The following is a 45,379-nucleotide window of genomic DNA, read 5'->3' as shown; positions in this document are numbered from 1 at the left end:
GGGTCTGTGCGAGGATGGAAGAGCCTGTGAAGAAGAGCAGGCGGCTTCCAGCTCCGAAGCTCTGTACCCGGGCAGCATGGAAATCTGTGCCTTTTGAGGGCAGAAGGCGTTGGCGGAAAGGAGCGAAAAGGAATAGCTGGGGCGAGGCAGAGGCTATCCCGAGGCAGCCTTGCCAACTGGTGCAGACTTTCCGCTATGTGAGCCGTGAGCGCTGGGCGCCTGTGCTGAGGATTCCCTGCCCTTTTTTAGGGGCTGTACGCCTCGCAGATCTGTCATGTGTTTTGGGGAGTGCAGCTGGGAGATCGGCGTACCGTTGTCGTTTCAGATGGTTCTGCTCATGGGGGAGTGCAGGGGCATGCGGTTCGCGGAGCCTTCATTCAAGACGCTACCAGAGAGCATGCATCACAGTGTGTTGCCATCGTCGCACAGGATGACGGACAGGCACAGCCCTGCTGGCACAGCGCTGCCGGGGTCAGCTGTTTTTTCTGCGCGTGCCCCACAGATAAAGCAGCGTAAGGCTGCCGCAGCCAAGCAGGATGCAGGCCAGCAGCAGGACAGGCCAGAGGCCGGTCGCCATAAGATAGCCTTCCAGGCCTGTATGCAAGGAGCCATCCCAGTCCACGAGACGGACAGGATGCAAGCGGGAGAGTACCCACAGGGCCGCCAACCCGCCCAGGCCGCAGCAGAACGGCAGCGTGCCCAGGATCAGGGGAAGGAGCCGGAGGTTGCGCACGGGCCCGGCTGGTTCCGGGCGTACGCTGTCTTCCGCAGGAGGGACAGGTTCCGGAATGAGCTCCCGGCCTGCGGGAGCGATGAGTTCATCAAGACTCGTCTGCAGCACGTCCCGCAGCAGGGCAAGCCGGTCGATGTCCGGGGACGACAGGCCTGTTTCCCATTTGGCAACGGACTGGCGCGAAACACCCATGCGGGAGGCCAGTTCTTCCTGCGTCATGCCCATGGCTTTGCGTCGGCGCAGGATCTCCTGCCCAAGTCGGATCCGTGCGTTTTTCATAGGAAAGATTGCGGAGAGGAGAAAAAAAGAGGTGGCGCAAGGCCACCTCTTCGGCAGGCAAGATTTACTTCAGCTTTTCCAGCGCATCATCATAGAACTTGCACATATTTTCCAGATTCTGTTCTTGCTGGAGTTTCAGCAGTTGGGGCTGCAGTTCCTGCATGATCTTGGCGTAGCCCTGGGGGTCAGCCTGGGATTTTTTCTGGACGGCGGCAGCGAATTCGTTGGCTTTCTTCTGAGCTTCCTCAGGAGAGCAGGCAGCCGACGCGAGGGAGGTGGTGGACAGAAGCAGGGCGCAGGCCAGCAGGATCCAAAGTTTTTTTATACATACCTCGATGCGTTGGACAGCGGTGCTGTCGGTTGATTCCCAAATGGGAATTTTTACCTAATCATACTTGCTCGCAGCAGGCAACCCATTATCGGTTGCAATCGGGCAACTTTGGGTTGCTTTTCGAAAAATCAAGGGTTGCGGGAGGTTGAAATAGATATTGCGCGATGTGCGAGGTGAGTTTTCCGCCTTTGCGGAAAGAGGGGGATCGGCAAAAGAAGCGCCTGGGGTTCGCGGCATTCGGGAGCCGGATGTTTTCTTTTTGCCTGTAGAGCGGGGAGACAGCATGCCCTTGACGACGGGCGGCACTTACATCTAAAAAAATGGCCTACTGACCAAGTCAGGAATGTCTTGCGAGTGGCCAGGAGGCCGCTCCCGGTTTTTTGCCAAAGGAATGCATATGAAAAAGTTTACTCTCGCCGTCCACAGTCTCGGCAATATCGGTACCCGTGTGGTGGAAGCGGCCCTTGCCGCCCCTGATTGCCAGTGCCTCGGCGTGATCCGCCGTGCCGAATCTCTGGGCACGCAGAGCCATGCCCTGCGTGGCCTGCCCGAATTTGCCGATCTGGCCAGCCTGGAAGCTGCCCAGGGCCGCCCCGACGTCATCGCCCTGTGCGGGCCTTCGCGCAGCATCCCGGAAACGGCGGAAGCTTTTCTGAAGCAGGGTTACAATTGTGTGGACAGCTTCGACATCCACACCGAGATCCCCGCCACCGTGGCCCGTCTGGATGCCGCCGCCAAGGCCGGTAACAGCGTCAGCATCACGGCCGCCGGCTGGGACCCCGGCACGGACTCCGTGCTGCGCGCCCTGTTCGAAGCCATGGTGCCCCGCGGCACCACCTTCACCAACTTCGGCCGTGGCCGTTCCATGGGGCATTCCGTGGCTGCCCGCGCCATCAAGGGCGTGGCCGATGCCGTGTCCATCACCATCCCCGTGGGTGGCGGTCGCCATTCGCGCCTGGTCTATGTGGTGCTGGAAGAAGGTGAAAATCTGGCTGACGTGACGGCCCGCATCAAGGCCGACGATTACTTCGCCCACGATCCGCTGGACGTGCGCCAGTGCCGTGACCGCGAAGAACTGGTTTTCGTGGCCGACCAGTCCCACGGCGTGCTCATGGAGCGCACCGGTGCCTCCGGCATGACCGACAACCAGATCCTCAAGTTCGACATGCGCATCAACAACCCGGCCCTGACCGCTCAGGTGCTGGTCTCCTGCGCTCGCGCCACGACCCGCCTGCAGGCCGGCTGCCATACGCTCATCGAAGTGCCGCCCATCGCCATGCTGCGCGGTGAACGCATGGACATCATCTCTCGCATGGTCTAACGGGCCATAAGCGGTTCGACTCTTTGTCCCCTGTCGCTTTTGAGCGGCAGGGGATTTTTTTGTTTCAGGCAAGGCGATGCCGCATGGCACCGGAGGCAGCAGAAGCTCTTCGGATTGCCGACGATCCTTGCTGCGGGGAGGGAAGAAAACAGAGCGGGGGCACAGCAGAGTCAGGAGGAAAGAGTCCCTAAGCTGGAGATATGAAAAAGACCTCCGCGCAGGCAGAGGCCCTGGGAAAAGGCACAGGAGAGGACGGTAGGGTTGCGGAAGGGTCCGGCGAGGCCGGGAGCGGATCGCATCCCCAAGGGGTTCGCTGACAGCCCGGATCGGGCCGGGAGCGGACTTCCAAGGGCATGATTATGACGCAGGCGGTGCCGGTCTTGGGCAGGACAGACACGCATTTTTCCAGACCTCACGGCCCGGAAGCTGCCTATTCTCCGGCGATCTGTCCCAGCAGCAGGGCTTGTTTGCGGGTCTCTCCGGTCAAAAAGCTCATGGAATTCAGACGGGCCATACTGCCGCCTTCGTTGGGCAGCTGCACCAGATCGGTGAAAACTTCCTTGTACTGGACCCAGGCCCGCTGGCCTTTGAGCAGCTTGTCCGAGCAGGCCTTGGGATCACTGGAGCTTTTGCAGGCCTGCCGGGCCTTTTTGTAATTGGTATTGAGCCGGGCGTCCCAGTACTCGTAGGCCTGCTGCAGACAATTCAGCATCTCTGTGGTGACGCCGCCGCTCTGTTCCATGCAGCGATCGAAGCCCGGGGCCAGCTCATCTTCTTCGGCCATGGCCGGGGCCGCCAGAAAGAGCAGGGCCAGACAGCAAAGCAGAAGACGCAGTTTCGGCATGGATGACCTCCCATGATGTTTGCCGCCAGCATAGACGGCTTTTCCGGCCGGAGCAACGCTCCTGCGGCATTGGCTGTCCCTGCCCGGGAGAATGGAAGCGAGGGGGCTATGGTCACGGAGGAAAGGGAGGTATGGCCGGGGCGGGCCAGGGGACGTGCGCGCTCCACAAGGCGGGGAGCGGGAAAGAAAGTCCTCTTTTTGTGACTGCCGGCCCCAGACGTGAGGACGGAGATCTGTCCGGGGGGCGGAGAGAGAGGCAGGCCGGGCATGGGCTCAGGTTGAAGGCAGGAAGGGCGTCCGCCACACGGCTCGGTATCTTGGCATGGTTGCAGCACAGGTCGCGCAGACCAGACATCGCCAGTACTGCGCGACCGTCATTTCCCGTGGTATGGCGTGACCGCCGAAAGGCTAGGCGCCGAGCCAGCCCCGAACTTCTTCCGCACTGGGGACGCGCCCCGTGCACATGATGCCGCCATCGATGACCACCGCAGGGGTGGCCAGCACGCCCAGGGCCATGATCTCCCGCAGGTCGGTGATTTTTTCCACCGTGGCGTCGCTGCCGGAAGCGGCCACCGCCTTGCTGACGATCTCGTACGCTTCGGCACATTTGGAGCAACCGGGACCAAGGACTTTGATGATCATGATGCTGCCTCCTTTGGCAGGATATTGAGAGGAAGCGGCAGGGCGGGATGGGGGGGCCGCCCTCCGCCACGATGCGGGGAGGACGTGTACGCCCCCTGCTTTGCCCCTGCCGTGACCGTTGTGAGACCGGAGCAAAGGCCCGTGCGGCATGAGGCACGGGCCCGCTTTATGCTAGAACAGCGTGAGCTGCAGGCTGTTGAACAGCCAGCCCACCAGGGTGAAGATGACCAGCAACAGGCCCAGGAAAAGGGCCAGCAGCTGCCAGCGCATGACCTGCTTGAGCATGAGCATCTCGGGCAGGCTGGCGGCCACCGTGCTCATGCAGAAGGCCAGGGTGGTGCCCACGGGCAGGCCCTTGAGCAGCAGGCTCTCCATGATGGGCACCACGCCCGTGACATTGCTGTACAGGGGGATGCCCACCAGGACGGCCACCGGGACGGACCACCACTGCCCCTGGCCCAGATGGGCGGCGAACCAGTCCTGCGGCACGAAGCCGTTCAGGAGCGCCCCCAGACCCACACCGATGATGACCCAGCGCCAGACGCGGCGGAAGATGCCGGTCATCTCGTCCCAGGCGAAACGGTGCCGCTCTTCCAGCCCCAGACGGGTGTTGCGTTCATCCCGCGCCGCCTGGCCGGAGACCCCCAGCATGCCGCGCAGGAAGGGCTGCAACCAGCGTTCGGCGCGGAGCAGATCCAGCAGCCAGCCGCCCAGCATACCGGCCGCCATGCCGACGACCACATAGACCACGGTGAACTTCCAGCCCAGCAGGCCCCAGAGCAGGACCACGGCGATCTCGTTGATGAGCGGCGAGGTGATGAGGAAGGCCATGGTGATGCCCAGCGGGATGCGGGCCATGGTGAAGCCCAGGAAGAGCGGGATGCTGGAGCAGGAACAGAAGGGCGTGATGGCGCCGAACGTGGCCCCCAGCAGATAGCCGATGCCCCGGCCCTTGCCGGAAAGATAGTCGCGTACCCGCTCCACATGCAGCCCGGCCCGCAGCCAGCCGATGCAATAGACCATCAGCACCAGCAGGAGCAGGATCTTGGCGCTGTCATAGAGGAAGAATTCCAGAGCCAGGCCCGGGGCCCCGCCGGGCGTCAGGGAGAGCAGGTCGAAGGTCAGCCAGGTGGCCAGCGGCTGGATGGATACGTACAGGCCCGTCCAGGCCAGCAGCACGGCCAGCAGGGTCAGGGCGTAACGCGGGGCGGAAAAAGGACGCGGTGAGGAAGGGCTCTTGTCCATAAATACTCCTTATTGGCAAAATTGCCAAATTTGAGGGTAAAAAAATCCCGCCGCAGCGGGCCTGCCTATTTGTTCCGCAGCATGTCCATCTGGCTCAGGATGCGCTTTTCCAGCAGCTGGCCGGTACAGGCCAGGAACTGGTCCAGGCAGCAGAGGGCAAGGCTGTAATAGATGTTCACGCCCTGCTTGCGCCGGGTGACCACACCGGCATCACGCAGGACAGCCAGATGCTTGGAGATGGTGGACATGTCGTCCCCCACCAGGGCCTGCAGGTCACAGACGCATTTTTCACCGTCGCGCAGGGCATCGACCATCAGCAGACGGCTGGGATGGCCCAGGGCTTTGAAGATCCGGGCCTGTGCCTCGATGAATTCCTTGTTGTGCTGCATGTTGTCCCTTTATTTGATCATTTGGCAAAATATTCCTGAAAGGCCTTCCTGTCAAGATGGTGCAGGAAAGCCGTGCCCAGGTCAACGCCGCCGGGGGGCCCGGCGCCGACAGACCGGCGGCAAGGCGGCAAAAAAAGGCGGCCATGCGGGAAGGCCCGCATGCCGCCGTCCGTCATCACCGGGCGGAGAGGCATCCCCCTCCGCCCCGGCGGGATGAAAAAAGCGTTACTTCCACTGGATGCGGTGCACCGTGGCCGGACCGTATTCCACCGTACGCGCATAGCGGATGGCAGGCTCGCCCAGCAGCATGGCGTACTGGAAGCTGTGGGTCTCGGGCAGGCCCAGTTCGGGCAGGAGTTCGGGCAGCATGAGCTGCAGACACCAGTAGAGCAGGCCGCACCAGGTGGTGCCCAGCCCCAGGCTCTGGGCGTAGAGCTCCATGTACGAAAGATAGATGAGCGGATCCTGCTCCTGGCAGGGAGCGTCCTTGGCATTGCCCGCCAGCACGAAGTGGGGCGCGCCGCGGAAGATGCCGTCGATGCCCTGTTCCTTCCACAGGCGCGGTGCCGCGGCGAAGAAAGCCGTGCGGCGGCACTGGGGCAGGGCATTGTGAAGGGCCTTGTCCGCCAGGCGGGCATAGACGTCCTCACGGAAGGCCTGCATACGGTCCATGTCGTCCATGACGCCCACCCAGAGCTTGCGGGCATTGACGCCGGTGGGGGCGTGGGCGCTCACGTCCAGCACCTGCTGCAGCAGGGCCGGGTCCACGTTTTCCGGCCGGTACTGGCGCACGGAGCGGCGGCCCTTGATGAGGTTCTCCAGCTGTTCGGGCTGGGGCCAGGCATTGAGGATGCGACGGGAGGCGTCAGGATTGTGCCCGTCCACGCTGATGGCGCCCGTGGGGCAGAGGGCCAGGCAGTGGTGGCAGTGCATGCACAGGCGTTCGTCCTTGATGTAGGGGTGGCCTTCCTCGTCCATGCCCAGCGCGCGGGGCAGACAGTCGGAAAGGCACAGGCCGCAGGAGACACAGCGGTCGGTATCCACGGAAAACTGCATGATGATGTCCTTTGAAAAAAAAGAACCTGCCGCAGGGGCAGGCAGGGGAGGCCGCCGGTGCCGGGGCCCGCCGGGGCAAAAGAAAGAAGGGAGGGGCTGCCGCCCCTCCCCGCAGGTTCGCCGGAAAAACTAGCCGCGATAGATGATGTGCTCGCGCACGTCGGCCAGGGAAGCGCAGCCGGTGAGCAGCATGGCCTGCACCAGCTGGCCCTGCATCTGCTGCCAGTACTTGGTCACGCCTTCCACACCGCCGCCGATGGCCGCGATGCAGAGCGGGCGGCCCACCAGCACGGCGTCGGCGCCCAGGGCCAGCATCTTGAGCACGTCCACGCCGTCACGCACGGCGCCGTCGGCCAGGATGGTGATCTTGCCGCGCACGGCATCGGCGATGGCGGGCAGCACGGTGGCGGTGCCGGGGCAGTGGTCCAGCACGCGGCCGCCGTGGTTGGAGACCACGATGGCGTCGCAGCCGGCGTCGATGGCGCGATGGGCGTCGTCGGGGGTCATGATGCCCTTGACGATGAACTTGCGGCCCATGTCATGCACATAGCGCACCACGGTCTCCAGTTCCGTCACGGACATGGGCATGACCGGGCGGCCCATCTTGCGCAGGGTGATGAGACCGGCGGCGTCCACGTCCACGCCCAGGATGGGGCTGCCGTCGGCCAGCACGCGGTCGATCTTTTCGAACAGTTCCTTGCCTTCCCAGGGCTTGATGAAGGGGATGCCGTGGCCGTTGCAGGCCTTCAGGGCCTTGACGGCGGCGTCGATGATGAAGGGCGGCACGCCGTCACCGGTACAGCCGATGACACCGGCGGCGCGGCTGCCTTCCAGGATGGCGAAGATGTAGTCGTCTTCGCTCATGGCATCGCTCATGTTGAAAGAGACGCCGCCGATGGGGGCCGCCATGACGGGGAAGCTCAGGTCGATGCCCAGGATGGTGCAGTTGGTGCGGGGCTCGCGGGCGTCGTGCAGGGCCGTCATGTTGAGTTTGCAGGCATTGAGGGCTTCGCGGTTGTTGCGGAAGCTGGCACCGGTGCCCAGGCCGCCCATGCCGGGCACTTCACCGGAGCAGGCCTTGCCATCGCAAACGGGGCAGACGCGGCAGTGACCCTTCATGCGCTCGCGCGCGGCAGCTCTGATCTCTTTCATGGGATGACTCCTTTATGACAGGAATGGTTGTGTTCGGAGCAGGCGCTCCCGGATACGGAGCGCAGCATGGGCAGTATAGGTCAGGGCAGGGGACTTGTCATCCGTTGGAGGATGACATATGTTGTGAAAAAAATAACATGATGGCGGGGCCTGTCATATTTTCCTGTACAGCGGCCATTTTCCGTGCTAGTTGCGACAGCAACAAAAGTTTGGCGAAAAAATAAATTCGGGGCCCCTGCAGGAAATTCGGGGAATTTTGGCAAAAAAATATGCAAATCCAGCGTATTGCATTGCCATTTTTGAATTTGTTTTTTCCTCAAAAAAAAGATGGATTTTTCATAAAAAATTTCATAAAAAATAACCAGCCCAACGGATGGCCCCATTCCAAGATCCATGGAGAAAAATCTTCGTGAATTTTGGAGCAAACACTTGACGGCAGAGCAGGCTCTGCGTAATCTCGTTTCGTGCGTGGCTGTTTGTTTGGTCAAACAGTATTTTCTCCAGTGCGGCACGGCCCGCCAGACTCCGTGCCGCATTTTTCACCTCTGGCGACGCATACTTCTAGAGCGCACCACGCAGCCGTGGCCCTTCCTCCTCATGGCCCGGCGCTCCCCCGCCCGGTTCCGGGCGGGTTTTTTTATGCCATCCGTCTGCCGTTCCCTTCTTCGGGGCCTGCTTGCGCCCCGTGCTGCCTCGCGCTATGCTGACCGGGCCTTTCGGCATAACCCAAGCCCGGCGGCGGCAAGCCGTTTCCTATGGATATTCATGATATTCGCGCCAAACTGGCAAAGGATGAACCCACCATCGGCACCTGGCTGCAGCTGCCTTCCGCCGATGTGGCGGAGCTGATGGCCCGTGCCGGCTATGACTGGGTGGCGGTGGACATGGAGCACGGTTCCTTCGGCCGCACCGGCCTGCCCGACATCTTCCGTGCCATCCAGTGCGGCGGGGCTGCGCCCTTTGCCCGTTTGCCCATCGCTTCCAAGACCGCCATCAAGGCCGCGCTGGAGGCGGGCGCACAGGGCCTGATCTTTCCCATGATAGAGAGCCGGGAACAGCTGGACCAGGCCATCAGCTGGGCCACGTATCCCGGCCACGACGACGGCCGCCGGGACGGAGAGCCCCTGCGCGAGAACCGCGGCGTGGGCTTTTGCCGGGCCAATGCCTTCGGCAGGGATTTCGATGCCTACATGCGGGACACGGCGCCCCGGATCTTCCTGGTGGCCCAGATCGAGCACATCCGCGCCGTGGAGGAGCTGGACGCCATCCTTTCCCAGCCGCGTCTGGATGCCATCATGGTGGGCCCCTATGACCTTTCCGGCTCCATGGGCCTGACGGGGCAGTTCGACCATCCTGATTTCAAGGCCGTCATGGCCCGCATCCATGAGGCCTGCCGGCGGCATCATGCCCGCATGGGCCTGCATGTGGTGCAGCCCGACCCCGATGAGTTGCGCCGTCAGGTGGCGGCGGGCTGCCGCTTCATCGCCTACGGCATCGATTCGGTCTTCCTCTGGCAGGCGGCCGCACGGCCCGCCGGAGCGTAGGGCAGGGCATCGGGAGGAAGGCCGTGAAGGTGACTGTTTTCGGCGGTTCCGGTTTTTTGGGATCGCATATCTGTGACAAGCTCTCCGATGCCGGGCACGACGTGACCATCGTGGACGTGCGTCCTTCTCCCTGGCTGCGTGACGACCAGAAGATGGTGGTGGGCAGCATCCTGGACGAGGACTGCGTGCAGGCCGCCGTGGAAGGGGCCGAGGTGGTCTTCAACTACGCGGGCATCGCCGACATCGGCGAAGCCAACGAGCGCCCCGTGGATACGGCCCGCCTCAACGTGGTGGGCAACGTCATGGTCCTGGAGGCCTGCCGCCGGGCCGGTACCGGGCGCTACATCTTTGCCAGCTCGCTCTATGTCTACGGCAAGTCCGGCGGCTTCTACCGGTGCAGCAAGCAGGCCTGCGAGATCTACATCGAGAATTACCAGGCCATGTACGGCCTGCCGTATACCATCCTGCGCTACGGTTCCCTGTACGGCCCCCGTGCCGACATGCGCAATGCCATCCACCGCTTCGTGCACGAGGCCCTGACCACGGGCAGCATCACCTATTACGGGACGCCCACGGCCCTGCGCGAGTACGTGCACGTGGATGATGCCTCCTCCGCCACCCTCCATGTCCTGGGGCCGGAGTTCGCCAACCAGAACATCATCATCTCCGGCAACCAGCCCATGCGCGTGGCCGATCTGTTCAGGATGATCGGCGAGATGCTGGGCAAGGAGCTGGAGATCAGATACCAGAACGACCCCAACAGCGGGCATTATCAGGTGACGCCCTATGCCTTCATGCCCCGGATGGGCCGCAAGCTGGTGCCGCCGCTGACCGTCGACCTGGGGCAGGGCATCCTGCGCGTCATGGAAGAGGAACACCGCCAGATCCACCCGGAATTGCAGAGCCAGGGCGGCTATCTGGTATCCACCGACGACTGAGGCCGCACGTTTTCCGGCGGCCTGCCTGCCGGTGCCACCGGCGTGTGCCCGGCTCCGGGCTTTTCCCATGCGGCGCCAGGCCCGTCCCGGTCATGAAACGTCCGCCGGGGGCCGCGCCCGTCTTCCCGTCATCCCCTTGCCGGGCAGTCCCTGCCCAGGGAGAAGTTATGAACATCATCGCCATCATCCCCGCCCGCATGGGCTCCAGCCGCTTTCCCGGCAAACCTCTGGCCCTGATCCACGGTGTGCCCATGGTGGGCCATGTGGCCTTCCGCACGGCCATGAGCCGCTGCCTTTCCGCCACCTATGTGGCCACCTGTGACACGGTCATCGAAGATTACTGCAAGGAGGCTGGCCTTGCGTGCGTCATGACCGGCGACCATCATGTACGCTGTTCCACCCGCACGGCCGAGGCCCTGCTCAAGATCGAGGCGGCCACGGGCCGGAAGGCGGACATCGTGGTCATGGTGCAGGGGGACGAGCCCATGGTGCTGCCCGGCATGATCGACGCCGCTGTGGAACCCATGCTCAAGGATCCTACCATCAATGTGGTCAACCTCATGGCCGACATGGACACCCTGGAAGAGTTCGAGGACCCCAACGAGGTGAAGGTCGTGGTGGACCGCAACAACGATGCCCTCTACTTCTCGCGCGAGCCCATCCCCTCCCGCAAAAAGGGGGCCGACAAGGTGCCCATGCGCAAGCAGGTCTGCATCATCCCCTTCCGCCGTGACTACCTGATCCGCTTCAACGAGATGGAGGAAAGCCCGCTGGAGATCTGCGAGTCCGTGGACATGATGCGCATCCTCGAACATGGGGAAAAAGTCCGCATGGTGCCCACCGATGCCCGCACCTGGAGCGTGGATACCCCTGAAGACCTGGCCCGCGTGACGCGGCTCATGGAAGGGGATGCCCTCATGCGGGAGTACGCGAAGTAGATGGATCTGCCGTCCCGCCTCCGGGCTGCCTGGGAAGAGCTCTGGATAGCCTGTTTCGCCTGGATACCCACGCCGCTGGGCCTGGCCCTGCGCTGGCTGGCCTGGCGCTGGCTCTTTGCCGGCTGCGGTTCGGTACGCTTCGGCACGGGCCTGAGCTTCGTGGGCTGTCGCCACATGCGGCTGGGCGATGCCGTCCGGCTGGGGCGGGGCTGCATCATCACGGCCGGGGACGGCGAGCTTGTCCTGGGCGACCGCGTGTCCATCTCGCCCTATGCCCATGTGGCGGCCGACGGCGGGCGTATCGTCATGGGCAGGCATGTGGCCGTGGGCCCCGGCACGGTGCTGCGGGCCGCCAACCACTGTTTTTCCCGGCATGATGTGCCCATCCTGCAACAGGGGCACCATCCGGGCGAGATCGTCATCGGGGACGATGTCTGGATCGGGGCCAACTGCGTCATCACGCCCGACGTGCATATCGGCCGGGGGGCTGTGGTGGGCGCGGGCGCCGTGGTCACCCGTGATGTGGCTCCCTTCACCATCGTGGGCGGTGTCCCGGCACGTCCCATCGGTCACCGCGACCGCAGCGGATGCCCGGAGCGATCGTAGCCCCGGGCGGGAATGCCCGGCGTCCCCGCATCCCCGGTATTTTTCCTGACCGGCAGGCGGTGTGTGCCGTCTTCCGGCTCCGGCCCGCAAGGCTCGCCCGCTTTGGCGGCGGGGCGTGGGCCTGTCCCCGTATCCTTCCTGTACGGCGTCGTCCCCGGCGGCGCGAACAAGGAGTCTGCATGGCCCTGAAATGTCTTGTTTTCGACTGTGACGGCGTGATCCTCGACAGCGTGCCGGTCAAGACGCGCGCCTTTGCCCGTCTGGCCGAGCCCTACGGCGAGGAGGCCCGCGACCGCTTCGTCATGTACCATACCGTGCACGGCGGCGTGAGCCGTTACAAAAAATTCGAATGGTTCTTCCGCGAGATCCTGGACAGGGAGATCACGCCCGCCGAGTCCGAGGAGTGGGGCAGGCGCTTTGCCGAATACGCCCTGGACGAAGTGCGCCGCTGCGAGCTCATCCCCGGCATCGCCCGGGTGCTGGAACACTGGCAGGGCAAACTGCCGCTCTATGTCTGCTCCGGCGCACCGCACGAAGAACTGAACTTCATCCTCAAGGAACGCGGCCTGGACAGCTGCTTTACGGGCATCTACGGCTCGCCGCCGTCCAAGGCCAAGCTGCTGGCCATGATCGTGGACAAGGCCTGCGTCCTGCCTGACGAGGTGCTCATGGTGGGCGACGCCTCCACGGACCGCAATGCCGCCGAAGAGGTGGGCACCCTGTTCTACGGCACCGGGCCTGATCTCAGGGGCGGGGATTTCCCCTGGGGGCCTGATCTGACCGGGCTCGATGCCTGGATCGCGGAGCATGTGGAATGATGCGGCGTCCCGTTCGTTTTCTGTGGCTGGTGTGCCTCATGGCACTGGCTTTCGGCCTGTGTGCCTGTCAGGAAGAGAGCGCCCCCAAAGCGGCGCTGGACAAGGAGACCGCGTCCGCCGTGGTGGCGAAGGCCGCCGCCGGTCCGCAGGCGCCGGAGGTTCCGGCCCCGGCAGAGGAAGCGGCCGCGGCCGCCAGGGTGCTGGATGCCGGTAATGCCGTCTGGCGCTGGGCCGATGTGGCGGGCATCCATGCCGGTCATCTGCTGCGGCAGGCCGAGGACTATATGCGTACCTGGCTGCTGGGCAAGGAGCCGCAGCGCCCTGCGGAGCTGGACGACAGGCCCGCTGTGGAAAAATCCGTGTGGGGCGAGGCCGATGCCGCCCGTTTGCGGGATCTGATGGCCACCATGCGGCGGACGCTGGCCAGCATGGAAAAGCTGGGCACGGCGTTCCGCAAGTACGCCCTGGACGACAGCATCGTGGACGACGGCGCGCAGGGCAAGAAGCTGCTGCGTCGCCTGCAGGACGCGCATGCCGAGTTTTCCAGGGCCCGTGATGCCCTGCTGGTGCTGGTGCGTGATCGCAGCCGCCAGGCCGAGGACGTGCTGCTTCAGGGCAATCCGCTGAAAGAAGCCATCAGCTCGGCCCGCTTCCTGTTCAGCCGCTTCCTGCTGGGCGGCATCCTGCTGCGCGAGGGCAATCCCGACACCGTGGCCGTGGCGGGCTGGCGCAAGGAGATGGAAGATGCCCTGGCCGTGGCCCGTAGCCACACCCGGGGCATGACGGAAGAAGAGCGGCGTCTCTGGCAGGCTTTTCTGGACAAGGCCGATCTCTTCCCCCGCACCGTGGCCCAGGGGCAGGAGGATGCGTTCAGCAATGCGACGCGCCGCCAGCTCAATCTGGTGCTGCAGGAAGCCCAGGAAGCCTATAATGCGTTCGTGGAAGCCCATAACAGGCGGGATGCCGTATCCCGGTAGATACTGACGACGACCCCAAGGACATCCCCCTGCCGGGAGGATGGCTACAGAAGAAGGACGCTCTGCTACTGCGGGGCGTCCTTTTTTGCTGGTGCGGAGGCTCCGGCCCTTACCGGCGTAGAGCGATGGAGACAGGCTGCGGGAAACGCGGCAGGCAAAGGGGCGGCCGGTCTCCGGGGAACGGCCGCTGCCCGCTATCGGGACCGTCGAGCATGAAGAACGGCATGATGCCGTTTTCAGGATACCAGCATATCATTCCAGATAGTGGAAAATAAGGAAGCTCTTTTCCGGAAAGGAAAAGGGCAGGGCGTTCGCCTGCCTGCCGGGAATCAGCGGGACAAAACAAAAGACCACCCGCCGGCGGGTGGTCTTTCTATGTTCAGGGAGGCAGACAGGACTTAGTCCGGGTACTCCACATGGGCCAGGGCCAGGCCCTGCGGCGGGGCCGTGGGGCTGGGCAGGGCGCGGCGGTCGGCGGCCTCAAGGATGGCGGGGATCTGGTCGGGGCGCAGCTTGTGGCGGCCGCAGGCGGCCAGCAGTCCGGCCATGTTGCGGACCATCTGCTTCAAAAAACCGTTGGCCGTGACGGTCAGGCGCAGGCAGGGCAGGTAGGGCGGCATGAACTCCACGGGCGGCAGTTCCGTCAGTGTGGCGGCCTGGAGCTCGCGCACCGTGCTTTCCATCTCGGTGCCCGCGTTCTGGAAGCTGGCGAAGTCATGCCTGCCCAGCAAAAAGGGCAGGGCCGCGCGCATGGCCCCGGCGTCCAGGGGGCCGCTGCGCCAGACGAAGGGCGCCAGCCGGGGCGGCACGAAGCCTTTCTCCTGCCAGAAGTCATACACATAGGTCTTGCGCAGGGCGCTGATGCGGGCATGGAAGTCGTGGGCGGCCTCCTGCCAGTGCAGGACGCGCACGTCCGCAGGCAGCAGGGCATTGAGGGCGTGACGCCAGTCCAGACCGGGGCGGCGGGGCACATCGCAATGGGCCACCTGACCGTGGGCATGGACGCCCGCATCGGTGCGACCGGAGCCGAACACGCGCACGGGTCGCCCGGCGATGCGGCCCACGGCGGCTTCCACGGCGGCCTGCACGGTGGGCGGCGGGGTGGGGATGTCCTGGATCTGCCAGCCGCAGTAACGGCTGCCGTCATAGGCCAGCAACAGCCTGAGACGCATGGTGGAAGAAATGTCCGGCATGGAGGCTTTGGGGTTGATGTGGAAGGAAAGAAGGGCGGCGGGGCCGCAGTCCGGCCTGGTGACGGTCAGGTGCCTGCCCGGAAGTCTTTTTCCGCAGGGAAGGGACCGGCATCCGCAACTCTTGGGCTTGATGCCGGGGAAGGGCGTTTTCCCATCCCCTGCCGAGGTGGAAGGCCATGGCCTGCCGGGCTCTCACCGGGGCGCGTTTTTGAGGGGCAGGGCGCATCCGGAGAGGGACAGGGGCCGGGGAGAGGGCCCTTCTTGCGTCATGCACAGGAGGTCCCTTTCCCGCAGCCCTTTCCCCCGGTCAGTTTTGCAATGATGCCTGGCGGCGGGCGGCGTGGTTGACGGGCCCGCAGCCCTTGCCGGGCGCGTAGCTCTTGCGCAGGGCAAGGTTGAGGAATTCCTGGGCGCGGGTCACGGCCACCTGCAGGGGCAGGCCGTGGCCAAGGCCGGTGGCGATGGCGGCCGACAGGGTGCAGCCGGTGCCGTGGTTGTTGTTGGTCTCCACCTTGGGCTGGGGCAGGAACTTGGGCGCCTGTCCGGCCTGGCAGAGGCAGTCCGTGACCACGATGGAGCTTTCCATATGACCGCCCTTGATGAGAACGGCCTTGGCGCCCATCCTGATGAGCGCCTCACCGGCGGCAGCGGCGTCATCGCTGCAGCTGATGGTCATGCCGGTGAGCATCTCGGCTTCGGGGCGGTTGGGGGTCAGCAGGTCGCAGCCGGGGATCATGCGTTCCTTGAGGGCCTCCACGGCATCCTCACGCAGCAGGCGGCTGCCGCTCTGGCTCACGGAAACAGGGTCCACCACCAGCGGGAAGCTGCGGTCGCGCAGGGCGTCGGCCAGGGCGTTGATGATGCCGGCCGAGAACAGCATGCCGGTCTTGGCGGCGTGCACGGGAAAACCGTCCAGCACGGCGCGCAGCTGCAGCACGACGAATTCGGGCTCGGGCGCGTGGATGCCGGTGACGCCCAGGCCGTTCTGGGCGGTCAGGGCCGTGATGACGCTCATGCCGTAGCCGTCCAGGGCCATGATGGTCTTGAGGTCGGCCTGGATGCCGGCACCGCCGCCGGAATCGGAACCGGCAATGGTCAGGATGTTGGGGGTGCGCATGGATATCTCCTGTTCTGTGATGGCGGTCTGACGGCCGTAGGACACAAGCGGCCGGACAGCAGGGTTATACGCTGCCTCAGGGCACGGCGCAATGCCGGGCGGTCAGGCCGGGCGCGCCGTACCATCGGCACGAAAAAAGGGCAGGGAAGATCCCTGCCCTTGTGCGTGGCTGTGGAGCGGTGAGCGCTACACTTCGTCGATGCTGGGAGCACCGGCGATGGGCTTGCGGCCCAGAGCCAGGAAGGCGACCAGGCTGACGACGGCCACGATCACGCCGATGATGTCGGCGATCTCGATGCCCATGCCAAAGCCCATCTTGGGCTCATAGCAGATGTAGGAGATACACACGGCCGTCATGAAGGTGGCGGGCACGGTGCAGATCCAGTGCAGACGATGCTTGCGGTACAGGTAGGCGCCGGAGGCCCAGAGCATGATGGCGGCCAGGGCCTGGTTGGCGAAGCCGAAGTAACGCCAGATCACGTTGAAGTCCACGAAGTTCAGCACCACGCCGATGGCGAAGATCGGGATGGCGATGGCCAGACGGGCCGGGATGGCGGACTGCTTGAAGTTGAACATTTCGGCGATGGTCAGGCGGGCGGCACGGAAGGCCGTGTCACCGGAGGTGACGGGCAGGGCCACCACGCCCAGGATGGCCAGCACGCCGCCGACGGGGCCCATGAGGGCGCGGGCGGTCTCGTTGACCACGTTGGCGGGACCGCCGGCAGCGGCCAGGGCTTCGGGGCTGGTGTAGAAGGTCATGCCCACGGTGGCCCACACGAGGCCGATGAAGCCTTCGGCCACCATGCCGCCGTAGAACACGGCCTTGCCCTGCTTTTCATTGGACAGGCAGCGGGACATCAGGGGCGACTGGGTGGCGTGGAAGCCGGACAGGGCGCCGCAGGCGATGGTGATGAACACCAGCGGGAAGATGGGCAGCTGCTGGGGATGGTTATTGGGGAAGGAGGCCCAGTTGTAGAACTCGCAACCGTTGGTGAACATGGTCACGGTCATGCCCACGGCCATGATGATCAGCACGGCGCCGAACAGGGGGTAGAGGCGGCCGATGATCTTGTCGATGGGCAGGATGGTGGCCAGGAAGTAGTAGGCGAAGATGACGGCGACCCAGAACATCTGGTCCATGTAGTCGGGAGTCAGCTTGGCCAGCAGGCCGGCGGGAGCGGCCACGAAGACCACGCCCACGAGCAGCAGGAGGATGACGGCGAACACGCGCATCACCTGCTTGGCCACGTTGCCCAGGTTGTAACCCACGATGGTGGGCACGTTGGCGCCCTTGTAACGCACGGAGAGCATGCCGGAGAAGTAGTCATGCACGGCACCGGCGAAGATGGTGCCGATAACGATCCACAGCAGGGCGCTGGGGCCGTACAGGGCGCCCAGGATGGGGCCGAAGACGGGGCCCACACCGGCGATGTTCAGCAGCTGGATGAGCCAGACCTTCCACACGGGCATTTCGACGTAGTCGACGCCGTCGGCCATGGTCTTGGCGGGGGTGGGGCGGTTTTCGTCCGCACCGAAGATTTTGGCGACGATGGAACCGTAGATGATGTAGCCCACGATGAGGCCGGCTACGGCAAGAAGAAAGTAAACGTAATTCGGCATAGTATCCGCTCCCTCTGCGGCTATTCCGGTTAAAAGGTGAAAGCGGCAGCCGTGCCTTTGGCGTCCGGCTGCCCATTGTTAGTAGGGGTTCGTGATTAGCATGGCGAAAGGGGGGCGTCAACAGAGGGAAATGCTTTTTTCCCGCTGCCGGTGCGGCTGCCGGGGCGTCCATGCCCGCCGGGGAAGAGAGGGTTTTTTCGGAAAAACAGGCAGTTGGCACGATTTTTGTTTCAGGCTGTCCCCCGGGGCGGCTGGAGCGCATTCTCCAGGAACAAAAACTTCGGGCCATGCAGGGGCCCAAGGCGCATCGGGCCCGCCGGGCAGCGGCGGGGAGGGCAGCGCAAAATGCCTTCACAGCCGTGTGCCGGGATGCTAGCATGCCCACAGCCTGCCGTACCGTCGGCAGCGAGTTTTTATGGGCGTGCCTTCCCGCCGCCCGGAGGTCCTGCATGAAACTGGAAACCAAGGCACCGGTGCAAAGCCGGTTCGCTACCCCCGCCTCCGCGTCCCCGTCCGGCGGACGGCTGGATGACCTGCCCGCCCCCAGGACGTCACGCGGCGGACACAAGCTGGGCTGTCTGGCCCTGCTGGCCCTTTTGCTGGTGGCCGGGGCCGCCGTGTGGCTGACCCGTGACGATGCCACCCGCGATGCCTGGCGCAAGGACGCCGTGACCTGGCTGGATGCGAAGCTGGAAGGCACGGCCCTGGCGCCCCTCATGAACCTGCTGCGCGAGACGCCTCCCCCGCCCCCGCCGTCGGTGGCCACGCCCGCCACGGAGCCGGGCACGCTGGCCGGTCCCACGGTGCAGGGGACGGTCAGTGCCCTGGTCAGGACGGACTTCGTGTCGCCCGGGGCCGTCGCGCCCGTCCCCGCAGGGCAGGAAGCCCAAAAGCGCCAGTATCCTGCGGACAGCCGTGTGCAGCCCGCTTTCGTGGATGACCTTGCCGGACATGTGCTGGAGCGCTTCCAGGGCAGCGGTCTCGATCTGAGCCTGCCGTCCCTCAACCAGCGCTATGGCGTCAAGCTGACGGGCCTGGCCGGCGGCAGCCGCGCCGCGGTGCTGCGCTATGCCTTCCATCCCGACATGCTGCGCAGCCTGTACACCATCTATGCCGACCGCTTCCTGGACAGCCTTGACCGCCAGTGCACGGAACGCAACTGGAGCGACCTGCAAAAGCGGCAGCTGCACATGGCCCTTGCCGGGCGTCTGAACGCCTGGGCCGCTGCCCTGGACGGCGTGGCCGCCGTACCGGGCCTGAGCGCACGGCTGGCCGAGAGCGAGCGCCTGTTGCAGGAATCGTTGGACATCTACGGCCGCATGGCCGGCACGGTGTTCGAGCTGGACGAGGCCCGGCAGCGCAACGATGCCGCCGCCATCGCCACGGCGCAGCTGCGGGTGGACGACATTACGGGCCGCTACCGTCAGGCCATGGATGCCCGCACGGCGGCCCAGCATGCTCTGGTGGGCGACATCCGCCGTCATGCCGGTACCGCCCTGGATGACGACAGCCTGCTGTTCGTGGCCCAGTGGGTGGGCCGCCGCCTGCAGCAGGACAGCAAGGCCCTGGCCACCGTCCGCGCCGGTTCCGCCGCGTTGCGTGACATGGCGGGCCGTTGCACCCGGATCGCCAGCGGCAAGGCGGCGGCGGAACAGCCTGCGGCCCCTGCCGTCAATGATGTTCCCCTGCGGCCCGGCCCCAAGCAGGCCCGGCCCCGTCCGGCGGCAGCTCCGGCACTTCCGGCTGCGGCCGGCGGGAGCGCGCCTGTTGCCCCGGCTGTTTCGGTAGCGGCACCGGCGGTCGCTCCGCAAGGGACTGCTCCGGCGGCCCTGCCCGCGCAGGGGCCTGCCGTCGGCGGGACGGTCACGCCTCCGGCCCTCGCGGCCCCGCAAACACCTGCGGCGCCCGCGTCCGTGCCCATGCCTGCGGCCCAGCCCCCGGCAACGGGAGGTGCTTCGGCCGGCGGTCCCGTACTGCCCGCACCGGCCCCGTCCCGTTAGGGAGACGACGTCCGGCCCGTTCCCGCAAGCAGGGGAACGGGAAGGGCGGAGGCAGGGCGGTATGGCAGCCGTCCCCGGTCATGCGGCCATGCGGGAAGGATGTCCTTTCGCGGCAGGCCGGATCCGGCCGGAGTTCCGGCAGTTTCACGATTCTCACATTTCAAGGCAAAGAGGGGGAGTGCCTTCGGGCGGCTCCCCTTTTTCACACGCCGGGCAAGGGAGCCTTGGCGGCCCCTCCCGGTCTGCCGGGATGTCCCGGTTCTAACGGCGGGCCCGTGCCCGCAAGGAGGCGTGCCATGCGCGCTGTAGTCATCAAAGACATGTTTTGCCGCGGCAGCATCCTGTGCTGTGCGCTGCTTTTGTGCTGCCTGTGCCTTTGGCCTGCCGGGGCCCGCGCCCTTTCGTCCGATGCGGCCCGGGCCTGCGTGGTGGAGGCGGGCGGGGCCGTGGACAATGCGGATGCGGCCTGCTTCGAGCAGCTCGTGGATATGGATGCCATCCTCAATGAGGCCGTGGACCTGTTCATGAAGGAGGCCGCCAAGCCGGAGAATTCTTCCCTGCTGCCGCCCATGCTGGCCCTGATGTTCTCCGGTGCCGCCATGGCCGAGGACAACGGCCTGGGCGTGCGCAAGCTGCTGGTCTCCGAAGCCCGGGCCTTCGTGCACAATGGCATCGCTTCCGGGGCTTTTGCCGGAAAGAGCGTGCAGGACTACCGGACGGAAGGCTGGGTGGCGCCCCTGTTCGAGTCCGTGTCCATGGGCCGCAAGGAGATCCGCAATGTGGGCACGCCCGTGCGGCAGGGCAAGGACTGGATCGTGCCCTTCGTGCTGCGTGACCACGGCAACGGCAACAGCTATGCCGTGCGTGCGCGGGTGAGCGATGCCGGGGGCAGCCCGCGCGTGGTGGCCGTGGAGAACCTGCGCCAGTTGTTCGTCATTCTGGGCAAGGAGGCCCAGGCGCTGGAGAGCTAGGCGCTTCGGGCGGCGTCGGTCCCGGTCTGGAAGGCATCTGCGTCCGCGGGAGGCAAGCGGGACAGAGCCCGCCCTGCGACGCAGGGCAAGCCCGTGCTCCATCCCGGACGGCCCGCCGGGGACTGGCCTCCCTCCCTTTTTTAAAGGCAAAATAGAAAACCACCCGTTTTACCGGGTGGTTTTCTGCGTTTTGGCGGGAAAACGCACTGGCAAGCCTCCCTTCCGGCAGGCAGGCGGGGCGGCGGGGGATCAGTGCTTCCGCTGTTCCCTGCGGTCCCAAAGGGCCAGACGCAGGCGGTCGAGGACCATGAAGCCGCCGCTGCACAGCACCATGAAGGCCGCCGCCATGAAGACGCCCCGGTAGCCGAAACCGGCATGGATCACGGCGCCGCCCAGCAGGGGGCCCAGCATGCCGCTGGCATCGAAGGTGAGCATCATCACGTTGGAGTTGATGGAGCGCGTGGCGTCCGTGGAGCGGTCGTAGATGGTGGCCGCCAGCAAAGGATAGAGCAGGCCCAGGCCGATGCCGTACAGGATGGTCAGGGGCAGGAAGGCCCAGAGGGGGCCCCAGGCCAGACCGGTCATGCTGATGGCCAGGGCCACGGCGCAGAGGGGCACGATACGGTAGCGGGGCAGGGTATCCAGTACATGGCCACCGAACAGACGCACCAGGATGATGGTGGTGGTGTAGCCCATGAAGAACATGGCCGGGGTGGCGCCGGTGGTCACGCACAGGCCCTTCATGAAGTAGATGGCCAGGGCCGTCATGATGCTGAAGGAAAGGCAGGCCAGATAGATGCAGCCCAGGCCGGAGTGGGTCATGGAATAGAGGATGGCGCGCGGCGTCATCTGGTTCTTGGCCGTATCGGCGGAGATCTCGGGCTTGCGCAGCTTGGGGGCCAGGGGCACGAGCATGCACAGGGCGGGGATGGCCAGCACGGCCATGAGGGCGAACAAACGGGGCTCACCGCCCAGCAGGGGCAGGATCTGTTCGCCCACGGCCGGGATGATGGAATAGGGCAGCAGGGTGGTCAGGGAGAAGATGGCGAAGCCCCGGGCGCTCTGGCCCTTGGGGATGCAGCTGACCAGCACGGCCACCACACAGCTGGAGTAGACCGCCAGCGAGATGCCCTGGGCGATGCGCAGGCCCAGGATCAGCCAGATGCTGTCGGGCCCGTGGATAAAGGGATAGGCCAGCATGATGCAGCTGGAAAGGCAGATGGTGACCAGCAGGGCAGGCAGCTTGCTGCGCGAGAGCAGCACGATGCTGGCCAGGGGCCGCCAGAGCAGGACCATGGCGAACAGGGCCGAGAGCAGGATGCCGCGCCAGTTGGGGCTGACCTGCAAGCCTTCCAGCCATTGTTCGAAACAGTAGAAGACGGCCATATAGCTGTTGTTGCACATGGCCATGCAGAAAAGCAGGATGAAGTCGCGACTGAAGAGGGTCTGTTTTTTTTCGTTTTCGGGCAGCGTAGGGAGCATGGGAGACCGCCTTGCTGAAAAGGGAGAGGGAGACGAGACAATCTAAGGCTATTTGGTTGCGTCCGCAACCCGATCCGCACAAAAAAGTGGCTACTCTGCCGAAAGAGAGGAACAGGAAAGCCCCTCCGCAGGGGAGGGGCTTCCGTGACAGGATACGATCCTCCGCCGGGGATCAGTGATATTCGCCGTTGAGGAATTTCATGGCATAGCCGTGCACGGCCGCATCGGAGGTCATGAGCATGTCCATCTGGCGGGTCATGATGAGCAGGCGGCCCAGCTGGTCCAGGCGCGAGAGGACATCCAGCCGGGGGTACTTCTGGTAGCGGGCGCGGATACGGTCGCCTACTATTTCTACAGTAAAGCCCAGCTCCGTCAGGATGACCCCGATGCAGCGCACGCGCCGTTCGCGCTGCACGCTGCCGGCCGCACCACCGGCGAATTCGAAGCGGATGTAGTTCTTGCTCAGGGTCTCGCCGCACCAGCTGTCCAGGATGGCGTAGTGGTAGCCCACGCGCGAGGAGAAGTTCACGTAACGGTCCGAGACGATGGCGTAGCTGCGGTCGCCGAAACGCTGGCCGCCCTGCTGGTTGCCGCCGCTCATGTTCTGGCTCATGACGGACAGGAAGCCGCGCATGTTGATGGGGCGGGGCCCACGGGCCTGGACGGCAGGATTGAGCATGCCGGACAGCACTTCGGCGAAGGGCTCGCTGATGACGTCCTCGGGCGTGACGCGGCGGGACTCGGGATTCTTGAGGCCGCCGCCGAGGTCGATGACGTACAGGTCCAGCGGCACCGGACAGACCAGCTGGCTGGCCGCGCCCATGCTGCCCTCGGTGACGCTGTCGGAGATGAGGAACATCTCGCTGTAGCTTTTTTCATGGGCATAACGCATGACGTCGTGCAGCGAGGTGCAGTTGGCCGGGCTGAAGAGCTCCGAATGCGGGTCCACCAGATGCAGGGGCATGATGTAGCTGGCGATGCGGCGCAGCAGGATCAGGGCCGGGGTATCCGCGGCGGGACGGCGGGGTTGCAGGCGCAGGGCCAGCAGCTCGGGGATCTCGCCCTTGAACACGCGCCCGCCGATGGCATCCACGGTGACGACCTCGCCTTCTTCCAGCAAACTGGTGGCACCGGGCAGGTTGATGACCGTGGGCATGCCGAATTCACGGCAGACAGACGCCATGTGACCGGTAAGGCTGCCCGTCTCGGCGATGATGGCCGAGGCCCGCTGCATGGCCACCATGGCATCGGGCGAGGTGTGCTGCAGGAGCATGACCGCGCCTTCGGGGAAGTGGGTGAGGTCCTGCGAAGGATGCACATGGATGACGGGGCCGCAGCCCACGCCCCTGGCCGCCACTTCGCCGCCGCTGAGCAGGGGACGCAGGTGCGAGAGCGCCGGGGCCGTCACTTCGCTGACCGAGGCGTCCAGACCCATGGGCCGGGTCTGGAGCAGGATGATCTGGTCGTCTTCGTCCACGGCCCATTCCACGTCCTGCGGGTACTGGTAGTGGCGTTCCAGTTCCAGCGCCATGGAGGCCAGCTGCTGCGCCTGCTCATGCGACAGGCTGGGCACGTTGCGCAGGCTTTCGGGCACGTCCTCTTCCTTGCTCTCCACGCCGTGGCGTCCGGGAGCCAGCACGAGGCGGACCTCCTTGTGGGCGATGGTCTCCTGCTGGATGCGCAGGTTGGCGCGCGAGACCAGCCAGTTGTCCGGGGTGGCCGTGCCGTCCACCACCATCTCGCCCAGGCCCCAGGTGCCCTGGATCATGACGCAGTTGGAGCGCAGGTCCACGGGATGCCGGGAGAAGGCCACGCCGGCCGCCTTGGCCTGCACCATCTTGAGACAGCACATGCCCATGCTGGTGGCGTCCAGCGGATAGCCGTTGCGGGCGCGGTAGGCCAGGGCACGGGGCGAGAACAGACTGGCCAGCACGCGCTTGAAGGCCGTGGGCAGGCTCTCGCGCGTGACGCCGAGGATGCTCAGGTACTGGCCGGCAAAGGACTGCACCCCGTCCTCGTCCACGGCACTGGAGCGCAGGGCGGCCTGTACCTGGCTGTCCTTGCCGAAAGCTTCGTCCCAGCCGTCGAGCAGGGCTTTTTCCACTTCTTCGGGCAGAGGGGCTTCCAGGATCAGGTTCTGCACGGTACGGGCAGCGTCCTGCAGGCTGTGGGGCACGTCGGCGTCCACCTTGCACAAGGTGGAATGGATCTTCTTGAACAGGCCGCTGGGACGCAGCAGGGCCAGGCTGCTGGCCTGGATGGTGACCGCGAAGCCGGGGGGAACGGGCATGTCCAGCATGTTGCTCAGTTCGCCCAGGTTGGCGTTCTTGCCGCCCACGCTGTAGCCCATGCTGGCGTCCACTTCCGTCAGGGGCAGGATGAGCGCATTGACGTCGCCGCGGGTATGCTTCTCCAGCTCGTTCTCGATGTGCCGCCCGATGGCAGCCACGCTTTTTTCCAGATCCTTGTAGCGGTTGCGCGACATGTCGTTGAGGCAGGCCGCCATGCGTTCGCAGTGGAAGACCGCCTTGCGGGCGATGCGCCGTACCTGATGGGTCTCCAGATGCTTGTCGCCGCGCTGGGCCGCGTCCAGCTTGGCCAGGATGGCGGCCAGGTCCGCATTGGACTGGAGCAGCTCGTTGAAGGAGGCGTAGCGACGGCCAAAAGCGGCCATGGCCTGCTCGCGGCTGATGCGCGGCTCCAGGCCAAACAGGCGTTTGAGAGTCTTGATGGTCGTGGTCATGGAACTTCCTTTTGCTTCCCCCGGCAGGGCATGGAAGGCAGACGGCGCAGGTACGCCCGGCCTGTTCCTGGAGGCCGCGGCCGCCCGGGGCAGACCGTCCGGCATCCGGCAGGCGGCCTACCGCCGTGCCGTCATGTCACGGAAGGGCTGCCTCAGGCGCGGAACCCGCGTGCTGCCGGCAACACTATATAGCGTTGGGCCGGGCCGCGCCCTTCCCTGCGGACAAGGCCCAGACGGACCAGGATCTGCAGGTCGTACTGGGCGGTACGCATGGAGATGTCCTTGCCTGCCATGTCCTGATATTCCTGCCGGCTGATGCTGCCGAGCTCCACTATCTGGGGCAGCAGACGGGCAAGACGGGCATTGAGGCGCGGCTGGGCATCTTCCGCAGCGGGCATCGCGCCCTGATCCTCGCTTTCGGCCGGAACGGGCTGGGCAACAGGACTTTCTGCCGTTTCCGCAGCCTCGCCGTGGGGCTGCCTGCTGTCGGCCCGTGCGGGCGGGCAGGAGAGCTTGCCGCGTTCCGGTCGCGCAATGTCTCCGGGAAGGGTATCCGGTCCCAACTGGATGTTTTCTGCAAAAATGAGGCCATTTTCGCAAAAAGCCAGGGCCCGGGTCAGGCAGTTCTGCAGCTCGCGCACGTTGCCCGGCCAGTGGTATTCCTGGAGCTTGCGCAGGGCGCCGCGGCTGAGGCGCGGCGTGGGCAGGCCCTGGGATTCCGCGGCCCGGGTCAGGAAAAAGACGGCCAGCAGGGGCAGGTCGGACTTGCGGCGGCGCAGGGGGGGCGTGCGGATGGTGATGACGGCCAGACGGTAATAGAGGTCCTCGCGGAAGGAACCTTCCTGGGCGTCCTGCAACAGCTCCGCGTTGGTGGCGGCGATGATGCGGGTATCGAAAGGCACGTCCTCGTCGCTGCCCAGCGGGCGGATCATGCGGGTGGAGAGCGCCCGCAGCAGGGCCTGCTGGACCTTGGGGGCCGCGTTGCCGATCTCGTCCAGCATCAGGGTGCCGCCCTCGGCCGTGAGGAAGGCGCCCTTGCGGGGCTGGCGCGCCTCGGTGAAGGCGCCCTTGACGTGGCCGAACAGGGTATCCATGAGCAGGTTCTCGTCCAGGGCACCGCAGTTGATGGTGATGAAGGGGCCGTTGGCCCGGGGGCTGGCCTGGTGGATGGCCGCCGAGACAAGCTCCTTGCCGGTGCCCGTCTCGCCGATGACGAGGACGTCGGCCATGGTGGGCGCGGCCTTGAGGAAGTTGGCGCGCAGGTCCTGCATGGCGGCGGAGGTGCCCACAAGGCCGTTTTCGGGGATGTCGTCCAGCTCCGGCATGTTCTCGGCTGGTTCGCGGGCCCAGCGGGCGTCCTGCATGAGCTGCTGGTTGAGCTGTTCCTCCTCGCTGCGGCGCAGGCGGTGGAGCAGGGCGTTGATGGCATCCTTGAGCTGTTCGAGCTCCCGGGGCATGGGCGGCAGCACCAGCGGGTTGGAGCTGTGGCTGTCGATGCGCATGTTCACTTCATTGGACAGGCGGCGCAGGCGCTTGGTGGTGCCGCGTGCCAGCCAGGCCAGGCCCAGGCCCAGCAGGCAGATGCCGGCCAGCAGGCAGATGCCGTAGATGCCGATGATCTGGATGCCGGTGCGGGTGGCGGTGAAGCTGGTGTCCAGCACGGCCAGGCCGCCTACGATGGTGTGCGGGCTGTCCGGGTTGGCGGTAAAGGTGACGGGCGCGAAGCTGACGCCTTCCACGGCGTTGTCCCCAAGGCCCCAGGCATCGCCGTTGTCCAGGAAGATCTGGCCGGAATGCCCGCTCTGGACGTTGGAGACCATGGACCAGTAATTGACGTGGTTGGAGCCTGGCCGGAAGGCGGTGCTGAAGCCGGCGCGGCCGAACTCGCCCTGGAAGCCGGCGCGCAGCGAGTCGCTGTTGAGGCGGCCGCTGGCATCGTCCGCCTCCAGATTCTCGGACTGGAAGAGCATCCAGCCCTGGTTGTCGAAAAAGATGCTGCGGATGCGGGTCTCGTCGTCGGCGGTGCGCAGGGGAGCGGACGACGACGAGAACATGCTGATGGCGTCGCGCAGGACGGTCAGGTCCAGAGAAAGGATGAGCATGCCCTGAAAGACGCCCAGGCTGTCGTAGATGGGCGTGGAGAAGCGGATGACGTAAAGGGGGATGCTTTGCACGGAATCGTTGAGCGGGACCATGGAATAGACCACTTCCAGGGGCTGGCTGACCTGCACATGGCCGGGCCGCTGGGCCGCGCTCAGGCTGGTGAAGGGGTTGCCCACGGTGGCGGAGGCGATATCGGGAGGGATGGAGATGATCTCGCCCCCGTAGCTGAGCAGCAGATAGCGCTGGGAGGGATCCGTGCCCATGAAGGCCACCTCGCGATAGCGCAGGCCCTCGGCACGCACGCGGAACTGGAGACGCCGTACCATGTCCTTGGGCTCCATGGAACCCGCGGCCAGGATGAGGAGCTGGTTTCGGGTCTCTGTGAGAATTTGCTCAAGCGAAAGGCTCATGGCCTGGGCATGCAACTGGGCATTGCGGGCTATTGCGCGATTGACCATGGCTTCGATACTGCGTCCCGTTGCGAGGAAAACAAGTAATAAAACCAGCGTCAAAAGCGGTAAACCGAGCAAAAGCACCCGGCTTGTCATGCTGCGGTTGACGAAGAACCGGGTGGTTTCCAGCGAATTTCCCAGGACGGGTCTGGTCCAGATGCGCATACGTCCTCCCGATAACGCAAAAAACGTGCAACTTTCCTGAAAATCTATCCGCAATGCGCAGTTTGCGCAAGAGGAAAAACGCTTGGCAGTGTTGGTAATCAAGGATTTCCGGGTTTTTTAGCGAAGTTGGCACGGGTGTTGCTTAAAACGAGCATGTGAAGTTTGGGACGAATGGTCCTGCCGTGGGACGCAGGATCTGGATGTAACAACCCCAAGACCCGGAGGAGAACATGAAAATGATGCGCAAGCTCTGGACAGCTATTGCGGGCAGCTTCGTCATGCTGCTGGTCATGATGCCTTCCCTGGCCCTGGCAGCCAAGAAGGCGGCGGCAAACGTGGTCATCGTGGCCGATACCCGCCGCCTGGACGGTATCATGCTGTGGTGGGCGCAGATGTACAATGACAGTCATCTGTACTTCACCATCCTGACCATCATCATCATCCCGACGGTCGGCTGCATCTTCGGCTTCCTGGCCGACGTTGTGATGTCGCACATCGGTATCGACCTCAAGCACCGCGAGCTGGCTGAACACTAGGCCGGAAGGGAGGAAAACATGGATTGGTTGTATGTTTTGATGCCCATCTCCGGCGTGACGATTTTCTGGCCCGGTCTGATCATTCTGGGTCTCGGCGTCGGCATCATCGGTGGTTTCTTTGGTATGGGCGGTGCCTGGATGGTTACCCCCGGTCTGAACATCCTCGGCTTCCCCATGGCCTTCGCCGTGGGCACGGACGTTGCCCACATGGCCGGCAAATCCCTGATCTCGACCCTGCGGCACGGCAAGTTCGGCAACGTTGACTACAAGCTCGGCCTGACCATGCTGGTCGGTACCATCGTGGGCGTGGAACTGGGCGCCCAGATGCTGATGTGGCTGGAACGCCTGGGTTCCGTCGACAAGGTCGTGCGCTGGCTGTACGTCGTGCTGCTGATCTGCATGGCCTGGATGGTCTTCCATGACGTGGCCCTGCGCAAGAAGAAGGAACGCGAAGCCGCCGCCCGCGGTGAAGAGCTCTCCGCTACCGCCACCGGTATCGACTGGGCCTCCAAGCTGCACGCCATCCGCATTCCCCCCATGGTGCACTTCCACGGCGCCGGTATCTACTGCTCCGCCTGGCTGCCCATCGCGGTCTCCCTGTTCACTGGCTGGCTGGCCGGTATCCTCGGCATCGGCGGCGGTCTGATCCGCATGCCCGCCCTGGTGTACCTGGTCGGTTGCCCCACCCACGTGGCCGTGGGTACGGACCTCTTCGAAGTGGCCATCTCCGGCCTGTACGGCGCCGCTTCCTTCACCTTCAAGGGGCGTACTGAACTCGTGGCCGCCCTCATCATGCTGGTCGGTGCCGCCATCGGTGCCCAGATCGGTGCTGTTGCCACCAAGTACATCAAGGGTTACGGCATCCGTATCGCCTTCGGCTGCGCCGTCATCGGCTGCCTCGCTTCCGTGGTCCTGAAGCTCATCCAGCCCTACTTCCCCGCCTATGCCGGCTTCATCAACGGCGTGGCTACCGTGGTGGTTCTGGGCTTCGTGAGCGCCATCTCCCTCTACATCACCGTCCGTATGGTTCAGGGCGCCAAGGCTGAACTGGCCGCCAAGAAGCGCCAGGCGTAAGGAGGCAGCACATGAGAATGCGTAACGTAATTCTGACTCTGGTACTGGCTCTCAGCCTCGGTCTGACCGCGTGCGAATTTGGCCAGGTGGAACAGGGCCGCTGCGTGGCCTTCAATCCGGAAACCAAAACTCTTCTGGTGGTGCTGGACGTCAATCATGACCAGCGCAACCCCCACTACTCCGGCGGCGTCCATGAGTACACCCTGCCTGCCGATCCGTCTGAAATCGGTCCCCTGCCCGTTCCCGGCGGCCGCGTGATGTTCGACCTGGAAAAGTCCACCGTCACCATCTTCAACCCCGAGACCAAGGCTCTGGAAGTCCTGAACGTGCAGTTCACCGATGTTGAGAAGGGCATCAAGCGCACCCATCCCAAGGTGCACGGCAAGACCTTCCCCATCATCGACAAGGACAAGATGTCTGTGACCGAATACTCGGCCCGCCTGCAGGCCCTGGTGACCTTCACCATCCCCGCTGACAAGATCGACCTGCCCCCGGCCACCTGGGAAGCCGGTGACGAAGTCCGCATGTACTACAAGGAAAATGCCAAGCATCAGGCCCTGCGGTTCATGAACATCACCCGCACCAACATCTTCAAGAAGTAAACAACAGCAGCATCCACAACCCGGGGGGCGGCCCTCCGCCCCCCACCCCCTCCTGCTAGACGAGACTGCCGTGAAAAGCCTTTCCCGGCAGTCTTTTGATAACAGACCTTCTTCCCGCCAAGGAGCCCGTCATGACCAGCAGCTACAAGCGTTCCCTGTATTCCAGCATCGTCCGCATTGTTGCCAATGTGGTGATGATAGGCGCTGTCTTCCTGGGCATGTACATGGCCTCCCGTTTGCCCATGTCCTCCATGAGCACGTTCTGCCTCTGGTTCTTTGGCATCTCCATTCCTGTCTGGATGGGGGCGTTCGCCCTGATCCGCAAGATCCGCCAGGTCTACGCCGATGAAGGCGCCACCTACATCGAACTGCCCCGGCAGGGCGCCAGTCTGGTCTACTGGCGGGTCCTGGAACAGCCCCAGCACCACCTGGGGATCGTTCGCTGACATTCGCCTCCGGAAAAGCCCGCTGCCCTCCGTCCCCGCCGCTTTGGGCCGGGGCCCGAAGCGGAGGCGGCGGGCTTGCCGGAAGGCCGCTCTTCCTCTAGACTGCCCGTATGAGCGATTCCTCCAATTCCTTCTGGCAGGCACTGCCAGCCCTCAAAGAACGCCAGCGCCGCACAGGTCTGCTGGCCGCTCTTGTGCTGGGGCTGGCTGTCCTCGTTCTTGTGGACGGTCTGCAGGCCCTCATGCGTGCCGGGTCCTACCATCTGGACATCGTTGCCGGGCAGGGGACCATGCTTTCCGGCCCCATCGGCATCGACAAGCCGCGCGACAGCGACCTGCTGGTCTCCGTGACCCCGGAAGGCGCGCCGCTGAGCTTCCGTCTGGACGGCTTTTTTGCCAGCTACTGGTTCGGCAACGGCATGTGGCGCGGCGAGATCGTGGCGGAGCAGGGGGCCACTCCCGGCACCTATGCCCTGAGCGTCCGGGTGCGCGGCACACCGGCCAGCGCCACGCAGCGCTATGAGGTCACCGTCTGGAGCGACGCCGCCAGCCTGCGTCAGGGGGCCTACTCCCTGACCGTGTCCCTGCTGGGCTTCAATCCCTTCTGGCTGTCCGGCATCCTGGCCTGTATCGGCGTCGTGCCGGGCCTGCTCTCCTTCCTGTCCGGGCGGCGCATCGTCAGGCTGCTCTGGTACGCCGGGTTCAGCGAAGTGTTCCGCACGGAGGCCCGGAAGGACGGCAGCCTGATGCTCTGGTGCTCGGGCTCCAAGAAGGAAGGCCCCGCCGAAGGGGCCCTGTGCGAGGTGGTGGATGCCGGTGGGCAACTGCTGGGCCGGGCCAGGCTGGAGAAAAAGGCCGCCACCTGCATGGAATTGCGGATGGCTGCCGGGGAACTGCCCGACGGCGAAATCCCGGAAAGCTGCTACGTGCGTCTGTCCGCACCGCGCAACTGAGTCCTTTTGCCAAAAGATCGCATGGAGGGCTTCCCGGCAGGGAGGCCCTTTTTCATCGTCTGTGGGCTCCGGCCGCGCGCCGGGCTTTTCGGCATGTCCCGTCCCGGAAGGGAAGGGAGTCGGTGTCCGGCTGTCTCCCGGAAGAGGGGCCGCCGGGGCGGGAACAGCGTCATGCCCCGCAACGCGCCCCGTTCCGCCGTCCCCCGCCTGTCCTGCTTGCCGCCGGGGCGGCCATGGGCTACACTTGCAAAGCGCCGTGGCTCTGCCATGGCAGCTGTCATAACAAGGATGTAACTGCAAGATGTCTGAACTGTGTCCCTGCGGCAGTGGCCGCCCTCTGGACGAATGTTGTGGTCCCTACCTGGAAGGCAAGGCCTGGCCCGATGATGCCGACACCATGGTGCGCTCGCGCTTCAGCGCCTATTGCCTCGGCAAATTCGATTATCTGGTGGAGACTACCCATCCCGCCTATCGCGAAGATCTGACCGCCCAGATGCTGGAAGAGCAGACCCGTGACGTCCACTGGCTGCGTCTGGACATGGGCCCCTGTGAAAAGGACCAGCCCGAAGGCGAGAACGGCGAGCTCTTCGATACGGCCGAATTTTATGCCTACTACGAACTGGAAGGTTCCGTGCGCCAGATCGGCGAACGCAGCTTTTTCCAGCGCAAGGACGGCAAGCTGTACTATGTGGACGGCGTGGCCCGTCGCCCCAAGGCTTACCGTCGTCCCGAGCCCAAGGTGGGCCGTAACGATCCCTGTCCCTGCGGCAGCGGCAAAAAGTACAAGAAGTGCTGCGGCCGGGAATCGGCCTAGGCGGGGGGATCCATGGCCAATCCTGGCCCTGTTGCCGCCATCCGGCAATTTTGTCTTGAATGTCAGGGCAATTCCTCCCGTTCCGTGCGTCAGTGCGCGGATGAGGACTGCCCCCTGTGGGGCTGGCGCATGGCCGCCATCGAGGCGGACAGCCGTCCGGAATGGCATGGCCCGGATGCGCCGCGCCGTGCCCTGCGCGTCATCCGCGGGCAGTGCATGATGTGCGCCGGCAGCCGTGCCGACGTGCGCCAGTGTGCCGCCCGTGAGGACTGCGTGCTGTGGCGCTACCGTTTCGGCGTGCGACCGCAGACCTACAAAGAGGTGCGGCGGCGCTTTTTTGCCCCCAAGCCCCTGAAACTGTTTTGATTTCACGGAGCGGCATCATCGTGGTGCCGCTCCGGGCCTCTTTCCGGCCCTGCCGGTCCTTTTGGCTTCCCTTGCGGAAGACGCCCCATCCAGGGGGAGGACACCATGATGCATACGCTTGAATGGTCCCGCGCCTATACCGGTCGTCTGCAGCGGGACGCTGCCGCCGTTTTCGCCGCGCGTGCGCCGGAGCTGTCGCGCCGTCTGGAGACGGAATGCGCGCAAGGCTCGCTGCCTTTCCTGACCATGCCGTACCGGGAACGCCTGGAGCGGGAACTGCCGCCCCTGCTGCCCCGGGTCCGTGCGCGGCGCCATATGCTGGTGCTGGGCATCGGCGGCTCCGCACTGGGGGCCCGCGCCCTGCAGCGCGCCTTTGCGCCCGGGCAGGACGGTCCCTGCCATGACGGTCCCTGCCTCTGGATCGCGGACAACGTCTGCGCCGCCACCTTCGAGAGCTGGCTGGCCAAGCTGCCGCCCCACGAGACCACGGTGGTCTGCATCAGCAAGTCCGGCGGCACCATCGAGACCCTTGCCCAGTACTTCCTTTGCCGGGACTGGCTGCGCAAGGCCCTGGGCGAGCGCTGGCACGAGCACATGATCGTGGTCACGGACCTGCACCAGGGTTTCCTGCGCGAGGAGGCCTCCCGCTACGCTCTGGATTCGCTGGAAGTGCCGGACAATCTGGGCGGCCGCTATTCGGCCCTTTCGGCCGTGGGCCTGCTGCCCGCCGCCTTTTTGGGTATCGACTGGCAGGCCCTGCTGGACGGGGCGGCCGCTGTGGCCCGCCCGCTGGCCCAGGATCCGTCCTGCCTTGCCGGGCATCCCACCTTCCATCTGGCCTGCTGGGCCAACGCCCTGGAGAGCCACGGCTACAGCCAGCTGGTGTTTTTCTGCTATGTGCCGCAATGGGCCACCTATGGCCCCTGGTTCGCCCAGCTCTGGGCCGAGAGCCTGGGCAAGGACGGCAAGGGCATCATGCCCGTGCCCGCCACCGGGGTCACGGACCAGCATTCCGTCAACCAGATGTTCCTGGACGGGCAGCGTGACAAGGGCTGCATCTTCGTGACCGCCCGGGGGCTGGAGCAGGGGCGGCATTTCGGCCGGGACCTGCCTGACCACTGGAGCTGGCTGCGCGGCAAGCCCTTCGGGGCCCTGCTGGAAGCCGAAGGCCTGGGCACGCGCATGGCCCTGTGCAAGAGCGGCGTGCCCCTGCTGCACATGGAGATGGGCGAATGCACGCCCCGCGCCGCGGGCAGCATGATGCTGCTGCTGGAAGCGGCCACGGTCTTCACCGGCTGGCTCATGGGCATCAATCCGCTGGACCAGCCCGCGGTGGAACTGGGCAAGCGGCTGGCCAACACCCGTCTGGGGGCGTCCGGTTATCCCCGGGAGGCTGCCGACCTGGCCGAATTTCTGGCTGTGGCGCAGGAGCCCGAGAGCTTCTAGGAAGCCCGTTTTTCCCTGCCGCGCCTCCGGCCTGCCCTGTTGCGGGCCGTGGGCGGCAGACTGGAGCATCGCATGTTCAAAGGTGGTACCGCCGCAGCGGGAGCGACGGCAGAGCAGGATCTGCCGCTGAGCTATGCCCGCACGCTGTCCTGGCTCTCGTTGCTGGTCATCATGGCCACCAGTCTGGTGCTGTCGTTCTTCATCGCCAATTCGGCGCGCGAGGCCCTGCTGACACGGCAGGAGAACTTCTCCCGCCTGCTGGCCGAGAACCTCAACCACCAGATCTACCGGCGTTTCGCCCTGCCCACGCTGCTGGCCCACGGGCGCATCGCCCTGCGCCAGCCCAGCCAGTACGACAGGCTGGATCAGGTGGTGCAGTCCGTGGTCCACGGGCTGCCCATGGAACGCCTGCGCATCTATGACTTCACGCGGGTGGTGGCCTATTCCACCAGCAAGGAAGAGCTGGGCCGCATGGGCGTGGGCCCGGAAAGCCTGGACAGCACCCTGCGCGGCGGCGTGCCCAAGCCGGAGCTGATCTCCAATATCCCGGACTGGCGGGCCATCTTCCATCTGCCCCTGCCGTCGGGGACCTTCGTCCTGCGGACCCTCTATCCCCTGCGCGGGGAACCCCTCCAGCCGGGGGCGGAGCCGCCCATCATGGGGGCGCTGGAGCTGACGCAGGACATCACCAGCGATTACGAGCAGATCTTGCTTTTCCAGGGCGTGGTGGTGGTGACCTGCCTGCTGTCGTCGGTCATCATGTTCGCCTTGCTCCTGATGCTCATCCAGCGGGCGGAACGCGTCCTGGCCGACCGCATGGCCAAGAACCGCCAGCTGGAGAACGAGCTGCACAGCAACGAGAAGCTGGTCAGCATGGGCCGCGTCATCGCCAGTATCGCCCACGAGATACGCAACCCGCTGGGCATCATCCGCTCCAGCGCGGAGCTGCTGCAACGCCGTATGGGCAAGGCCGATGCCGGGACCTCGCGCATCCTGCAGGCCATCTATGACGAGTCCGTCCGTCTGTCGCAGACGGTCAACGATTTTCTGGACTATGCCCGTCCCCGCCAGCCGCGGCAGGATCTGGTGGATCTGGATCTTGTGCTGAGCCAGGTGCTGGCCTTCCTGGAAGGTGAGCTGGGCCGTGTGGGGGTGGCCATCGAGCGGGCCACCTCGCCCGGTCTGTGGGTGCGCGGTGACAAGGACCTGCTCTACCGGGCCATCTACAACATCCTGGTCAACGGCCAGCAGGCCATGGACGGGCCGGGCATCATCCGCATCAGCAGCCGCCGGAGCGACGACGGGCGCGTGGTGCTGGAGGCCCTGGACTCGGGACCGGGTTTCGATCCGGCCCTGCTGGACAGCGTGCTGGATCCCTTCTTCACCACCAAGGACGGCGGTACGGGCCTGGGCCTGCCCATCGTCAGTTCCATCATCAACAGCCATGGCGGCGAGATCCGGCTGGCCAACGGCCCCGAAGGCGGGGCCTTGGTGCGCATCCTGCTGCCTGCGGCGGAGCCGGAAAAGCCTGAAGAGCCTGAGATCCCCGGTGCTGCCGCGGAAGCCCAGTCCGCCCCCGCGGAAAGCGGAGAAGCCGCAGCCCGGCCCGTCGACGACAGGGAAAACGGGACGCCGGAGCCCGGCAAAGAGAGCTAGACGTGCCCGCACGCCAGGCCGCCTCCCGCCTGCGGGCAGCCTGGGCAGGAACGATGTCGCAGGCTGGCCGCAGCGTCCTTCATCGGCGGGGCTGCTGGCAGAAAATCAGTTTTTTGCGGGCAATACGGTCCTGGGCCTGATCGGAGCCGCCTCACGCCTGTACCGGGAGAAACACCATGAGTGACAAATCGCATATTCTGGTCATCGACGACGAAAAAAACTACCTGCTGGTGTTGCAGACCCTGCTTGAGGATGAGGGCTACACCGTCACCGCCATCAGCGACCCCGAGACGGCCCTGGCCTTCCTGGCCGAGAGCGAGGTGGACGTGGTGGTGACGGACATGAAGATGCCCAAGGTCTCCGGGCGTGAGGTGCTCCAGCATGTGAAGAAGAGCTGGCCCTACATCCCGGTGCTCATCATGACGGCCTTCGGCTCCATCGAAAGCGCCGTGGAGGCCATGAAATACGGGGCCTTCGACTACATCACCAAGCCGTTCTCCAACGACGAGCTGCTGCTCTCCATCCACAACGCCACGGAGCTGGCCCGCGCCCACCGGCAGTACCGCCTGCTGCAGGAAGCCATGGAAGAGCGCTACAGCGTGCACCAGATCGTGGGCCGCAGCCGCGCCATCCGCGATGTGCTGGTCATGGTGGACCGTGCCGCGCCCAGCCGCTCCACGGTGCTCATCACCGGCGAGTCGGGCACGGGCAAGGAACTGGTGGCCCGCGCCATCCATTACGCCAGCCCGCGCAAGGAAAAGCCCTTCGTCTCGGTCAACTGCATGGCCCTCAACCCCGGCGTGCTGGAGAGCGAGCTCTTCGGCCATGAAAAAGGCTCCTTCACCGGTGCCGTGGCCATGCGGCGCGGCCGTTTCGAGCAGGCCGACGGCGGCACGCTCTTTTTGGACGAGATCGCCGAGCTGACGCCCGATCTGCAGGTCAAGCTGCTGCGTGTGCTGCAGGAGCGCCGTTTCGAGCGCGTGGGCGGCGGTGAGGAGATCGAGGTGGACATCCGCGTGGTGGCCGCCACCAACAAGGATCTGGCCGCCATGGTGGAGAAGGGCACCTTCCGCGATGACCTCTACTACCGCCTGAATGTGGTGCAGATCCCTCTGCCGGCCTTGCGCGAGCGCCGGGAGGACATCCCGCTGCTGGTGGCCCACTTCATGGACAAGGTGGCGCGCGAGAACGACATGCCGGCCAAAAAGTTCACCACCGAGGCCCTCAACTACCTGAGCGGCTACGAGTGGCCCGGCAATATCCGCCAGCTGGAGAACGTGGTGGAGTCCTGCATGGTGCTGGTGCCCGGTACGGTCATCGACGTGGACAACCTGCCCGCCGAGATCCGGGACGAGGATTCGCAGTTCAAGAGCGCCGTGGACCTGTTGCCCGTACAGCTGGACCTGGCCGATACCCTGGAGAAGATCGAGGCCGCCCTCATTCGCCGCGCGCTGGTACGCGCCGATCTGGTGCAGGTCAAGGCCGCCGAGCTGCTGGGCATCTCCAAGAGCCTTTTGCAGTACAAGCTCAAGAAATACGCCATCACCGGGCATTAGGGTGGGAAAGGATGTTTGCGGGGGGAGGGAAACCTTTTCGGGAAAAAGGTTCTCCCTCCCCCCGATCCCCCCACCTTTCCAAAACCTTTTATTCAGGTCCCCGACGGCTGTCGTGACATGAAGATCTTGCTGGCCTTGCCGGTCCTCCGGCAGGGCCTTTTTGTTTTTGGGGGAGGCCGTTCGGGGAGGTATTTTGTGAGGATGATGGATGTTTTTTTTGCAGGACAGGCTGTTTCCCTTCGTCGGGCTCTTGGGAGCTGTTCCCGTGAATTGGCGGGCGGCTTGAAGGCGTGTGCCTGGGCAGGGGACCGGGGCCTGGAGAGGGCGGGAGCCTGACGTGGCGCTTCGGGCCTGATGCCGCTCCGTAGAGGCCACCACGCCGTATCTCGTGACGCACCGGCGCCGGCGTTCCTATAAAGCGCGCCGGGAAGGGAATGGGGGGAGGGGGCCTCTTGCACGAGTAGCGACCGAATGGCGGCCAGAAGGGCCGTGCCCGTTAGCGACGAAGGAGCTTTACGGGCATCGACAGCAGAGATGAGGGGGCTCCCTTCCCCCAAAAAAGCGCCCTGCTAAATCGCTTGCTGCAAACGCAAAAAGCCGCGAACGTTTCCACGCTCGCGGCTTTTGTGGGCCGGACACCCGGCAGCGGCTGTTACCGCTGCTTTCTTTCGAACCTGACGGGGTTGGCAGTGCTGCCGCCGTCCGGCTTGAAGGCAAGCTAGCCGTAAAAGGGGGCTGCTGTCAAGCCCCGATCCCCAGCAGGCGGCCCGCATTGCTGAGGATGCGTTCTATGGCGTCCTCGCTCAGGCCGCTCATGGTACGCAGACGCTCCAGCTCGTGGGCGGGATCATAGAGCGGCCAGTCCGTGCCGAACAGCAGCCTGTCCGGGGAGTGACGGGCCAGCAGCCGCTGCAGGAGCGAGGGCGTCACATAGGGCGTGGTGCTGGAGGTGTCTATCCAGAGGTTCTCAAAGTCGCCCAGGGCCTCCAGGCTGTAATCCCACATCTGATAGCCGCCGAAGTGGGCACCGATGACCCGCAGGCGCGGGAAGGAGCGCATGAGGTCGGCCAGCATGAAGGGGCTGGAAGGGGCCTTGTCCAGGGGATCGTCGCTGCCGATATGGATCTCGAAGACGAAGTCGTCCTGGGCGCTCTCGAAGATGGGCAGCAGGCGGCGGTCGTTGAGCGCGAAACCCTGGAAATCGGGATGGAGCTTGATGCCGCGCAGGCCGCCCGCCTTCATGCGTTCCAGTTCGTCTTCCCAGTCCACATAGGCCGGGTGCAGGGTGCCGAAGCCGATGACTTCCTCATGTTCCCGCTGCAGCTTCATGGCGTAGTTGTTGGCCGGGATGACCTGCGCGGGGGCCGTGGCCGCACAGAGGACGATGCATCTGTCGATGCCGGCGGCCTTCTCACGCTCCAGAAGGTGTTCGATGGTGCCGTCACCGCGACAGTCCAGGTGATAGACCGTGTTGAGATGGTCCACGGCCTTGTGGGCGATCTTGGGATGGAAGGCGTGGGTGTGGATGTCGAAAAACATGATGGGCTCGGATGTCTTGTGGAAGATGCGTCCCTGAGCCCCTGCCGCTTCCTTTCGGGGAAAGGGCCGGTGGGGAAAGGACAGGGAGGCTGGTACTTTTGCCGTTCCGTGACCGGAGGCGCAGCACTGGCCGCGCCCGCGCCTTCCGGTGTTGGTTCGTTGGTTATTCCTTCACGCCGTTGACCACGTTGACCGGGGTGCCCTGCTGCCAGCGGAGGATGTTCTCGGCCGTGAGGTTGATGATGTTCTGCCGCGAACGGGCCGTGGCCCAGGCCATGTGGGGCGTGATGAGGGTGTTGGGCGTGTGCAGCAGGGGATTGTCCGCCGCCGGGGGCTCCTTGGCCAGCACGTCCACGCCCAGGCCGCCCAGTTTGCCGCTGTGCAGGGCCTCGGCCACGGCGGCCTCATCCAGCAGAGGGCCGCGGGCCGTGTTGATGAGGATGGCGCCGGGCTTCATGCGGGCCAGGGCCTTGGCGTTGATGAGGGCCCGGGTGGCATCGGTCAGCGGGCAGTGCAGGGAGATGACGTCGGCCTGCTGGAAGATCTGGTCCGTGGAGGCGAAGGCGAATGGGCTGTAGGACGGAGGGTTGCGGGGGGTGCGGCAGTTGGCCAGGACGGACATGCCGAAGGCGTGCCCCAGCTCGCCCACACGGCGGCCGATGGAACCGAAGCCGATGACGCCCAGCGTCCGCCCGCGCAGGCAGACGGGCGTGGTCTTCCAGTAGCACCAGGTGTCTTTCCATTCACCGGCGCAGACGCTGGCCGTATGCTCGCCGGTACGGCGGCACAGCTCCAGCAGCAGGGCCCAGGCGTGCTGGGCCACGTCGTCCACGCCGTAGGCCACCACGTTGCAGACAGGGATGCCGTGTGCGGCGGCGTCGGCAGTATCGATGATGTCGTAACCTGTAGCCAGGACGGCCACCATGCGCAGGTCGGGCAGGCGGGACAGCGTGCCCGACCGCAGGGGGACCTTGTTGGTGATCAGCACTTCCGCGCCGGCGGCCCGTTCCACGATCAGGTCTTCGGGCGTATCGCCGTAGATGGCCACCTCGCCCAGTTTTTCCAGGGGCGCCCAGCTGATGTCGCCGGGGTTGATGACGTCGCCGTCAAGCACAACTATCTTCATTTTGATCCTTGCTGCGCGCACTGCAAAACGGGCAGGCAGTGTCTGCATGGCCTGTTGCCCGGACAGGCAGGGGAAGAAAAAGGGGCTGTCGCCGCTTTTTCGGGAGCAGTGTAGCCTTAGGCGTACACCCCCGCAAGGGGCGGCCCTTGGACGGGGGGCGAAAAAAAAGGGTCGCCCCGAAGGGCGACCCTTAAAAGCCGGATGGCTGACGACTAGTGAGCGATCACGCAGAAGTCGTCGCGGCGGTTCTGGGCCCACACGCTTTCGCCGGAACCCTGCACCACGGGCTTTTCCTTGCCGTAGCTGATCATTTCCAGCTGGCCGGGGTTCACGCCCAGGCGAACCATGTAGTCATAAGCGGCGCGGGCGCGGCGTTCGCCCAGGGCCAGGTTGTATTCCTGGGTACCGCGTTCGTCGCAGTTACCTTCGATGCGCACGCGGATGCTGGGGTACTTCTTCATCAGTTCAGCCTTGGCGGTCAGCATGTCTTTGTACTGGGGCTGAATGTCGAACTTGTCGAAAGCAAACAGCACGCGACCGTCAGTGATCTGCTGGATGGCAGCACGCATTTCGGGGCTCATGTCATCGACATCGCCGGTGGCGTCCTGGGTCTTCTTGGCGCAGCCGAAACCGGCGGCGAGGGCCATAACCAGAGCAAGGATAAGAGCGTAGCGTTTCATTGTGTGTCCTCCTGAACAGCTCTAACTCCAAAAAGGTACCTTTCCTTTCTGTACACAGCGGATGGCGGTATCCCATCCGCAGAACGGATGGTATATGTGAACCAAGTTTTGTCAAGTCAGGATAGGGGGGATTCCCCTATTTTTTCCAGAAATCTGCCCGGTTTTTCCGAAAAAACCGGGCAGGACCTCCGGATTTTACAAAATCTGCCAAAAACTACTTGCCGTCAGGCATGCCCCAGCGGGGGAAGGAGGCCGCACCGCCACCGGTGGGCACCTTCTTGGCATCGCCGCCATGACGGGTGGTCAGATAGATGCCGCGGGAGCCGCCGCGGCTGGAGGCGAAGGCGATGAAGTAGCTGTCGCCGCAGAAGGAGGGCTGCTCGTCGCTGCCGGGGCCGAAGGTGATCTGGCGTTCCAGGCCGGTGACCATGTCCTGCACGAAGATGCGGTGGCCGTATTCGGTCATGCGGCTGTAGGTCACCAGGGTGCCGTCAGGCGAGAGGTTGGCTTCGGTATTGTAGCCGCCGTTCTTGCTGACGCGGGTGATGCTGCCGGAGCTCAGGTCCTTCATGAAGATCTGGGGACCGCCCAGGCGCGAGGAGGTGAAGACCATCTTGGTGCCGGTCCTGTCGAAGGTGGGCGACACGTTGATGGAGTTGCCGCCTTCGAGGATGCGTTCCTTCTGGAAGCCGTGGTTCAGCAGGAAGATGACGGGGTAGCGGCCGTTGGAAAGGGCCACGGCCACCTTGTTGTCAGGCGTGAACGAAGGCCCGATGACCACGTTGCCGGGGAAGCGCACGCGCTGCACGCTGCCCTTTTTGCGGTCCCACACGCCCAGGGAGTGGGACTTTTCGTCGATATGGGTGAAGACGATGAAGCGGCCGTCCGGGGACCAGGCCGGGGACATGGCTTCGCCCTTGATGTTGGTGATCTGGCGCAGGTCGCGGCCCGTGGGCTTGACCAGCCACACGTTGGCGGACAGGCGGCCGGACTTCTTGACGAAGGCCAGGGTGGAGCGGAAGAAGGCGCCGCTGCCGGTCAGCACTTCGAGCAGGTCGGCACAGAAGCGGTCGGCCACTTCGGGCAGGTCGCTGGCGCGCACCTGGGGGTATTCCTTGCCGAACAGGCGGCCGCCGGTGTTGGTCTCAAAGGCGCGGATCTGCACGGAGCTGGTGCCGCTGTCGCCGTTGGGCCAGTAGGTGGTGACCACGATGTCCGAACCGGCCAGCTGGAAGCGCTTGAAGTCCAGGCTCGGGGGCTCGTAGCCGGGCAGCAGGGTACCGCCCAGCACGGAAGAGGCGGGCGTCAGGCGCATGAAGGGCAGGAAGCTGAGGTTCTCTTCCACCAGTTTCTGCAGTTTGGCGCCCATGCCGTTGGCCTGCTTCTGGGGGCCGGTGAGGGGGGCTGCCAGGGCAAGGTTCACGATATTCTGGCCGGGGCCGTAGATATCGACACGCATGGCGGCCTGGGCGGCGCTGCCCAGGGACAGCGTGACGGCCAGGGCCAAAAGGATGGCAAGACGTTTCATGGCGTAATGGTCCTTGTGGTGGTGTCTAGCGCACCAGAGTTAGGGTGACGTTCACAAATCTGCCCACAGCCGCGGGCGGGGGGCTGACCTTTCCTGCCCGGCGTATGCCCTGCCGGACGTATCTGTCAAGCAGCTCGCTGCCGCTGCTTTGCAGGATGCTGTAATTGAGGATCTTTCCCGAGGCGTCCGTCTCCAGGCGCACCGTGGCATAATAGGTGCCCTTGGCCAGTTCCGCGGGGATGAAGGTGGCGTTGCGCAGCTCCATGACCAGCTTGCGGAAATAGGCCGCGTGCTTGGGGCCGTAAGCGTCCTGGGCCTTCAGCGGCGTGGTCAGGGTGGCGGGCTTGGTGTCCAGCGTGACGGGCTCGCTCTTGGCCTCCGGCGCGGGGGCAGCGGCGGCAGGTGCGGCCGTGCCCGCGGCGGGCTTTGCGGCGGCTTTGCGGCGGCTGATGCCGGAAAGGTCGGCCATGTTGCCCTGCCAGAAGGTCAGGTAGACGTCCTGGCTCATGCCGTAGGGCGGCTTGCCCAGGTCGGCGGTCTTCATGACCGCGCCGCACACGGAATCATTGAGGGCCTGGCTGGCGGACTTTTCCAGATAGCCGCAGCGCTCCACCTTGCCTTCCGCGTCCACGCGCACCACGATGCGCACCTTGCCGCGGTCGGCCGGGGCGGCCCAGTTGGCCAGGATCTTTTCCATGGCCTCACCGGCGTAGCCGTTGGCCACGTCCGCCGCAGCGGCGCCTGCGGCCCGTGCGTGCAGGGGCGCCAGGCACAGCATGAGTACCGGCAGCAGGCCCAGGAGGGCCGTCGGGCGGGAAAGGATTCGTTTCATGTGACCTCCACGAAGGCATATGTGCATGCCGATGCGGCTCTTATGCAGCAATGCCGTTCCAGAATGGCGCATCTTTGGGGAAAGATGGGGCCTTCCCCAAAAACAGCGGGATCTCGAGACAGCAAGGCGGCCGCACCACCGGGCACGACCGCCTTGACGGACCGGTTAGCGGCCCATGAGTTCATTGAGGGTGAAGACAAGGTCCAGCTCGGTGTACTGTTCCGACGGCGGCGGCGGGAACGCCCCCGCCCGGCTGGTGCGCCAGATGGCGTTGGCCGCCGAGGAGTCGTACTGCGCGTTGCCGGAGCTTTGCGTCACGTCGACTTTTTCCACTTCGCCCTGCAGGTTGACCTTGACCCGGACCACGCAGACCAGGTTCAGGCGCGTGGCGGAAGTGAAGCTCCAGTTGGGACGCACGGCAAGCATGACCTGACCCATGTAGACGTCGTTGAGGCCACCGCCGCCGGGGCCGTCGCCTTCGCCGCCACCGCCGCCGCCATCGCCGCCGGCATTGCGGCGGGCCTGGGCAAGGGCCTGTTCCACGCTGCTGCCCTTGTCCCCGGATTCGACGCGGGACGTGGCTTCGCGGCGGGCCTGGTTCATGGCTGCGGCCACGGGGTCGCCCTTGGACGGTTTGTCGGCCTTTTTGTCGGTCTTCTTGTCGTCCTTGGGCGTGGACTTTTTATCGTCCTTCTTCTTGTCGTCCTTCTTGGGCTTTTCGGGCTTCTTGTCGTCGTCCTTTTTCTTGTCCTCTTTCTTTTTCTTGTCTTTTTTGTCGGCCACGGGAGTGGCGTCCTTGGGTTCGGGCTTGGGCTTGACCTCATGCTTGGGCTCAGGCTTGCGCTCGACCTTGGGTTCGGGCTTGGCCTCCACCGGACGGGCTTTGTCCGCCGTGGGGTCGGCCTTGACCTCCGGCCGTTCGGGCGCGGCCGCGTCGGCCTTCTTGGCCGGGGGCGAGACGTCCTTGGGGCCGTCCGTGGGCTTGCCCATCTTGCCCAGGATGCTCGAGGGCGTGCGGTTGCCGCCCGGAGCGCCGTCCACCAGGCTGATCATCACCGGCGGCGTCTCCAGGTTCACCGGAGGCGAGCTGGGCCAGAACATGATCAGCAGGAAGACCGCCAGATGCAGGCAGAGGGAAAGAAGATACGAGGCCCAGTTCATCGCTGACTACTTCCCGCCTTTGGCGGCTGCCGCGGCGGCAGCGGGCGACAGGCTCTCGGAGGAATCGGCCACCACGCCGAGCTTTTCGATGCCCACGGCCTTGATGCGGCCCATGACATCCACCACCACGCCGTAGGGGACTTCCTTGTCGGCACGCAGGAAAAGGGTCTTGTTCTTTTCCTTGACCAGGGTCTGGAGGTAACCTTCCAGATCGTCCATGGTCTGGACCTCGTATTCGTCCAGGAAGATCTTGCCGTCGTGGCGGACGGTCAGCATCATGTTGTCGTTTTCGGTCGGCAGCACTTCCACCTGTTTGGTCTGGGGCAGGTCCACTTCCAGCCCCTGGCTCATCATGGGAGTGGCCACCATGAAGATGATCAGCAGCACGAGCATGACGTCCACGAAAGGCGTCACGTTGATCTCGGAGACAAAGCGGTTGTTGCCGCCCACGCTGGCGCCCATCTTACATCTCCGTGGCGCCCGTGCGCTGCACGGAGCGGTGGGCATTGAGTTCGCGCTGCACGCGGTTGAGGAACACGCCGGCAAAGTTCACCAGCAGGGTGTCCACCTGCGAGAGCTTGCCCATAAAGATGTTGAAACCGATGGTGGCGGGCACGGCCACGCCCAGACCGATGGCCGTGGCCACCAGGGCTTCGGAGATGCCGGGGGCCACCGTGGCCAGGGAGGCGGACTTGAGCATGCCGATGGAGTGGAAGGAGTGCATGATGCCCCACACCGTACCGAACAGGCCGATGAAGGGGGCCGTGTTGGCGGCGGTGGCCAGCAGGGAGAGGGAGCGCTCCAGACGGGCCATCTCGCTGGCCACGCCCTGGCGCAGGGAGCGGCGCACGTTGTCCACCACGATCTCGCTGCTGTTGCCGGCTTCCTTGGAGCGGTTGAACTCCATCACGCCCTGATGGGCCACGAAATAGAGCGGGGACGCACGGTCGGAGCCCAGGGAGAGCACGGCCTCACGCAGGCTGGGGGCCTTCTCGAACAGGTCGGTGCCCTGCAGGGCCTTGCGGTAGGCGGCGTTGAGGGCCAGGGTTTTCTGGATCATCATGCCCCAGCTGCCCACGGACATGAGCACCAGGATGCACAGCACGATCTTGGCCACGAGACTGGCCTGGCTGATCATCGAAAAGAAACTGAACTCCATGTATCACTCCTGGAGATGGAAAATGGTGTGCCTGGTTGGATCCTGTGCCCTGCCGGACACAGCACGTATGCAGCGGAAAAAAGAAAACGCCAAAGAGCCCCTGCCATCCGGGGGCCCGGAAGGCAACGGCTGTACGCGGCTTTGAACCGCCCGGAGAATGCAACGTTCGCCGCCTTTTTTCAAGCGTTTTTTCTATGACGGCGCCGGAAGGCCGCCCGGGCGCGAAGACTTTTCACTGCCTTAGAG

At 64.9% G+C, this 45,379-nt stretch carries 42 protein-coding genes and 1 other RNA gene; 20 read left to right on the top strand and 23 right to left on the bottom strand.

The window, feature by feature from the left end:
* Window positions 1-472 precede the first annotated feature (472 nt).
* Window positions 473-1,012, bottom strand: a complete 540-nt coding sequence (locus tag ACQRCJ_RS05885) for a helix-turn-helix domain-containing protein (RefSeq protein WP_168936551.1) — start codon at window positions 1,010-1,012, stop codon at window positions 473-475.
* 31 nt (window positions 1,013-1,043) lie between these two features.
* Between ACQRCJ_RS05885 and ACQRCJ_RS05880 the strand changes: the two genes are divergently transcribed.
* On the top strand, window positions 1,044-1,376 hold the full coding sequence (locus ACQRCJ_RS05880) for a hypothetical protein (protein ID WP_303956016.1): 333 nt from the start codon (window positions 1,044-1,046) through the stop codon (window positions 1,374-1,376).
* Window positions 1,377-1,740: 364 nt separating this feature from the next.
* Window positions 1,741-2,664, top strand: coding sequence for a diaminopimelate dehydrogenase (locus ACQRCJ_RS05875; RefSeq protein WP_303956017.1), 924 nt, complete (start codon window positions 1,741-1,743; stop codon window positions 2,662-2,664).
* 430 nt (window positions 2,665-3,094) lie between these two features.
* Here the strand turns inward: ACQRCJ_RS05875 and ACQRCJ_RS05870 are convergent, their stop codons facing one another.
* The 7 genes from ACQRCJ_RS05870 to ACQRCJ_RS05840 form a co-directional block, all read right to left on the bottom strand.
* Window positions 3,095-3,508 (bottom strand): lysozyme inhibitor LprI family protein, encoded by a 414-nt coding sequence (locus ACQRCJ_RS05870; RefSeq protein ID WP_297137588.1) that lies wholly within the window; start codon window positions 3,506-3,508, stop codon window positions 3,095-3,097.
* A 408-nt stretch (window positions 3,509-3,916) separates the two neighbouring features.
* The gene (locus ACQRCJ_RS05865; RefSeq protein ID WP_168935171.1) at window positions 3,917-4,150 is read right to left on the bottom strand and encodes a thioredoxin family protein; all 234 of its coding nucleotides are present in this window, start codon (window positions 4,148-4,150) and stop codon (window positions 3,917-3,919) included.
* Window positions 4,151-4,321: 171 nt separating this feature from the next.
* A complete protein-coding gene (locus tag ACQRCJ_RS05860; RefSeq protein ID WP_427799472.1) occupies window positions 4,322-5,395 on the bottom strand; it encodes a permease in 1,074 nt (357 codons plus the stop codon).
* A 65-nt stretch (window positions 5,396-5,460) separates the two neighbouring features.
* Complete coding sequence (locus tag ACQRCJ_RS05855) at window positions 5,461-5,784, bottom strand: ArsR/SmtB family transcription factor (RefSeq protein ID WP_168935170.1); 324 nt, start codon at window positions 5,782-5,784, stop codon at window positions 5,461-5,463.
* Window positions 5,785-6,009: 225 nt separating this feature from the next.
* Window positions 6,010-6,840 (bottom strand): nitroreductase family protein, encoded by an 831-nt coding sequence (locus tag ACQRCJ_RS05850; protein WP_303933247.1) that lies wholly within the window; start codon window positions 6,838-6,840, stop codon window positions 6,010-6,012.
* A gap of 129 nt (window positions 6,841-6,969) precedes the next feature.
* Window positions 6,970-7,992 (bottom strand): alpha-hydroxy-acid oxidizing protein, encoded by a 1,023-nt coding sequence (locus tag ACQRCJ_RS05845; protein WP_006009040.1) that lies wholly within the window; start codon window positions 7,990-7,992, stop codon window positions 6,970-6,972.
* An 80-nt stretch (window positions 7,993-8,072) separates the two neighbouring features.
* Window positions 8,073-8,387, bottom strand: coding sequence for a hypothetical protein (locus ACQRCJ_RS05840; protein ID WP_321031261.1), 315 nt, complete (start codon window positions 8,385-8,387; stop codon window positions 8,073-8,075).
* A 360-nt stretch (window positions 8,388-8,747) separates the two neighbouring features.
* On the opposite strand from ACQRCJ_RS05840, the gene ACQRCJ_RS05835 reads away from it, so the two are divergent.
* From ACQRCJ_RS05835 to ACQRCJ_RS05810, 6 genes are all read left to right on the top strand, one after another.
* Complete coding sequence (locus ACQRCJ_RS05835) at window positions 8,748-9,536, top strand: HpcH/HpaI aldolase family protein (protein ID WP_300706170.1); 789 nt, start codon at window positions 8,748-8,750, stop codon at window positions 9,534-9,536.
* A 23-nt stretch (window positions 9,537-9,559) separates the two neighbouring features.
* The gene (locus tag ACQRCJ_RS05830; protein ID WP_006009051.1) at window positions 9,560-10,474 is read left to right on the top strand and encodes an NAD-dependent epimerase/dehydratase family protein; all 915 of its coding nucleotides are present in this window, start codon (window positions 9,560-9,562) and stop codon (window positions 10,472-10,474) included.
* Window positions 10,475-10,641: 167 nt separating this feature from the next.
* Window positions 10,642-11,412, top strand: a complete 771-nt coding sequence (locus ACQRCJ_RS05825; RefSeq protein ID WP_204674623.1) for a 3-deoxy-manno-octulosonate cytidylyltransferase — start codon at window positions 10,642-10,644, stop codon at window positions 11,410-11,412.
* Complete coding sequence (locus ACQRCJ_RS05820) at window positions 11,413-12,018, top strand: acyltransferase (protein ID WP_297158560.1); 606 nt, start codon at window positions 11,413-11,415, stop codon at window positions 12,016-12,018.
* Between the two features lie 179 nt (window positions 12,019-12,197).
* Window positions 12,198-12,836, top strand: coding sequence for an HAD family hydrolase (locus ACQRCJ_RS05815; protein WP_168935164.1), 639 nt, complete (start codon window positions 12,198-12,200; stop codon window positions 12,834-12,836).
* A gap of 38 nt (window positions 12,837-12,874) precedes the next feature.
* Window positions 12,875-13,813 (top strand): hypothetical protein, encoded by a 939-nt coding sequence (locus ACQRCJ_RS05810; RefSeq protein ID WP_427799471.1) that lies wholly within the window; start codon window positions 12,875-12,877, stop codon window positions 13,811-13,813.
* A 398-nt stretch (window positions 13,814-14,211) separates the two neighbouring features.
* Here the strand turns inward: ACQRCJ_RS05810 and truA are convergent, their stop codons facing one another.
* The 3 genes from truA to ACQRCJ_RS05795 all read right to left on the bottom strand — a co-directional run bounded on the left by truA (window position 14,212) and on the right by ACQRCJ_RS05795 (window position 17,743).
* Window positions 14,212-15,006 (bottom strand): tRNA pseudouridine(38-40) synthase TruA, encoded by a 795-nt coding sequence (gene truA, locus ACQRCJ_RS05805; RefSeq protein ID WP_427799470.1) that lies wholly within the window; start codon window positions 15,004-15,006, stop codon window positions 14,212-14,214.
* A gap of 307 nt (window positions 15,007-15,313) precedes the next feature.
* Window positions 15,314-16,123, bottom strand: a complete 810-nt coding sequence (gene thiD, locus ACQRCJ_RS05800; protein WP_303956365.1) for a bifunctional hydroxymethylpyrimidine kinase/phosphomethylpyrimidine kinase — start codon at window positions 16,121-16,123, stop codon at window positions 15,314-15,316.
* 186 nt (window positions 16,124-16,309) lie between these two features.
* A complete protein-coding gene (locus tag ACQRCJ_RS05795; RefSeq protein WP_418735378.1) occupies window positions 16,310-17,743 on the bottom strand; it encodes a carbon starvation CstA family protein in 1,434 nt (477 codons plus the stop codon).
* A gap of 449 nt (window positions 17,744-18,192) precedes the next feature.
* On the opposite strand from ACQRCJ_RS05795, the gene ACQRCJ_RS05790 reads away from it, so the two are divergent.
* Entirely contained in the window at window positions 18,193-19,743 is a 1,551-nt protein-coding gene (locus ACQRCJ_RS05790) for a hypothetical protein (protein WP_427799469.1), read from the top strand.
* A gap of 296 nt (window positions 19,744-20,039) precedes the next feature.
* Window positions 20,040-20,714 carry a hypothetical protein gene (locus tag ACQRCJ_RS05785; protein ID WP_204625348.1) on the top strand — a complete coding sequence of 225 codons (675 nt, stop codon included), beginning with the start codon at window positions 20,040-20,042 and terminating at the stop codon, window positions 20,712-20,714.
* 249 nt (window positions 20,715-20,963) lie between these two features.
* Here ACQRCJ_RS05785 and ACQRCJ_RS05780 read toward each other — a convergent pair whose 3' ends face one another.
* The 3 genes from ACQRCJ_RS05780 to ACQRCJ_RS05770 all read right to left on the bottom strand — a co-directional run bounded on the left by ACQRCJ_RS05780 (window position 20,964) and on the right by ACQRCJ_RS05770 (window position 27,659).
* The gene (locus ACQRCJ_RS05780; RefSeq protein ID WP_204625349.1) at window positions 20,964-22,196 is read right to left on the bottom strand and encodes an MFS transporter; all 1,233 of its coding nucleotides are present in this window, start codon (window positions 22,194-22,196) and stop codon (window positions 20,964-20,966) included.
* A 172-nt stretch (window positions 22,197-22,368) separates the two neighbouring features.
* Window positions 22,369-24,939, bottom strand: coding sequence for a PEP/pyruvate-binding domain-containing protein (locus tag ACQRCJ_RS05775; protein WP_303898237.1), 2,571 nt, complete (start codon window positions 24,937-24,939; stop codon window positions 22,369-22,371).
* 152 nt (window positions 24,940-25,091) lie between these two features.
* Window positions 25,092-27,659, bottom strand: a complete 2,568-nt coding sequence (locus ACQRCJ_RS05770) for a sigma 54-interacting transcriptional regulator (protein ID WP_427799468.1) — start codon at window positions 27,657-27,659, stop codon at window positions 25,092-25,094.
* Between the two features lie 230 nt (window positions 27,660-27,889).
* On the opposite strand from ACQRCJ_RS05770, the gene ACQRCJ_RS05765 reads away from it, so the two are divergent.
* The 10 genes from ACQRCJ_RS05765 to ACQRCJ_RS05720 all read left to right on the top strand — a co-directional run bounded on the left by ACQRCJ_RS05765 (window position 27,890) and on the right by ACQRCJ_RS05720 (window position 37,108).
* Complete coding sequence (locus tag ACQRCJ_RS05765) at window positions 27,890-28,195, top strand: DVU0150 family protein (protein ID WP_168935155.1); 306 nt, start codon at window positions 27,890-27,892, stop codon at window positions 28,193-28,195.
* 18 nt (window positions 28,196-28,213) lie between these two features.
* Window positions 28,214-29,269, top strand: a complete 1,056-nt coding sequence (locus tag ACQRCJ_RS05760; protein WP_168935154.1) for a sulfite exporter TauE/SafE family protein — start codon at window positions 28,214-28,216, stop codon at window positions 29,267-29,269.
* Between the two features lie 17 nt (window positions 29,270-29,286).
* On the top strand, window positions 29,287-29,871 hold the full coding sequence (locus ACQRCJ_RS05755) for a DUF4881 domain-containing protein (RefSeq protein ID WP_427799467.1): 585 nt from the start codon (window positions 29,287-29,289) through the stop codon (window positions 29,869-29,871).
* A gap of 131 nt (window positions 29,872-30,002) precedes the next feature.
* On the top strand, window positions 30,003-30,317 hold the full coding sequence (locus ACQRCJ_RS05750; protein WP_168935152.1) for a hypothetical protein: 315 nt from the start codon (window positions 30,003-30,005) through the stop codon (window positions 30,315-30,317).
* Between the two features lie 110 nt (window positions 30,318-30,427).
* The gene (locus ACQRCJ_RS05745; RefSeq protein ID WP_168935151.1) at window positions 30,428-31,270 is read left to right on the top strand and encodes a hypothetical protein; all 843 of its coding nucleotides are present in this window, start codon (window positions 30,428-30,430) and stop codon (window positions 31,268-31,270) included.
* A 301-nt stretch (window positions 31,271-31,571) separates the two neighbouring features.
* Window positions 31,572-32,084 carry a YchJ family protein gene (locus ACQRCJ_RS05740; protein ID WP_040370146.1) on the top strand — a complete coding sequence of 171 codons (513 nt, stop codon included), beginning with the start codon at window positions 31,572-31,574 and terminating at the stop codon, window positions 32,082-32,084.
* A gap of 12 nt (window positions 32,085-32,096) precedes the next feature.
* Window positions 32,097-32,450, top strand: a complete 354-nt coding sequence (locus ACQRCJ_RS05735) for a hypothetical protein (RefSeq protein WP_168935149.1) — start codon at window positions 32,097-32,099, stop codon at window positions 32,448-32,450.
* Window positions 32,451-32,555: 105 nt separating this feature from the next.
* Window positions 32,556-33,896 (top strand): glucose-6-phosphate isomerase, encoded by a 1,341-nt coding sequence (locus ACQRCJ_RS05730; RefSeq protein ID WP_427799466.1) that lies wholly within the window; start codon window positions 32,556-32,558, stop codon window positions 33,894-33,896.
* 72 nt (window positions 33,897-33,968) lie between these two features.
* Window positions 33,969-35,552, top strand: a complete 1,584-nt coding sequence (locus tag ACQRCJ_RS05725) for a sensor histidine kinase (protein ID WP_303931498.1) — start codon at window positions 33,969-33,971, stop codon at window positions 35,550-35,552.
* Between the two features lie 176 nt (window positions 35,553-35,728).
* On the top strand, window positions 35,729-37,108 hold the full coding sequence (locus ACQRCJ_RS05720) for a sigma-54-dependent transcriptional regulator (protein WP_072334933.1): 1,380 nt from the start codon (window positions 35,729-35,731) through the stop codon (window positions 37,106-37,108).
* A gap of 624 nt (window positions 37,109-37,732) precedes the next feature.
* Here ACQRCJ_RS05720 and ffs read toward each other — a convergent pair.
* The 9 genes from ffs to ACQRCJ_RS05675 form a co-directional block, all read right to left on the bottom strand.
* Window positions 37,733-37,818: signal recognition particle sRNA small type (gene ffs / locus ACQRCJ_RS05715), an RNA gene on the bottom strand.
* 31 nt (window positions 37,819-37,849) lie between these two features.
* Window positions 37,850-38,647: an amidohydrolase family protein gene (locus ACQRCJ_RS05710; RefSeq protein WP_168935145.1), complete on the bottom strand. Its 798-nt coding sequence runs from the start codon at window positions 38,645-38,647 to the stop codon at window positions 37,850-37,852.
* 163 nt (window positions 38,648-38,810) lie between these two features.
* Window positions 38,811-39,773, bottom strand: coding sequence for a D-2-hydroxyacid dehydrogenase (locus ACQRCJ_RS05705; protein WP_303995591.1), 963 nt, complete (start codon window positions 39,771-39,773; stop codon window positions 38,811-38,813).
* 212 nt (window positions 39,774-39,985) lie between these two features.
* Entirely contained in the window at window positions 39,986-40,453 is a 468-nt protein-coding gene (gene pal, locus ACQRCJ_RS05700) for a peptidoglycan-associated lipoprotein Pal (RefSeq protein ID WP_006009112.1), read from the bottom strand.
* Between the two features lie 214 nt (window positions 40,454-40,667).
* On the bottom strand, window positions 40,668-41,981 hold the full coding sequence (locus tag ACQRCJ_RS05695) for a PD40 domain-containing protein (protein WP_168935141.1): 1,314 nt from the start codon (window positions 41,979-41,981) through the stop codon (window positions 40,668-40,670).
* A 25-nt stretch (window positions 41,982-42,006) separates the two neighbouring features.
* Window positions 42,007-42,813, bottom strand: coding sequence for a TonB family protein (locus ACQRCJ_RS05690; RefSeq protein WP_204625360.1), 807 nt, complete (start codon window positions 42,811-42,813; stop codon window positions 42,007-42,009).
* A 165-nt stretch (window positions 42,814-42,978) separates the two neighbouring features.
* Complete coding sequence (gene tolA / locus ACQRCJ_RS05685; protein ID WP_204625361.1) at window positions 42,979-43,974, bottom strand: cell envelope integrity protein TolA; 996 nt, start codon at window positions 43,972-43,974, stop codon at window positions 42,979-42,981.
* Between the two features lie 6 nt (window positions 43,975-43,980).
* Window positions 43,981-44,436 carry an ExbD/TolR family protein gene (locus ACQRCJ_RS05680; protein WP_006009120.1) on the bottom strand — a complete coding sequence of 152 codons (456 nt, stop codon included), beginning with the start codon at window positions 44,434-44,436 and terminating at the stop codon, window positions 43,981-43,983.
* 1 nt (window position 44,437) lies between these two features.
* Complete coding sequence (locus ACQRCJ_RS05675; protein ID WP_168935135.1) at window positions 44,438-45,133, bottom strand: MotA/TolQ/ExbB proton channel family protein; 696 nt, start codon at window positions 45,131-45,133, stop codon at window positions 44,438-44,440.
* Between the last annotated feature and the right edge of the window lie 246 nt (window positions 45,134-45,379).

It is taken from the genome of Desulfovibrio sp. SGI.102 (assembly GCF_050314315.1).
GTDB lineage: Bacteria > Desulfobacterota > Desulfovibrionia > Desulfovibrionales > Desulfovibrionaceae > Desulfovibrio.
This window is presented reverse-complemented; position numbering and strand designations above follow the sequence as displayed.

Coding starts and splice junctions, on each gene's coding strand:
- ACQRCJ_RS05885 (WP_168936551.1), bottom strand. CDS start 1,012: ATGAAAAACGCACGGATCCGACTTGGGCAGGAGATCCTGCGCCGACGC.
- ACQRCJ_RS05875 (WP_303956017.1), top strand. CDS start 1,741: ATGAAAAAGTTTACTCTCGCCGTCCACAGTCTCGGCAATATCGGTACC.
- ACQRCJ_RS05870 (WP_297137588.1), bottom strand. CDS start 3,508: ATGCCGAAACTGCGTCTTCTGCTTTGCTGTCTGGCCCTGCTCTTTCTG.
- ACQRCJ_RS05865 (WP_168935171.1), bottom strand. CDS start 4,150: ATGATCATCAAAGTCCTTGGTCCCGGTTGCTCCAAATGTGCCGAAGCG.
- ACQRCJ_RS05860 (WP_427799472.1), bottom strand. CDS start 5,395: ATGGACAAGAGCCCTTCCTCACCGCGTCCTTTTTCCGCCCCGCGTTAC.
- ACQRCJ_RS05855 (WP_168935170.1), bottom strand. CDS start 5,784: ATGCAGCACAACAAGGAATTCATCGAGGCACAGGCCCGGATCTTCAAA.
- ACQRCJ_RS05850 (WP_303933247.1), bottom strand. CDS start 6,840: ATGCAGTTTTCCGTGGATACCGACCGCTGTGTCTCCTGCGGCCTGTGC.
- ACQRCJ_RS05845 (WP_006009040.1), bottom strand. CDS start 7,992: ATGAAAGAGATCAGAGCTGCCGCGCGCGAGCGCATGAAGGGTCACTGC.
- ACQRCJ_RS05840 (WP_321031261.1), bottom strand. CDS start 8,387: ATGGATCTTGGAATGGGGCCATCCGTTGGGCTGGTTATTTTTTATGAA.
- ACQRCJ_RS05835 (WP_300706170.1), top strand. CDS start 8,748: ATGGATATTCATGATATTCGCGCCAAACTGGCAAAGGATGAACCCACC.
- ACQRCJ_RS05825 (WP_204674623.1), top strand. CDS start 10,642: ATGAACATCATCGCCATCATCCCCGCCCGCATGGGCTCCAGCCGCTTT.
- ACQRCJ_RS05820 (WP_297158560.1), top strand. CDS start 11,413: ATGGATCTGCCGTCCCGCCTCCGGGCTGCCTGGGAAGAGCTCTGGATA.
- ACQRCJ_RS05815 (WP_168935164.1), top strand. CDS start 12,198: ATGGCCCTGAAATGTCTTGTTTTCGACTGTGACGGCGTGATCCTCGAC.
- ACQRCJ_RS05810 (WP_427799471.1), top strand. CDS start 12,875: ATGGCACTGGCTTTCGGCCTGTGTGCCTGTCAGGAAGAGAGCGCCCCC.
- truA (WP_427799470.1), bottom strand. CDS start 15,006: ATGCCGGACATTTCTTCCACCATGCGTCTCAGGCTGTTGCTGGCCTAT.
- thiD (WP_303956365.1), bottom strand. CDS start 16,123: ATGCGCACCCCCAACATCCTGACCATTGCCGGTTCCGATTCCGGCGGC.
- ACQRCJ_RS05795 (WP_418735378.1), bottom strand. CDS start 17,743: ATGCCGAATTACGTTTACTTTCTTCTTGCCGTAGCCGGCCTCATCGTG.
- ACQRCJ_RS05790 (WP_427799469.1), top strand. CDS start 18,193: ATGAAACTGGAAACCAAGGCACCGGTGCAAAGCCGGTTCGCTACCCCC.
- ACQRCJ_RS05785 (WP_204625348.1), top strand. CDS start 20,040: ATGCGCGCTGTAGTCATCAAAGACATGTTTTGCCGCGGCAGCATCCTG.
- ACQRCJ_RS05780 (WP_204625349.1), bottom strand. CDS start 22,196: ATGCTCCCTACGCTGCCCGAAAACGAAAAAAAACAGACCCTCTTCAGT.
- ACQRCJ_RS05775 (WP_303898237.1), bottom strand. CDS start 24,939: ATGACCACGACCATCAAGACTCTCAAACGCCTGTTTGGCCTGGAGCCG.
- ACQRCJ_RS05770 (WP_427799468.1), bottom strand. CDS start 27,659: ATGCGCATCTGGACCAGACCCGTCCTGGGAAATTCGCTGGAAACCACC.
- ACQRCJ_RS05765 (WP_168935155.1), top strand. CDS start 27,890: ATGAAAATGATGCGCAAGCTCTGGACAGCTATTGCGGGCAGCTTCGTC.
- ACQRCJ_RS05760 (WP_168935154.1), top strand. CDS start 28,214: ATGGATTGGTTGTATGTTTTGATGCCCATCTCCGGCGTGACGATTTTC.
- ACQRCJ_RS05755 (WP_427799467.1), top strand. CDS start 29,287: ATGCGTAACGTAATTCTGACTCTGGTACTGGCTCTCAGCCTCGGTCTG.
- ACQRCJ_RS05750 (WP_168935152.1), top strand. CDS start 30,003: ATGACCAGCAGCTACAAGCGTTCCCTGTATTCCAGCATCGTCCGCATT.
- ACQRCJ_RS05745 (WP_168935151.1), top strand. CDS start 30,428: ATGAGCGATTCCTCCAATTCCTTCTGGCAGGCACTGCCAGCCCTCAAA.
- ACQRCJ_RS05740 (WP_040370146.1), top strand. CDS start 31,572: ATGTCTGAACTGTGTCCCTGCGGCAGTGGCCGCCCTCTGGACGAATGT.
- ACQRCJ_RS05735 (WP_168935149.1), top strand. CDS start 32,097: ATGGCCAATCCTGGCCCTGTTGCCGCCATCCGGCAATTTTGTCTTGAA.
- ACQRCJ_RS05730 (WP_427799466.1), top strand. CDS start 32,556: ATGATGCATACGCTTGAATGGTCCCGCGCCTATACCGGTCGTCTGCAG.
- ACQRCJ_RS05725 (WP_303931498.1), top strand. CDS start 33,969: ATGTTCAAAGGTGGTACCGCCGCAGCGGGAGCGACGGCAGAGCAGGAT.
- ACQRCJ_RS05720 (WP_072334933.1), top strand. CDS start 35,729: ATGAGTGACAAATCGCATATTCTGGTCATCGACGACGAAAAAAACTAC.
- ACQRCJ_RS05710 (WP_168935145.1), bottom strand. CDS start 38,647: ATGTTTTTCGACATCCACACCCACGCCTTCCATCCCAAGATCGCCCAC.
- ACQRCJ_RS05705 (WP_303995591.1), bottom strand. CDS start 39,773: ATGAAGATAGTTGTGCTTGACGGCGACGTCATCAACCCCGGCGACATC.
- pal (WP_006009112.1), bottom strand. CDS start 40,453: ATGAAACGCTACGCTCTTATCCTTGCTCTGGTTATGGCCCTCGCCGCC.
- ACQRCJ_RS05695 (WP_168935141.1), bottom strand. CDS start 41,981: ATGAAACGTCTTGCCATCCTTTTGGCCCTGGCCGTCACGCTGTCCCTG.
- ACQRCJ_RS05690 (WP_204625360.1), bottom strand. CDS start 42,813: ATGAAACGAATCCTTTCCCGCCCGACGGCCCTCCTGGGCCTGCTGCCG.
- tolA (WP_204625361.1), bottom strand. CDS start 43,974: ATGAACTGGGCCTCGTATCTTCTTTCCCTCTGCCTGCATCTGGCGGTC.
- ACQRCJ_RS05680 (WP_006009120.1), bottom strand. CDS start 44,436: ATGGGCGCCAGCGTGGGCGGCAACAACCGCTTTGTCTCCGAGATCAAC.
- ACQRCJ_RS05675 (WP_168935135.1), bottom strand. CDS start 45,133: ATGGAGTTCAGTTTCTTTTCGATGATCAGCCAGGCCAGTCTCGTGGCC.